This is a genomic window from Streptomyces adustus (genome assembly GCF_009377175.1).
GTDB lineage: Bacteria > Actinomycetota > Actinomycetes > Streptomycetales > Streptomycetaceae > Streptomyces > Streptomyces adustus.
This window is the reverse complement of the sequence record NZ_VJZD01000050.1, coordinates 1-45,877: the sequence shown is the minus strand read 5'-3', so window position 1 is coordinate 45,877 and position 45,877 is coordinate 1. Positions and strand designations below refer to the sequence as shown.

The following is a 45,877-nucleotide window of genomic DNA, read 5'->3' as shown; positions in this document are numbered from 1 at the left end:
CCCTCCCTCGCCGACCTCGCCACCGCCCTGGGCCTGTCCCGCTACCAGCTGCTACGGGCCTTCCGTACGGCGATGGGGGTGCCGCCGTACGCCTGGCTCGCCCAGTACCGGGTGGCCCGCGCCCGCGGCCTGCTGGAATCCGGACTGCGCCCGGCCGAGGTCGCCCCGCTCGTGGGCTTCGCCGACCAGGCGCACCTCACCCGGTGGTTCCGCCGGGTGCTGGGGGTGACCCCGGCGGCGTACCGCAACAGCGTTCAAGACAGCCGGTGCTGACCGGGCCGACACTCGCCGTATGACTGCACGCGGCTGGTTCCTGTTCTCCCTGATGGGAGTGGTCTGGGGTATCCCCTATCTGTTGATCAAGGTGGCGGTGGAGGACCTCTCCCCGGCCACGGTGGTGTTCGCGCGCTGTGCGCTCGGCGCGCTGCTCCTGCTGCCGTTCGCGATCCGGCAGGGCGGTCTGGTCCGCACCGTCCGGGCGCACTGGGCACCCATGCTGGCCTTCGCGTGCATCGAGATCATGGGCCCGTGGTTCACGCTGACGGACGCCGAGCGGCATCTGTCGAGCTCCACCGCCGGACTGCTGATCGCGGGCGTCCCGATCGTCGGCGTCATCGCGGCCCGCTTCTTCGGCGACGCGGAGGTCCTGGGCGCACGCCGGATCGCGGGCCTCGTCCTCGGTCTGGCCGGCGTCGGCGTCCTGACCGTCCCGCACCTGACGGGCGGCGACGCCCGCTCCCTGGCCGAGGTGCTGCTCACCGTGATCGGCTACGCCACCGCCCCCCTGATAGCCGCGCGCCGCCTGAAGGACATCCCCACCCTCCAGCTGATCACCCCCTGCCTGATCCTGACGGCCCTGGTCTACGCCCCCGCCGCCGTGGCCGGCCGGCCCGCCGCCATGCCCTCGGCCGAGGTCCTGGCCGCCCTGGCGGGCCTGGGCGTGATCTGCACGGCCGTGGCCTTCGTCGCCTTCCTGGAACTGATCAAGGAGGTCGGCCCGACCCGGTCGACGGTCATCACCTACGTCAACCCGGCGGTCGCGGTGGCGGCGGGCGCGGCCTTCCTGGACGAGCGCCTCACGGCCGGAGTCCTGGCCGCCTTCCTGCTGATCCTGGCGGGCTCGGTGCTGGCGACGGCGGCGGGACCGAAGAAGGACCGGCGCCCGGTAGCATGGTCCACACGGCAGACGAGCCGGGCGGACGGCCGCGTGGAGTCCCCCTAGGGGGCTTCCCGAGGAACGTCCGGGCTCCACAGGGCAGGGTGATGGCTAACGGCCACCCGGGGTGACCCGCGGGACAGTGCCACAGAAAACAGACCGCCGGGGACCTCGGTCCCCGGTAAGGGTGAAACGGTGGTGTAAGAGACCACCAGTGCCCAGGGCGACCTGGGCAGCTAGGTAAACCCCACCCGGAGCAAGGTCAAAAGGAAGCACCCCGGTGCTTCTGCGCGGACGTTCGAGGGCTGCCCGCCCGAGTCCGCGGGTAGACCGCACGAGGCCGGCGGCAACGTCGGCCCTAGATGGATGGCCGTCTCCCCGGCCGCCGCGAGGCGACCGGGTGACAGAACCCGGCGTACAGCCCGACTCGTCTGCCGCTCTAGGTCTGCGGGCCGACTGCGGTCAGCCATCCACCGACCTCGTCCATGGCAGCGGCGAAGTCGTCGCGGTCGCGCTCCCGGAACCTCCTGAAGAAGCTGCTGGGCACCCGGGCCTGGGTGAGGCGGGTGCGCAACAGGGCGTCCTGGGCCTGGCGGGCCAGCGTCATCAGCTCCGGGACGCGTTCCGCGGGCATCCCCGAGCGTGCGTGCTCCCGCATGGCCCGCAGGAGCACCTGCCGAGTGTGCTCCCGCACCGCGGCCGTGTCGCGCTGCCCACGGTAGATGTCGACACCGAACAACAGGAGTCCGAGCGAGGGGACGAACCAGTTCATGAGCAGTTCGGCGAGGGTCATCCGGTTCGTCACACCCACCACGACGCCCGCCGCGATCCACAGGACGACACAGGCCTGCACCGTGTTCGCGTACCGCCGACGGACCCGCGCGCCCCAGCCGAGGTTCTGGAGGATGCAGGAGAGCACGTCGAACGGGCGGGGAAGGTCACGGACCTCGTAGTAGTCCCGCAGGGATTCCGCGGACCCCTTGTAACGCCGCGCCAGTCGGCTCGTTTCGTCGGCGGACGGCACGTCGCCCGCGAGCATCTCGTTCCACGGCAGGCCGTAGAGCCGGGTGTCGAACAGTTCCTGCAGGCGCGCGGCCCTGCGGAACTCGTTCTCCGTCCATGCGCCGGCCGCGGCGGCGTACACGAGAGCCCACAGGAAACCGCCGGCCGTGAGCGTCGGCTGGAGGGCCGGGACGAGGACGGCGAGCACGGCTCCCGCGGCGAGCACCACGGACACGAGGACGTGCAGGGCGGCGAGTTTCTGGGCGCGTGCGTGCGAGGACTCACCGGCGCGCAGGATGGTCAGCATCTCCTCGTCGTTCTGCCGCTCGACGATCGGTGTCGGCAATGGTCGGCTCACGTCGTCCCCCTGCTCCCCCTCGACTCCCAGAACACTACGCGGACGCCGCACCGCGAGCGGTGACGCCGGACCATGTTCCTACCCCGAATCTCGTCGAAGCTGTTTGGACGAGGGCCCAATCCCTCTACCCTGAGCGGGTGTTGTGGCCGAGGCGCCAGGCAGGGCTGCGGCCCGGAGGGGGAGACGCCGATGCTGCAGGGACTCGCGGTGCAGACGGTGCAGCACCGCCGGATCCTGCGCGAGGTCGTGGGTGTCCTGGCCGAATCGTCCGCCCTCACCGACACGCGTGGCCGGCACCAGTGGCGGAGTGAGCTGACGCGGGCGTTGGGTGGTCGGTCGCTGGCGGAGTTTCCCACTGCGCAGCAGGAGTTCGTCGAGGCGGTGCGGGTGTGCGAGCAGCAGGCCGACGGTCTGTCGCTGTTGGTGGAAGCCACCTCGCTGGTGGCTCCGGCGCTGGAACATCGACTGGTGCCGCTGGTGGAGGAGTTCCACGCGCTGCGGCTGTACGACTTCAAGGACTGGACGGCGTTGCGTGCCGCTCTGCTGGTGGAACTGACCGAGCTCGACGCGACGGTCGCGCGGGTCACGGGCGACCGGCTCCGGCTCCCCCCGCACTGCACCACTGTCTGGCAGGCGTTCCTGCATCTCTCCGGCCGTGGCGTGATGCCCGGAGTGGCGCTGTCGCCCGGCATGGTGCTGCTGGAACATCTCGCGCTGCACAGCGATTTCGCCTCGCACGTAGGCGAGTTGCACGGCTGGAACGATCATTTCGCCGGGCTCTGGGATCTGGTCGACGGTGCGGGCGGCCTCACCGAGGTGCGCGCGGCGCTCGGAGCGGGGCGCTCCGCGCCTGGGCACGACGACACCGCAGGGTCGCAGGTCACCTCCGCACCGGTTGTGGCCGACGGCCCCGACGCGTCGGCGAGACCGGTGATAAGGCTCTACATCAAGCTCGTTCCGGACCTTGCGCCGGTGCAGGGCACCGGTCGGCGACAGGCCCGCAAAGGGCGCCGCTACTGGGTTTCGGCCAGGGTGAAGTACGCGGAGTCGGCGGAGTTGCACCACGCCAAGGAGGGCGAGACCCAGCAGGCCGTGCCCCAGTCGCAGGTGCCGGCCGCGGTGGCGCGCCTGCTCACCCGTATGTCCTCCTTGTGGCACTCGCGGGCGGAAGAGGTGGTGCTGGAGTTCTTCCTGCCCACGGAGTTGCTCAACGAGCCGGTGGAGTGGTGGGACCGTGATCCTTCACTGACATACCCCAACCCTCTGTTCAGCAAGTACCCGGAGATCGTCCTGCACAGCCTGGAGCGGCTTCATCGTCGGGACGCCCACCAGGTCTGGCGTCTGCGCTGGGCACGCTGGAAGGGCGCGTCCGGCAGCGAGGACTTCATTCATTGGTGCGAGCAGCAGGGGCGCGCGGTGAACGAGCATCTGGAGCAACTGGACGCGACCATCGGTGCGAAGAAGGACGTCGTCGCCATGGTGCTGAGCGAACCCCCGGCCACCGGCAACGCGGCCGGCTTGGGGGAAGTTCGCGTGGGCATCGATCTGGGCATCCCTGTCTTCGTACACCACCGTGACGCGACGTCCGTGGAGTTCCACGGCATGGTCAAGGACGGCCTGGCCGAAGGCGGTCTGGCGGGCCTTCCGTTCCGTACCCGGCAGTGGAAGAGCGACGCGACGGCGCGTGCCGACGGCAGTGCGCGGAATCCGGCCCAGCATCTGTGCCTGGTCTGGGACGATCCCGAGCAGTTGCTGGACGGTGGGGCAGGCGCGCCCGCCGCGTTCATCGGGGGTATCGAATGAGTCCATCACCGCAGGCAGGGTTATCGGCAGCCGACGAAGGCCGCCCGGGCCGACCGTTGTACTCCGGAACCGGTATCGCCTACGAGGACGACACCCCCTACGAGGAGCGTGCGTGGCCGCCGGGTCCGCGCTGGCGGTCGTTCGACGGCGGGCCTGTCCAGCCCTCGCCGCCCGAGGACGAGGAGGCGGACCGGCGGCTGGGTCCGGCCGGGCCGACGCGGCGCCCGCAGGCCGCGGAGGTGCGCCTGGTCAACGCCGCGATCCTGCTGCGCCGTCCGCTGTTGCTGACCGGCCGTCCAGGGGTCGGAAAATCGGCACTGGCCTTCCGGCTGGCCCGTGAACTGGGCCTGGGGCGCGTGCTCCAGTGGCCGGTGACCAGCCGGACGACGCTGGGTTCGGGGCTGTTCGAGTACGACGTCCTCGGACGCGCCCAGGCGGGACAGGCCTGGTTCGCCGCGCAGGAGCGGACGTCGGCGCAGGAGGGCGTGGACGGCGGGGCGTCGTCGGACCCGCTGGACATCGGCGACTTCATCCAGCTCGGTCCGCTGGGCACCGCACTGCTGCCCCATCATCTGCCGCGCGTGCTGCTGATCGACGAGCTCGACAAGGGGGATGCCGACCTGCCCAACGACCTGCTGTCGTTGTTCGAGGACGGCTGGTTCGCCGTGCAGCCTCTCGTTCGAGTGAAGCGTCACCTGGGCGAGGTCACCGTTTACACATCCGACCCGGGCAGAACAGCGACAATTCAGGACGGGATTGTCAAGACTCGATCGTTTCCCATCGTGATTATGACTTCCAATGGTGAACGTGAGTTCCCTGAGGCGTTTATGCGCCGTTGTCTCCGTCTTGATATACCGGATCCCGGTCCGCAGGAGCTGGCCGAGTTGGTCACGGCGCACTTCGGCGACGGGTTGGCAGATGTGCAGGAAAGGCTCGTCCGGGAGTTCATGACACGCAGCGCTCAGGTCGACGGGCTGGCATCCGACCAATTGCTCAACGCGGCACACCTGGTCACCTCGGGCGCTTACTCCTACGGTGAGGAAGACCGCGCCGAGTGGCAGGCCGTGCTCGAGGCTATTTGGCACCCGCTGAACGGAGACGGGGCGGACTGGGGTGTCTGACCGATCGTCCAAGATCAACGGTCGCGCGGCGGCCGACGGGCCACCCGGGGCGTCCGTCGCCGCGGACGTCTCAGCCATGTCCGTCGGCGAGCTGCACCCGCAGGAGATCGCGGACGCCATGTGGCTGGCCGCGTACCACCCGGACATCACCGCTCACGCACCGGACGACGCCTCCCCGGTCCCGTCCGCCCCGCCGAGGCTGTCCGATCACCCCCCTCCCGTACCGCCCGGCTCCGAGCAGGACGGCCGCTCGCCCCGGGTTCCCTCGGGCTCCAACGGCCACGGCTCACCCCCCGTATCACAGAGCCCGGCAACGCCCGAGGTGACATCAGCCGCCCAGGGATCCGTCGACAGCGACCTCCGCCTCGGCGACCCCGACCCCTTACCGCTGATCCCGCACATGGGCGGCATCCCTGTGAACGGCCAGGCGGCAGCCGCCCGGCCGGTCAGGGTCGTCCGCCCGGCCAAGGCCCCCGCGCCTTCCCTCGGTCGCGCCATGCGGCAGTTACGCCGGCCCGCACCCACCCTGCGGGCACCGCAGGTCGACCCGCACGCCACGGCCGAGCGGCTGGCCGTCGACCCGGGGCTGCCCCCGGTCATGCGGGCCGGGCCGGGGCCGCGCTGGAACGCGGTGGTGCTGCTGGACGTCTCTCCGCGTATGGCCGTCTGGCGTGAGACGACCGACCACGTCGCCCGCCAGTTACGTCAGTACGGCGGCTTCGGCGACTACCACCTCCTCCACCTCGACACCACCCGACCTGACGCGGGGTCGATCCGCCTGCCCGGCAGCGACCGTGGCCTCCCGCCCCGGCGTCTGGTGGACCCCCGCGGCCGTACGATCGTGTTCGTCCTCACCGACGGTCTGGGCCCGGCATGGCAGTCCGGCGCCGTCCAGCGGCACCTGGCGTCGTGGGGACGGCACCAGCCGACGGTCGTCCTCGACGTACTGCCCCAACACCTCTGGCGCCGCAGCGCGTTGCAGCAGATCGACCGCGTCCGGCTTCGCTCGTCCGGACCCTGGCCTGCCCGTCCGTCCTGGGAGTACGTCGACGCCACGGGCCGGACCGAGGCGCGCGGGCAGCGCACCGTCGTTCCGGTCCTGGAACTGTCCGAGCGCTGGCTGGCGCCGTGGACGGACTTCCTCACCGGCGCGGGTCCGCGATGGACCGAGGTGGCCGCCCTGGTGCTGCCCCGAACGGCGCGCTGGGCTCCGCCGCCGTCGCGTGAGACCCGCGCCAGGAGTGCGGCGGAACGCGTCGCCCTGTTCCGCGTGTGGGCTTCCCCCGACTCGTTCCAGCTCGCCACCCGCCTGGCGACCGCTCCGCTCGCGCTGCCTGTCATGACCGCGCTCCAGCGGCGCACGATGCCGCGCACGGGCCCCGAGCATCTGGCCGAGTTCCTCATGAGCGACCTGGTGGCCTCCGGTTCGGAATCCACCGATGATCTTTTCGCTTTTCACCCGGGCGTGCGTGAGGAAGTGCTGGCCGCTGGCAGTCGGCAGGCGACCGAGGCTGCGACGAAGGCGGCGGCCGAGTTGCTGGCGCCCCATAGCCCAGCTGCCCGGGAAATGCTCGCGTACCTGCATGGCGCAACCGCTTCCAAACCGCAGGTGACCGCGGACAATCGAGGCTTTCGCGAGATCGAGCGGCTGGTTTTGCGCTCACTCTCCGGCGCGCACGCACGCCGGGCCCAATTGATCGGGCAACTCATTCGGGCGCATGAGGAATCAATACAGATGAGCGAATCGACACGCGGCGAGCGACCCATCGCGCCATACACGGAAAGCTATGACATAGTGACTGAACCAAACACCTCCGAGGCGTCGGTGCTGGTCGAAAACATCGGCGGCCCTGACAGCGGCACCTCTCCAGGAGACGCCACCATGGTCACGGCTTACCCCGACACAGCGTCACGGCCAGGTATCACTCTGAGTCGCCCCACCGATTATGCCAATGTGCGCCCGTTGGTATGGGGAAACATGCCTCCGCGGAATCTCGTCTTCACCGGACGCGCAGATCTTCTGGTGAACCTGGAAAGGGAATTGCGCGGCGGCCCTACTGCTGTTCTGCCGCATGCCCTTCATGGCCTCGGTGGCGTCGGAAAGTCGCAACTCGCACAGGAATACGTCTACCGGCAGGCGAGCCAGTACGAAATTGTCTGGTGGATTCCCGCGGAGCGTCCCACGCAGATCGCGCAGGCGCTCGTGGAACTGGCCCACCGGCTCCACCTGCCGGTCAGCAGCGAGGCGATCACCGCGGTGCCCGCCGTGCTGGAGGCGCTGCGCACCGGAAATCCCTACAGCAAGTGGCTGTTGGTGTTCGACAACGCGGAGAGCCCGGAAGCGGTCCAGGAGTTCTTCCCGAGCATTTCGGAGAACAGCTCGGGCGGCTCCATCATCATCACGTCGCGCAATCCGCAGTGGAACACCCTCGCCCGCCCCTTGGAAGTCGACGTGTTCGAGCGCGACGAGAGCATTCAGCTGCTCCAGCGCCGTAACCCCGATCTGTCCGACGAAGAGGCCGACCAGCTCGCCCAGGTGCTGGGCGATCTGCCACTCGCGGTCGAGCAGGCTTCGGCCTGGCGAGCAGAGACGGGTATGCCCGCCGCCGAGTACCTACGCCTTTTCGCAGAGAAACGTGCAGAGTTGATGACAGTTTCCCGGCCCACGCATTACGAACAGACCGTCGCGACGGCCTGGAACGTCTCTCTGGACCATCTCGCGAGCAAGAATCCGGCGGCGCTGCAACTGTTGCAGATCTGTGCGTACTTCGCTCCCGAGCCCATTGCCCGTTCCCTCTTCTCCGGCGCGCCGGTGCAGCCCATCGCCCCGGACCTGGACCGGGCTCTGACCGACCCGCTGCGCCTGGCCAGGGCCATTCGGGAGATCAATCGGTATTCGCTCGCCAAGATTGACCACCGTAATAACAGTATTCAAATGCACCGCCTCGTGCAGGCGGTGCTCATCGCCCGTATGACGGAGGAGCAGCGGGAGCGGATGCGGCACGGCGCGCACCTGCTCCTGGCGGCCAACGCCCCTCGCGATCCCCGGGATCCGGACCACTGGGCGCGCTTCGGCGACCTGTACCCGCACGTGGTGGAGTCCGGCGCGATCGAGTCGGAGGTCGGCAACGTCCGCCAGCTCGTCATCAATACCGCCGATTACCTCTTCTACTGGGGCGATCACCAGGGCGCCCGCGATTTCGGCCAGCGGGCGTACGACCGGTGGCGGGAGAAGTTCGGGGACGGCGATCAGCAGACGCTGCTCCTGTGCCGGGGCCTGTGGTACGTGCTGTGGCGGATGGGCCGCTACGGAGAGGCCGCGGAGCTGAGCCGACGGATGCTGGCCGCCGTGCAGGAACTGGGCTCCGACGCCGAGGAGGAACTGCTGGCGTCGATGGGGCAGGTCGCGATCGACCGCCGCTCGGACGGTGACTTCCTGGGTGCTCTGGCGATGGCCCGCGACGTCCACGACAGGGCCGTGCGCGCCTACGGCGACGAGGACCCGCTCACCCTGGACCACACCCACAACCTCGCGGTGGCCCTGCGCGCCTGCGGGCACTACCACGAGGCTCTCGAGCTGGACGAGGCCACCTGGCGGCGCAACATCCTCGTCTACGGCGAGGAGGCCTGGGACACGCTCCTGTCGGAGATGGGTCTGGCGCTGGACCGGCGCGAAGCGGGCGACTACGCGCTCGGCGCCCGCATGTTCGAGGAGATCGTCGAGAAGTACCGCAGTGTGTTCGGCGAGACCAACCCGCACACGCTGCGCGCCCTGGCCCGGCTCGCGGTGTCCCGGCGCAAGGCCGGTGACCACACAGGCGCCTACGAGCTCAGCCTTCAGGCCAGCAAGGCGCTCACCGACCGCTACGGCGAGCGCAGCCCGGACGCCCTGGTGGCGTCCCTGAACCTGTCGGTCGACCTCAGGCAGCTCAACAACCTCGACGATGCGCTGAAGCTCGGCGAGAAGACCAGGGACTTGTACGCCGAGGTGTTCGGCGCGCATCACCCCGACACCGTGGCGGCGGACATCGACCTCGCCATCACCCTGCGCCTGGGCAACCAGGTGGCAGCCGCCCGCGCCCTCAACGAGAGCGCGCTGGACCGCGCCCGCCAGGCGCTCGGGGACGACCACCCGACCGTGCTGGTGTGCACCGCCAACCTGGCCAGCGACATGTACGCCCAAGGCGAGGCGGCAGGTGCGCTGGAACTGGACGAGCACACCCTGGAGCGGGTCAAGGCCACGTTGGGCGAGCAGCATCCCACCGCGCTCGCCCTGATGAACAACATCGCCAGCGATCTGCGGGCGCTGCGTCGGACCGAGGAGGCCGAGGCCATGCACCTGGCCGCGGTGGAGGGCATGAGCGCCAAGCTCGGCGCCACGCACCCGGCCACCACGGACGCCGAGGCCTGGCGCCGCTCGAACTGTGACGCCGATCCGATGCCGTGAGGCCGCCGGGGCCGCACCGCTTCGTCGTCAGGGGACGGCCACGGTGCGGCCCAGCCAGTCGGCCACGGTCACCGGGTCCGGGGTCGAGGCACTCTTCAGCTTGATGGACGCGTAGACGTGGCGAACCAGTTCCGGGCAGGCTTCCAAGGCCCGGACGGCCCACGCGTGCTCCTGTTGGCCGCGCAGCGTGCACGCCAGCCCTGCCCAGACGGTGCCCGGCGCCGGACCGGCATCGCCGTGGGCTCTGATCTCGGCGGTGTACAGGGCTCCCGCCCTCTGCGGCCGGCCGTCGAGCAGATGGAGGTCCGCCGGCCGGGCTCCCGCCACCAGGTCTCCCAGGGCGTCCGTGGCCTGCACCTGTGCGGCGGTGGCGGAAACCAGACGCATCCGCATGAGCACGGCCCGAGCGTCCAGGTGGCGGGCCATCGGGTCTGCGACGAGGCGGGGTGTGGGGTAGCGCCAGGCTTGTTCGGGAGCGGCCGTGAGCGCGGTGCCGTCCCCCCATTCCTGCACCAGGTCGCCGACCAGATCGGGATCGGGGACCATGTGGTGGGCGCGCCAGCTCAGCGAGTGGTCGTCGACGGCCAGTTCCGCCCAGCCGAGGGAGTCGGCCCTGACCGGGTCGTCCTGCCATTCCCGAATCGTCTCCAGGAGGCGCTCGACGAGTCTGCGGCCCAGCGCGGTCAGGCATGAATCGTGGACCAACCCGGGCAGGACAAACATGAGTTGGCGGCGACGCAGGGCGAACTCGAATGCCGCCAGGCCCTCTTCTTCGTGGCCGCAGCCGTTGAGCAGGTGGCCGCGCCAGAACCGGGCCACTCCGGTGAAGGCGTAGATGCCGTGCAGGACACCGCGCAGCGGGCGAGGGTCGTCGCGCCAGGGGACGTAGAAACGGTGTGTCACGTCGGCCGTGTGCAGCGAGTACATGTGCAGGAGCGCGCTCAGTTTGCTGTGCTGTGCCTCGTGGGTGAGGACCGCGGCGAACTGGGCCGCGGCGGCCGGCTCGGCTCCGGTCGGCTGCGAGGCCGCCATGCCGCCCATGCCGTCCTCCATCGTCGCGCTGTGCCAGCGGAAGGGCCGGGCCGGGGGAAGCGGTTCGATGGAGCGCAGACAGGCACTGACGTCCTCGGCGCCGCCGGGGTCCACCCGGGCGAGCAACGGCCAGGCGCGCTCGATGAGTTCGGTCCAGCGGCGGGTCGCCTCCTCCCATCCCGGGGCGGGCGGCGGGTCCGGCCTGTCCCATGCGTCGCCCTGCACCCGGTAGGGGCCCATGTCGTGCAGTACGACGTCCCGGGGGCCGTCCGCCAGGTCCAGGGGCAGAACCTGGGGAACCCGCCAGTGCGCGGACGGTTTGGACAGGGGCTGCTCAATCCGCACGGGATCGTGGTCGTTGCCCGCCGGGCCGACGAGTGCCACGGTGAGAGTGCGGTCGGCGAAGGAGACTTCGGCCACCTGCCAGGCAGTGCTGCTGCCGGGCAGCACCGCGCAACCGAGTGTGGGGAGCCAGACCCGCCCGTGCCAGGCGGGGACCCTCAGGCGGAACGAAAGTCCGGTGCGTATCGCAGCCACGGCCGCCAGGAGGTGCAGATGGCCCACGTCCATCCAGAGCGGGGGTTCGCCGGGTTTGCGGCCGTGCCCGGGCGCCTGTAATCGCTGGAGGCAGTGGCGCAGCCAGCGTCCCGTCTCGGGCAGCAGGAGTATGCCGTCCGCTATGGCTCCGCTCTGCCGCTCGGAGGCGACGAGGAGGTCCCACGCTTCCACGATCCCCGACAACGGCCCCTTGGCGTCCGGGCGTTCGCCCGCCTTGGCCGTGAGGAGCCCGAACAGGACCAGGCGATGGCTGCGTTCGGAGTCCCACAGGTGGGCGATGACCGCGTGCCCGCCCCCGCCGCCGGCCACGAGGTCAAAGTGCCGGGGAGGCAGCCCGTGCCGTGGGGGTTCCGCCGCCGACCGGCCCGGGGACATAGAGGAGCCACGCACCGATGAGCCTCCGTGGTAGCCGTCCGGGCCTCAAGGTCACAGCGTTGTACTGCTCTTGGGGTCGCCGAAGAAGACGGAGGGGTTGCCGAACTCCCTCAGCAGCCGCCGTTCCACGTTCTGCCACTCGTGGCCGTTCCGATACGCCTGTACGTCTTCCAGCGTGAGCTGCGAGAGATCGAGTAACTCCGACTCGATGATCGCCCCAGCGTGATCCATGCCCTGCGGCCCTCCCCGTCTCGGGCCGCGCGGCCCGTGGTCCTGCTCCTTCATGATGTCCCAGCGACGCACACGCGGAAACCCCGAGGGGCGGAATAGCCCGCGTGCCCGTTCAGCCCGCCCGCGTCCCCCCGTCCGTCGCGGCACGGAAGTCGGGCATGCGTCGAAGGGCGTCGAGCAGCTCTTCGCGTTCCCGGGTCCCTGTGTCCACTGTCGCTATCGCCTCCCAGAGCTCGCCCAGTCCGCCGGGGAACGCGAGGCAGGTGTCGACCAGCCCGAGCAGTTCCACGCGCAAGATGTTCGACCTCGGGATGCTCGTGGCCAGACGTCGGGGAAGGTGGCGCAGCACGGCCTCGCGGGAGTCCTTGTCGGCCATCGCCGGAACGGCCTCGAGCGCTTCCAGCAGTGCTCTGCGCCGGTCCTTGTCCCCTGTACTGCCGGTGCTCTGCCGGGGTATCGCGGACGGCGTGGCATGCGGTGTGCCGGGAGCCCGAAGGCGGTCCGCCGGACCGGGATCCGGCGAAATCGCCGGTTGTGGCGTCGGCGGCTCGTGTGCGGAAGGCGCGGCGGGCCGGGAGACCGTGGCCGGTCCCTCGGTACGGGAGTGCAGGACCGCTGCGCCCGCATGCGCGGCCAGCAGAAGGTACCAGTCACGGGCGCGTGCGCCGAGGCCGGAGAAGGTGGTGAAGGTCAGGGCGCAGGCGACGACGGACAGCAGCAGCTGGTCGGTCCACGGTTCCCGCCACTTGCCCATCACCTCCTCGGCGGTGTCCCGTACGCAGTCGACGCGGCGCGTCAGGTCGGGGGGAAGCAGATCCACGTACTCCGCACAGGGGGCGACGACGTAGCCGATCAGTGCCTCCTCCTGCTGCCGCGGCAGGGGGGCGGTGACGAACGGTGTGAGCGCGGACAGGAGCAGCATGGCGATGTCGCAGGTGAGAGCCCCGTCCGGGCGGAAGCCGCCGAGGTCGATGAGTCGGTATGCCTCCTCCAGCGGAACGCCGTGGCGCAGCGGGACGATGATGTTGTCCGTGTGGAGGTCGCCGTGGGTCAGCCCGGTGAGGACCGACATCTCGGGGTCGGGCAGATCCGGATGCCCCGTCACCATCAGGTAGGGGTTGGGCAGACGGCGGCCCGCGACCTCGAACCACGCGTCGGCGGCCCACTCGGGATCCGCGTGCCGGCGGTGCGGCTCGAACGAGTGGAGCCCCCCTCCCGCCGGGTCCGTCTCCGCGCGAAGGAACGCGGACGCGACGGTCCGTACGGGCCTGCCCGCGGAGGTGTTCCACTCGGTCAGCAGCCCCCGCGCCACATGCGCGCACGTCCGTGTGAACTCCGGTCCCCGCAGGGCGCCGAGCGGCACGGCGGCGCGCAGCGTGTCACCCGCGACGCTCTGGAACATCAGTGCGCCGCCGCCCTTGAGGGGGAACGGGGCGAAGGGCTGCTCGACGAGATGGTCCTTTGCGAACTGCCCCGGGGCCGCCCGCAACGCCCTTGTGTGCCGCCCGGGTTCCGTGCGGTGTCGCCCTTCCGGCAGCACCTTCAGGACGGCCACCATCGGCGGGGGAGCCAGTTCGAGCGCGGCCAGCACGGCCCCGGTATGCCCCTTGCCCGGCGGCAGCCAGGACGGACGGAGCAAACTGACCGACTGATCGTTCAACTCTGCCCAGTCGAGCAGGCCTTGGGCTCCATCGGGGCCCAACCGGTCGATCAGCTCCGGCAGGTCAGGGGCCGGGGACACATACGCCTCCTCGAACTTCGCGGGGCGCGACGGCTGCCGCACGGCACGCAGCGGACATACCGGTCAGTGTTCCATGTCCGGCGGACGCGGGCCAGGGTCCTGACCGCTCGGGCGTTCGCCCGACGACCTCCTGCTCGGCCGGGGAGTCCCTCCGCCGAGGGCGGGTGGCGCGGACCCCGAATCGGTCGCGCGCCGCCCGCCCTCGTGGGGATCCGGCTCCCCGGTCTCGGGCATGCCGTCTCGGCCGCCGGTCGACACAGGTGTGCCCTCGCGGCGCCGGTGGCGCAGGCCGCCCGCCACCGCCAGGATCGTCGCCACGCCGGTCACGGCGGTGACCGTCCACAGGTCCGTGCGGCAGCCGCCGAGGTCGGTGTCCGTGTCGAGGGTGAGGGCGGTGGCGGTGATCGCCACGACGATGCCGTTGCCGATCTGCCGGCTGGTGTCGAACAGGACCGAGGCCAGGCCCTGTTCGTCCTCGCGGGCCCGGCCGGCGGCCGCGATGTCCAGCGCCGGGTAGGCCGCGGCGAAGCCCAGGTCAGGTCCTCACCTCACCGTCGGACTCGGCGAGGCCGTGCTGTCCGCCGACGGGGTGAGGGCGATCTGTGGCTGACCCGCGACCGCGGGCGGCGGGGTCAGGTCCTGGGCCGGCAGGTCGGGCGAGGCGGTTTCCTGCGCGAGGGCCTGACCGAAGTCGACCAGGCCGGTCTTCTCCATGACCGTGATGTGAGCCAGGACGGTGTCGTTCGCCTGGTCGGCCAGCGCGCGGACCAGCGAGTTCCTCGTGGTCGTGCGGACACTCGCGATCGTGGTGAGGAGCTGCCCGCTCGTCGCGCGCACCGTGGTGGCCAGGTCGGCGTCGAACTGCTTGCCGCTTTCCCCGTTCAGCCGGGACTCGAAGGTCTGTTGCAGTGGCGACGGCTGGTTGGGCAGTGCGATGCCCAACTGAACGGCGACATCGCGGCAGGCGGCGTCCAACGAGGCATCCGTGTCGGCCAGATGCTGCCCGGCGCTTCGGACCGCCTTCGTCGTCCCCTTCTTCGCCGCCTTCCGGCCGACGGGGTACTCCCACAGTCCGGCCGAGCGCACTTGGACCACGAAATCCCGGTCGGCTTCCGTCAGGGGTCCGGTCGCCGGTTTGGCGACGACCCGCTCCGGTGCGTTGCTGACCTTCTGGACTCCGAGCATGGCGGGGTAGAGGAGGGAAGTGAGGGTCATGCCGAGCGCACCACCCACAAAGAGAGTTCCCGCCGCCTTCCGTGATACGAGCACCGTGTCTCCTGATCCGGTTCTTCGGATCCCGCACACCCAGACATACGGAGGCGAGGGGTCCGTAGAACCTTTTGGGCTCGTAATGGGTTCGTAAAGCGATGGGTGAACGGCGGTGCGAAAAAGGGCCGTTCGGCCCTACCGGCGGGCCGGGGAAAGGACTGTCGGCCCTATCGGGGCCGGGTGCCCCGCGGCCCATCATGGAGCGGCAGCCAGGAAGGGCCAGGTCCATTCCCGCACTTCTGGTCCTTTCCGGCTCGCCGACGGCAACGGCTGCCGGAGGCCCGGCGCACGAAGGTGCGGCGGGCCCGGCGGTGTGCGCTCCGTCGAGGCCGAGCGGCCCCGGCGATGGGTCCGTGTTGCGATTTTCGCATCTCGCTCGTATGGTGAACTCATGGGCGATGTGGCGGATCGCGTACGGAAAGTGATGAAGGATGCCTCGGTCAGTCAAGGGGTGTTCGCGCAAGGCGTCGGGCTGGCTCCCGACAAGTTGTCGAAATCCCTGAACGGTGTCCGCAGGTTCACCTCCCTCGATCTCGCCCGGATCGCGGAGTTCGGCAACACCACGGTCGACTGGCTGCTGACCGGCCGGAAGCCGCTGCGCCCCACCGTCGCGGCCCGCGCCAGTGCGCCGGTGGTCGACGACGAGGGCCGCGGCAGGCTCGACGACCTGGTCGAAAGGTTCGTCACGGCACACGAGGTGCTGGATCTCCTGGGCCTCGCGTCCGAGCTGCCGGAACTGCCCTCTGTCCGTCCGGACCTCAAGCGATACGTCGATCAGGGTGTGGCTCTCGCGGACGACGCGCTCGCCCGTCTCGCCGCCGCGGGCACGCCGGCGATCGACGGCCTGGAAACCGCCGACCTGCTTCAGGCCTTCGAGCGCACTTTCGGTGTCGACGTGGCGAAGATCGGCCTGCCGGACGGAATCGACGGTGCCGCCTGGCAGGCGGACGGATTCCGGCTGATCATGATCGCGCGGACCAGGGTTCCGACCCGCCAGCGATTCACCCTGGCCCACGAACTGGGGCACATTCTGGCCAGGGACGCCCAGGACCTGCTGACGGAGACGCAACTCGCCCCGGGGCGGCAGAAGGACCTGACCGAGGTACGCGCCAATGTGTTCGCCGCGAATCTCCTCATGCCCCGGGGCGAAATCGACTCAGTGGTACGTGAGAAGGAAGTGACGGACGAGCAACTCGCCTCGCTGGTCGTGCGCTTCCAGGTGTCTCCCAGCGCACTTGCGGCCAGGCTCACCCAGTTGGGTGTCATCGCCCCCCGAACAGGGGCCAGGCTGCGCGGGCTCACGACGCACGACTGCCACTGGCTGACCGGCCAGAGCGACCTCTTCGAGGCCCGCACCACGTGGTCGGAGGCCAACCGACTTCCCTTCCGCCCGGCTCAGTTGCTGTACGAGGCCTACCTGGCGGGGGACACCACCCTGCGCCCCCTGGCCGCATACACGGGCGTGGACGTCGACAGGATCCGCGAGACGCTCGAACCCGAACCGGCCCCGCAGGAGGGCGTGTCGAGCGGTACCGGCGTGGACGAAGGGGACCTGGTCTACCAGCCATGACGCGTCACTGCTGGTTTCCCGACAACACCGTGCTGTGCAATTTCGCCGCCGTCGACCGGCTGAGTCTGCTGGAGAAGGTCCTCGACGGCCGCGGTCGCTGGACGGAGGCGGTGGCGGCCGAGGCCGAGCAGTCGACGCGGTACTGGCCGAAGCTGGGTCAGGTGACCGCCGGCGGATGGCTCGGCGAGCCGATCGCGATCGACGACCCCGCCGAGACCGCCGCGGTGGACCGCATTCGCCGTGTCGTCTTCGCGGGTTCCCCCTCCCGGCCCTTGCAGCACCTGGGTGAGGCGGAGACGCTCGTGGTCATCGAGCGGCGCGGCGAATTCGCGAACTCCGTGTGGATCACCGACGACGGCGAAGCCGGCCACTATGCGCGTCGCAAGGGCATCACCGTCAAGAACACCGTCGACCTCATGCGCGAGGCGGTCGTGGACGGCCTGGTCCTGGCCGACGCGGGCCATCGTCTCCTCATGGGGATGCAGCAGGCCGGGCGCCATCTGCGAGGCGTTCCGCGCGGCGCGGAGGGCCTGCTGCGCTGAGGAGGAGTCGGGCGAGGGCGGGCGGTGCGGACCGTGTTGTCCGGTCGCGCGCCGCCCGCCCCCGTGGGTGTTTTCCCGCCTCGGGGTCGTCTTCCCGGGCTCGGGTGTCTTCTCGGTGAACCGGCGGGCCCGGGTGGCCCGGGCGGTCTGCCGGTGTTGTCGTCTCGGCCGCCGGCCGACACAGGTGTGCCCTCGCGGCGCCGGTGGCGCAGGCCGCCCGCCACCGCCGGGATCGTCGCCACGCCGGTCACGGCGGTGACCGTCCACAGGTCCGTGCGGTAGCCGCCGAGTTCGGTGTCCGTGTCGAGGGTGAGGGCGGTGGCGGTGATCGCCACGACGATGCCGTTGCCGATCTGCCGGCTGGTGTCGAACAGGCCCGAGGTCAGGCCCTGTTCGTCCTCGCGGGCCTGGCCGACGGCCGCGATGTTCAGCGCCGGGTAGGCCGCGGCGAAGCCCAGGCCGCCCAGCACCTGCTGGACGAACAGGATGAGATCCGTGACGGGCGGTTGCGCCGCCATGCTCGCCATGTCCGTTCCCCTCCCCGCGGCCTGCGCCGGGTCAGCCGACCTGAAGGCTCACTTCGATGCCCTCCCGCGTCATGCGGGAGTACGGGCAGATCTCGTGCGCCTTGTCCAGGAGCTTCTGCGCGACGGCCGGCTCGACGCCGGGCAGGTGCGCCGTCAGGTCGGCGATGATGCCGAACCCGTCGTCGTTCTTGCCGATGGCGACGCGCGCGGTGACGCTGGAGCCGGTGATGTCGACCTTCTCCATGTCGGCCACGATGGCGATGGAGGCGTGGAAGCAGGCGCTGTAGGTGGCGGCGAAGAGCTGCTCGGGGTTGGTGCCGCGACCGGCTCCGCCGAGCTCCTTGGGCTGGCTCACGGTGACGTCGAGCTTGCCGTCGTCGGACGACACACGGCCCTCACGGCCGCTCTCCGCGGTCACGACGCCGGTGTAGAGCAGAACGTCGGTGTGCTGGATGGGCATGACTTGCCTTTCGGTTTCCGTTGGGTGCGGATCTGGGTGCGGACTTGGTTGCGGATCGGTGATGCGCAGGGGTGTCGGTCGCGAGGAGCCGGCCGCGGTCCCGCGGGCCCGCTCACGGAGCGGGCGCGAGGACCGGCAGCGCGCCGGCCGATATGCCGATGGTGCAGCGGGTACGGGTGCCGGTGTCCGGTTCGCCGTCGTACTCCAGGACGAGCGGTTCGCCGTCGACACGCTCCAGAACGACCTCCCCGCCCTGGGCGTAAAGTACGCCAGGGCGGTCCAAGTGGGCCGCGTTACGGCTTAGTTCGAGCAATTCGGCCAGATGTGATCCATCGGTCATCACGCAGATGTCGAGCAGGCCGCCGTCCGGCACCGAGCGGGGCAGCAGCTGGTGGTGCCCGGCCCGGCAGCGCCCGCCGCCGATGTTCGTCAGCTGGATGTCCCCCTCGTACAGGAGGGTGCCGTCCACCCGTACCCGGCCGCGGTACGGCCGGGCCCGGTGCAGTGCCTCGTCCGGCGTCCGACGGCAGCGCTCGCGGCCGGTGACGTCCGCGTGCCGGGCGGCCGCGTGCGTCACCTCGGCCACGAGCCCGGAGCCCGCCCCGCGGACGACGGGGGCTCCGGTCTCGCGGACCTGGAGCAGGTCGACGCGGCGGACGCGGGAGTTGTCGGCGGAGAGGGCGGCGTCCAGGGCGTCCTGCCAGGGACGGTCCGACCAGATCTCGCGGTAGAAGGAGTTGCCGGTGCCGGCCGGCACGTTCACCAGCGCGGCGCCGGGCGATCCCGGCCGCCTGCGGTGGGCCGCCGCGAGACCGGAGGCGGCCTCGCGGGTGGTGCCGTCGCCGTCGGCCGCGATCAGGACCGCTGATCTCCGTCGAGCAGCACGTGGACTGGATCACCGACTGCATCGCCCACCTGGGGGACCACGGCCTCACCGGGATCGACGCCACCGTCGGGGCGCAGGACGCCTGGGTGCGGCACGTCGCCGACCTGGCGGCGGACACGCTCTGCCCGGAGGCCGCCTCGTGGTACCAGGGCGCCGACACCCCCGGCAAGCCGCGGGTGTTCATGCCCTGCCTCGGCGGGGTCGGCACCTACCGCGAGGAGTGCGACGCGGTCGCCGCCGCCGGGTACCGGGGCTGCACGCTCAGCCGGCTGCCGGACGCGCACCCGACGGCCTGAGCCGGCCGTCGCCCACCGCGCGCCGGCGCGCGGCAGACCGCGCCCGACCGCACGCTCCAAGAGTGGACGTTTCTCGGTAAGTCGACATGTAACCGGCCGTCAATATGGGTTTCTATCGCACATATTGACGGTCAGTCATGTGTTCGTACGGTGATACGATCACCACGCTTGCGGGTCGGGCGGATGGGCGCAAGAAGGCATCCCCGACTTTGGGGACGGTCCGGGCGGAAACCCCGATGCGGGCGGTCCGCCGGCTCGCCCGCATTCGACGGGATTTCAGCAGTCGGCCGTCAGTCGCCTGAAGAGAGTCTTATGACGGAATACATACAGAACCCAGTGCTCTGGGCTCTGCTCGTCGTCATCCTTGTCGCGATTGCCTTGATTGTTCGGCAACGTCGGGCAGCGCGTGCCTTACGGCAGGAGATGGACGGGCTGAGGGCCCATTACTCCGAACTGGAGAATCAATACTCCCAATCCGTCCAGGCGGCTCAGGAGCAGGCCGAGGAAGCCACCAAAACGGTGCTGAAGTCCGCGATGCGGACACTTCAGGGTCTCGCCGCCGAGCAGCAGCTGGTGGTCTCCCGGCTCCAGAACAAGTACGGCGAGTCGGTCATTCTCCAGGATCTGCTCGAAATCGACCACACCAACTCGCAGTTCGGCCGACGTGCCCAGTCCATCGCCGTGCTGTGCGACGGCTGGCTCGGGCGGCAGCGTGACATCGCCTCCGTCTACGACGTGGTGCGCAGCGCGCAGGGGCGCATCCGGCATTACCGCCGTGTGGAAATTCTGTCACAGGTGGATTTCGGCATCACCAGCCGGGCCGTCGAACCGGTGGCGCTCGCGCTCGCCGAACTCCTCGACAACGCGACCAGCTATTCCAGCCCGGACACGGTCGTCGAAATCAATATCCGGACCGTACCCAAGGGCATCTGCATCGTCGTCGACGACGCCGGTGTCGGCATGAACGACGAGGAGCGCGCCAAGGCGGAGCGGCTGCTGTCCAGCGACCGGGTCACCGGCGTCTCCGGACTCGGCAACCCGCCCCAGTTCGGCTTCGCCGTGATCGGTGTGCTGGCCGAGCGCTTCGGCTTCGAGGTGGCCGTGGACTCCTCGTCCCCCTACGGCGGTGTCCGCGCGGTGGTCCTCCTCCCGCACGACCTGCTCACCGGCATGCCCGAGCGCAAGGCGCCGGCGGCCTCCAAGACGGCGTCCAAGGCGGCCGCCGAGGCCATGCCGGGTGTGGGCGGACCCGAGCCCACCCTGGCCGCGTCCTCGACCTCCGACGGACTGCCGAAGCGGCGCCGCAAGCGGCCGATGGCCATCGTGCCGGGCAGCGCGTCCGTCACGCGCTCCGCGTCGCGCTCCGGCGCGGAGACCGCGGCGATCATGGGGGCCTTCCAGCGCGGTACGCAGTCGGGCCGGGCGACACAGGCGGATCCCGCGGATCAGACGAGCAGCACCCGTGGTGCTGACAGTGAAGGGCATGAGTACTCGTGAACGACGACCTGTCATGGATGCTCGACAGCGCCCTGGAGATTCCCGGGGCCCTGCACGCGGTCCTGATCTCCGCCGACGGGCTGCTGATGGCCCGCACGAAGGACTTCGAGCGGGACAACGCCGACCGGGTCGCCGCCGCGATGAGCGGTGTGCAGTCGCTCAGCCGGTCGCTCGCCTTCTTCTGTGACGGCGAGACCCTCCAGTGGCGGCAGACGCTCGTGGAGTTCGACGGCGGCTGGGTCTTCCTGATCTCCGCCGGCGAGGGCGCCTACCTCGGGGTGTCCGCCTCTCCCGACGTCGACATGCAGGACATCAGTTTCCGTATGCAGCAGCTCGTGGGCCAGCTCGGCAAGGCGCTCACCACGCCGCCGCGCGAGAACCTCGGCGCCCGCTCATGAGTTACGGCGACGAACTGGATTCGGAGAGCGCGGAGTTAGTACGACCGTACGTCATCACCAAGGGCCGCGGACTGCCCGACGAGGAGCAGCTGTCGCTGATCACCCTCGTCACGGCGGCCGACGACGACCAGCGGCGGCCCACCCGGTTGTCGCCCGAGGAGCAGAACCTGCTGGACCTGTGCGGGGCCGGCTACCTCTCGGTCGCGGAGATCGCCGGGCACACCCGGCTGCCACTGGGCGTGGTGAAGATCCTGCTGTCCTCCCTCACCGAGAGCGGCCATCTCGTCACCCGTCCCCCGGTGGCGCGGGCCGCTCTCGCCGACCGGCAGATCCTGGAGGAGGTGCTGAATGGGCTCAGGGCCAAGTTTGGATGAGCAGGACTACGTCCGCGGCGGAGCGACCCAGACCGCGGTGAAGATCCTGGTCGTCGGGCACTTCGCGGTGGGCAAGACCACGTTCATCGGGGCGATCTCCGAGATCGCCCCGCTGTCCACCGAGGAGACGATGACCCGGGCCGCCGAGGGGGTGGACGACCTCAAGGGCGTGGAAGGCAAGACCACCACGACGGTCGCCATGGACTTCGGCCGCCTGACCATCAGCGACCAGGTGGTGCTTTACCTGTTCGGCACGCCCGGACAGCAGCGCTTCGTGCAGATGTGGGAGGACATGGCCCGCGGTGCCCTCGGCGCGCTGGTCCTGGTCGACCCCGAGCGGCTGGCGGACTCGTTCGCCGTGATCGATCTGATCGAGCAGTACGGACTCGACTACGCCATCGCCGTCAACCACTTCGACGGCTCGCCCCTGCGCGAGGAGCAGGCGTTGCGCGAGGCACTCGACCTGCTGGACGACACCCCCGTCGTCACCTGCGACGCACGCGACGAGCGATCTTCGGCCCAGGCGCTGATCACCCTCGTCCGCCACTTGCAGGAACGTGCCCACTAGGAGCAGAAATGGACGCCCAGTCCCCTTCCCCGGTGCCCCCGCCCGGGTGCCCGGCACACAACTCCGGCGGCCGAGTGCCGCTGCACGGACCGGAGTTCGCGGCCAACCCGCAGGCGTACTACGACTACCTGCGCCACTACGGTCCGACCGCCCCCGTGGAACTCGCCCCCGGAGTGGAGGCCACCCTCGTCACGGACTACGCGACGGCGCTGAGCCTGCTCCAGGACTCCGGCTCGTTCCGCAAGGACGCCCGGCGCTGGCGCGACCTCAACGACGGCAAGATCGCGCCGGACAGCCCGGTCGCGCCCGTGCTGGCCTACCGCCCCAACTGCATGTTCAGCGACGGCGCCGAGCACCTGAGGCTGCGCCGGGCGGTCACGGACAGCATGGCCCGGGTCGACTCGCGCAAGCTGAACCAGACCACGGAGCGTGTCTCCGACTACCTCATATCCCAGTTCGGCGTGCGCGGTTCGGCCGACCTGCTGGGCGACTACGCCAAACAGCTGCCGCTGTTCGTGTTCAACGAACTCTTCGGCTGCCCCGCCGACATCGGCGACCGGGTCCTCTTCGGCATCACCGGCATGTTCGACGGTGTCAACGCCGACAAGGCCGTCGAGGTGCTGTTCGGGGCGGTCGGTGAACTGGTCGCCCTCAAGCGCTCCAGGCCCGGTGACGACGTCGCCTCCTGGCTGATGCAGCACGAGTCGAAGCTGACGAACGAGGAGATGGTCCACCAGCTCGCCCTGCTGCTGGTGGCCGGCAACGAACCGCTCCGCAACCTCATCGGCAACACCCTGCACCGGCTGCTCACTCATGACACGTACGCCTACCAGGGCGGTCTGATCGACGAGGCGATCGACGACACGCTGTGGGAGAACCCGCCGATGCAGAACCTCGCGCCGCATTATCCGGCGGCCGACATGGAGTTCGGCGGGCAGCAGGTCCGGGCGGGCGATCTGATGCTGGTCAGTTTCGCGGCGGCCAACACGGGCCCGACGCTGACGGCCGCACGCAAGGCCGGCAGCAACCGGTCCCACCTCGCGTGGAGCGCGGGCCCGCACGCCTGCCCGTCCAAGGACCCCGCCCGGCAGATCACCATGACGGCCATCGAGAACCTCCTCAACCGGCTGCCCGACATCGCGCTCGCCGTCCCCGAGGACAGCCTGACCTGGCGTCCGGGCCCCTTCAACCGGGCCCTGGCCACCCTGCCCGCCCGGTTCACCCCCGTCCAGCCGGTGCGCCGGCCGGGCGCGGCCAACGCGGCACCGGTGCCCGACAGGCACGAGGAGCGCGTCGAGGGGAGGGGGCGCAGGCCCGAACGGGCGGGTATGTGGAGTTCGTTCCTGACCTGGCTGACGAAGTGATCCACGTGACATCCGCGCACTTCACGGAATTGCATGACGGTTAAATCACCAGGGTAGTGAGCAACGCGGCAAAACGTGTCGGTCACGAGTAGAAGGAGGTGTCGTGGAGCCCGTATCCAACGACGCCGCTCACCGCTCCACCGTGTTGCTCCAACCCCTCATACCGGGGCCCCTGCCAGGGCGCCCGACCGAGATACCCGCCCCCGTCGGCGGGTATCCCCATGTTCACGGTCAGAGTTCCCCGACGGACTCCGGCGCTCCGACCCTCGGGGCGTTCACCGCGGGCCAGCTGGCAAGGCTGTGCGACGTCGCGGGACTCAACGCCTCCGACACCGAGGTCTACGCGCGGATACTGCCGGAGATGCTGGGGCCCGTCGCCGAACGGTCGCTGAGCCTGCCGCCACCGTCCGACAGCTTCCTGTCGGACGACCACACCCCGGTCGAGTACTCGCTCGCCTTTCAGCCGGGCGGACCACCCGCCCTGCGCGTCCTGCTGGAGCCCGGCGCCGACGCCGCAGATCCGGTGGCGGGCGGCCGGGCCGGACTGCGGGCCGTCCGCGCGATGGCGCGGCACTGGAACTTCGGCACCGAGCGGCTGGACGAACTGGAGGACCTGTTCTTCCCGCCGTCCCCGCAGGGCGCGTTCGCCCTGTGGTGCGCGCTGGAGCTGCGTCCCGGCGGTGTCCCGGGGGTCAAGGTGTACCTGAACCCCGCGGCGTCCGGGCCGGAGCGCGCCGCCGACACGGTGCGCGAGGCGCTGCGCAGGCTCGGCCACCAGGAGGCGTTCACCGCGCTGCCTCCGGGCGACCGCCATCTGTTCTTCGCGCTGGACCTGGGCGACTGGGCGGAGCCCAGGGTGAAGGTCTACCTCGCGCACCAGGACCTGTCGGCCGTGGAGGCGGCCGGCCTGTCCCGGGTGGGCGGCGCGGGCGAACTGGGGGAGATCGAGGACTTCTTCCGGGCGGCCACCGGGGGTGACGCCGACGCACCGGATGCCTGGGACGGGCCGGGCACCCGGCCGGGCCGCCGGCCCGTCCAGTCCTGTCACGCCTTCACCGAGACGGCGAGCGGCCGGGCGAGCGGCTTCACGCTCTACGTTCCGGTCCGGGACCACGCCCGCCACGACGGGGAGGCCCTGGAGCGGGCGGTGGCGGTGCTGCGCCGCCAAGGGGTGGAGGCCGCCCCGCTGCTGTCGGCGGTGGCCGCCGTCACCACCCGGCGGCCGGAGGAGGGGGTGGGCCTCATCGCCTATCTGGCGCTCGCCCACCAGCGGGGCCGACCGCCGCGGGTGACCGTGTACATCTCCTCGGAGTCCTACGCGGTCCGGCCGCCGGCCGTCCTGCTGACCGCCTAGGCGGATCGCACGTTCGGGTGTACGACCACGATGTCGGGCCTGTGACGGCCCGGCATCCGGCCCGCCCGCGAACGGCACCCGCCCGCGAACGGCACCCGCCCGCGAACGGCACCCGCCCGCGGGCGGGTGCCCGTCGCCGGGGCGGCTCACTCCTCGTGCAGCTCGCGCAGATACGGTGCGACGTCGACCTGGATCGAGGACCCCTCCGCGTTCCCGTAGCGCCCGGCGATGCCGGTCAGATAGGCGCTGATCTCCTTGCGCATGACGTCCGTCGACGGCAGCAGGGCCGCTCCCTCGGCCAGCCGCGCGACCCAGCGGGACTGCGCCTCGACCAGCCGGGTGACGGACCCCTGCGGGCGCACCAGCCCGACGAAGTACAGGCCGGGGTGGTCGGGCGCGACGACCCGCCGATACAGCTCGACCGCCCCCTGCGGACCCACCGGGCAGCCCGCGGGCAGGAAGGGGAACGCCATGCGGAACCCGGTGCAGTAGACGATCAGGTCGGCTTCCTCGGTGCTGCCGTCGGTGAAGCGGATCAGGCCGCCGTCGACGGACTCGATCGCGGGCCTGGGGGTCACACCGCCGTGCCGGATCCGGCTCAGTATCTCGTCCGACAGGGTCGCCGCCGAGGAGAGGACCGGGTGGTCGGGCTCGGGCAGCCCGTAGTCGGACATCTTGCCCCGGGCGGTGTGCAGCGCCTTCTCGACGAAGGTGCGCTGTTCGGCGAAGGGCATCTCGGTGAACCACGGGACCTCGGCCATCTCGTCCAGTGGCAGCCCGAACAACTGCTTGGGCATGATGTGCAGTCCGCGCCGGACCGACAGCACGGTCCGTGCGGCGTGGCGGGACAGGTCCGAGGCGATGTCCACGGCGGACGCGCCCAGTCCCACGACGACGACGCGCCGTCCGGCGAAGTCGCTGCCGTCGCGGTAGTCGACGGAGTGGAGGATCTCTCCGGGGAAGGACTCGAAGCCGGGCGGCATCGTGTCCGGCAGGGCCGGCTCGGTGTTGTGTCCGGACGCGACGACCACCTGGGCGAAGCGTCGCGAGGACGGCGCCCCGCCCTCGTTCCGGCTGGTCACCGTCCAGGTTCCGTCGTACTCCCGGACCACGGACAGCACTTCCGTGTTCAGCTCGACCCGGTCCGGTATCCCCGCCCACTCGGCGAACCGGCGCAGATAGACGGCGACGTCACTGTGCCGAGGGTAGAGGGGGTAGGAGTCGGGCATCGGGAAGTCCGCGTAACCGGTCAGCCGCTTGACGGTGTTGAGGTGCAGCGACAGATAGCCCGGCCCGCGCTCCCCGGCCCCCGGCTGGCGCCAGATGCCGCCGACGTCCGGGGCCCTGTCCAGGCAGACGAAGTCGACTCCCCGTTGCGCGAGCGCGTGGGCCGTGGCCAGACCCGACAGACCTGCACCAATCACGCACACACTCACGCTTCCCCCAACGGGACGGACCGGACGGCTTCGAGCACGTGCAGTCACTGCCCATCGCTCCCGCCGGACACACCCGGCACATCCGTAACGAACGCCACAGACGGGGAGGCGGTCAGCGCGGGAGCGAGCGGTCCACGACCCGTGCCAGATGCCCGGCGAAGACCTCACGGGCCTCGGGGGTCAGCGTGCGCAGGGCCACCAGGGCGGTGATCACTACGTCGCAGAGCTCGGCCTCGACGTCCGCCCAGGTGTGGGTGACGCCCTTGCGTGGGTTCTGGCCGGTCGCGCCGATCACCGCCTGGGCGACCTCGCCGACCTCCTCCGACAGTTTGAGGATGCGCAGCAGGAGCCCTTCCCGGCCGCCGGTCGGGCGGCCGGCCTCCAGCCAGGCCCACAGACCGTCGACGGCGGCCCAGAGATCCGCGGGGGCGGCGGGGGAGTCCTGATCACTCATGCGGGCAGCCTGCCACGGCTCCCCGTCGCCAGGGTCCTACTCCTCGAAGAGCGCCTGCTGCTCGCCCTCCGCCCGCCTGCGCACCCGTGCGTTGCGCGCGCCCACGACCAGCGCGGTCATCGCGGCCGTCGCGCCGAGCGCCAGCGGCACCATCCAGTTCCGGTCGAAGACGTGCCCGAGGGCGTGGTCCAGGGAGAGCCGGCCCGGCCCGGCGATCGCCAGACCGGTGGCGGCCAGGCCCAGGCTCGCCGCGTACTCGTAGCCGCCCTCCTGCGCGAAGAACCCGTTCGGTGCGTGCACCGCGGACGCCCCGGCCATGGCCCCGGCCGCCGCCGCGCCCGCCGCCGGTGTCGCGAGCCCCAGGGCCAGCATGGTGCCGCCGCCCGTCTCCGCGAGACCGGCCGCCAGCGCGCTCGTCCGTCCGGGCGCGAACCCGACGGACTCCATGTAATGGCCGGTCCCTTCCAGCCCGTGGCCGCCGAACCAGCCGAACAGCTTCTGCGCGCCGTGCGCGGCCAGCACCCCTCCGGTACCCAGCCGGAGCAGCAGCAGGCCCAGATCGCGTCGGTCGTAGCAGCAGGTCACGAGGACTCCCCAGAGTCGACAGCGGGAACGGATCCCACCCCCTCTTCCGGTGTCCACCGTCGCACCGCCGCCCCCGCGGCGGCTCGTCCGGGCCGCCGTTCGGGTGGCGCGGACAGACCCCGAGGGGCCGCCCACCGCCCACCGCCGGGCGGCCGGCCGACGCCGGCCGGCCGCCCGGCAGGTGGACGGCCCCTCGGCCGCCGCGGGTTCAGTACGCCCGGACGCCGGGCGCCTGCTGCGCGTACTGGCGTGCGCCGGGCTGCTCGGTCAGGGTGATCTGACCGGCCTTGATGGTGGCCAGCCGCGGCGCCCGGCGGGCGATCGAGGAGTCGTGGGTGACCATGACGAAGGTCAGCCCGTACTCGTGCCACAGGCCCTCCAGCAGGCCCATGATGTCGTCGCGGGTGCCCTCGTCGAGGTTGCCGGTGGGCTCGTCGGCGAGCAGCACCTTCGGCTTCTTCACCAGCGCGCGGGCGATGGCGACCCGCTGCTGCTGGCCGCCGGACAGCTCGGTCGGGACATGGCCGAGCCGCTCCCCGAGGCCGACCGAGCGCAGCGCCTCGGCCGCCCGCTCGCGCCGCTCGGCGGGCTTGACGCCCAGTGGGACGAGCGCGGTCTCGACGTTCTCCTGCGCGGTCAGCGTCGGGATCAGGTTGAACGCCTGGAAGATGATGCCGATCTTCTCGGCACGCAGCCGGGTCAGCTTCGCCTCGCTGATGGTGGCGAGGTCCACGCCGTCCAGTTCGACGCTGCCCGTGGAGGGGCGGTCCAGGCCGCCGATCATCTGGAGCAGCGTCGACTTGCCGCCGCCGGTGGGGCCCTGGATGACGAGCTGGTCGCCGTCCTCGATCGTGAGGTCGACGCCGCGCAGCGCCTCCACCGTCTCCTTGCCCCGGGTGTAGCGCTTGGTGACGCCGGTCAGTCTGTACATGGGTGCTCCGTGACTTGAGGAGAAGGAAGGAGAAGGAAGGGGGAGGAAGAGGAGGAAGGAGGGTGGGGCGCCGCCTCCCGGGGGGAAGGGTGAGGCGACGCCCCGGTATCGGGGGGTGTTACGAGACGCTGCGCAGCGCGTCGGCCGGACGCATCCGGGAGGCACGCCAGCCGCCCATCGCCCCGGCGATCAGACCGCCGGCGACCGCGAGGCCCACCGCGAGCGCGATGGTGGTCGCCGACACGGGCGCGGACAGGGCGATCTCCATCGTGTTCTGGGCCGACTGCTGGCCGGGGCCGCCGCCCGGACCGCCGCCCATGCCGCCGCCGGTGCTGCCGAGCTGCGCGGTCAGCTTCGGGCTGATCGCGGTGACGGTGTACGCGGCCGCCAGACCCAGGCCGATGCCCAGCGCGCCGCCGAGCAGACCGTTGACCATGGACTCGCCGACCACCTGCCGGGTCACCCGCCGGCTGGGCCAGCCGAGCGCCTTCAGGGTGCCGAACTCGCGCACCCGGCGGGACACGGCCGAGGAGGTCAGCAGCGCGGCCACCAGGAACGCGGCGGCCAGCACCGCGATCGACAGCCACTTGCCGACGCTGGTCGCCAGGTCGGAGGCGGTGGACAGGGAGCCGGACACGGTCTCGGCGAGGTCGGCGGAGGTGGTGACCGTCGTACCGGAGATGTTCTTCTGGATGGTCGCCTTGACCGTGTCGATCTGCTTGGAGTCGGTCGCCTTGACGTAGATCGTGGTGACCTTGTTCTTGGCGTCGCCGAGCGTCTGGGCCTGTTTCAGCGGCAGGTAGACGTCCGTGGTGGAGTCGCTGCTGTCGGGCGTCGCGATACCGATGACGGTGTACTTGGTGCCGGAGATCTTGAAGGTCGAGCCGACCTTGTACTTGTTCTCCTTGGCGTACGACTTGCCGACCACGGCGAGCTTGGCGTTCGTCTCCGCGGCGGTGAAGGTCCTGCCGGAGGTGATCTTCGACGTGGACAGCGGGCCCAGGTCCTGGTCGGTGACGTCGACGCCGCCGACCGAGTACGAGTTCACGTCGAACGAGGCGCCGCCGCCCTGCACCTGCGGCATGCTGCCGCCGCTGCTGCCGCCGGGGCCGCCCTGGTTGCTCTGCCCGCTGGTGGAGCTCTTGGCCTTGCCCTGGGTGAAGGAGCCGTCGACCTTGGTGACGTTCAGGCTGAGCGCGCCGACCGCACTGGACACGCCCTGCTGCGCGGCGACCTTGGCCACGAGCGAGGACGCCAGCGCCTGACCGCCCTGCGTCATCACCCGGTCCGAGCTCTGCGTGGAGTCGTCGTCCTCGGACTTCGCGTCGAACTGGAAGTTCGGCCGTCCCGAACTGCCGCTGGTGGGCGCCGTACGGGCCTTGGTGACCGTCATGTCGGTGCCGAGCCCGTAGAGCGACTGAAGGACCTTGTCCTGGGCCTGGGTCATGCCGGCCGACACCGAGTTCACGGTGATGACCAGGGCGATTCCGAGCGCCAGACCCAGTGCGATGACCAGAGCCGCCTTCTTGCGCCGGCTCAGCTCGCGCTTGAGATAGATGCCAAACATCCCGTTCCTCGAGGTTCTTGGCGCCCGCTGTGGGCGCGGCCACAAGCTAGGAAGAAACCTTTGAGTCCCCCTGAGTAAGGGATGTGTGAGAACTGAGAATGTGCGGCCCGGAATCAAAGTTCCATCAGACAGCTGATTCCTAAGCCGTAATGGGCCCGCTGCCAGGAAACCCCTGTTCAATGGCCGGTCGTGGCTTCCTCCGCGGACTTGGCAGGCTCATGAGGGGACCCGCCGTACGGCGTCGCGCACTCGCTTTGTACGGTCCCGGAGTGAGTGAATCCTCTCGGCTGTCCCGGCGCTCCCTGCTCGCCCTCGCCGCGGCCGCCCCGCTGGCCGCCACCCTGCCCGCGTCCGCCTCCGCGGCCCCCTCCGCCACGAAGGGTGCGACCGCCACCCCGACCCCCGCGATCGGCACGGCCGCCACGGTGATCGGCGGTGAGCGGCTGGGGCGGCCCGGGGTCCAGGTGAGCGGCGCCGGAGGGCTGCCCGGGAAGCTCTCCGCCCGCTCCTGGCTGATCGCCGACCACGACACCGGCGAGGTGCTGGCCTCCTACCGCGCGCACCAGCGCCTGGCCCCCGCGTCCACGCTGAAGATGCTGTTCGCCGACACGGTCCTGCCGAAGTTCGAACGGACCGAGCGCTACCGGGTCACCGACGCCGACCTGATCGGCATACCCTCGGGCTCCAGCCTCGTCGGCATCAAGCCCGGAATCACCTACACCGTCGAGCAGTTGTGGCAGGGCGTCTTCCTGCGCTCGGGCAACGACGCGGTGCACGTGCTCTCGCTGATGAACGGCGGGCTGGCGCGCACGGTCGCCGAGATGCAGGCCAGGGCCGTGGACCTCCAGGCCCTGGACACGCATGTGGTCAGCCCGGACGGCTTCGACCACAAGGGGCAGCTGTCCTCGGCGTACGACCTCACGCTGTTCGCCCGGCACGGGCTCCAGAACGCCGACTTCCGCGCGTACTGCGGGACGCGGACGGCCGATTTCCCCGCGGGCGGCAAGAAGACGTTCCAGATCCAGAACACCGACCGTCTGCTGTCGGGCGCGTACGGGGTGAAGACGTACCCGGGCCTGATAGGCGTGAAGAACGGCTACACCAGCAACGCGGGCAACACCTTCACCGGCGCGGCCACCCGCGGCGGACGCACCCTGATCGTCACCGTGATGCATCCCGAGAGCGGCTACAACTCCGTCTACGAGGAGACGGCCGCGCTGCTCGACTGGGGCTTCGCGAAGGGCGGTTCGGCGCGCGCGGTGGGCACCCTGGCGAAGCCGCTGAGCGAGGGCGGGGCGAGCGCCTCGCCGTCGGGGAAGGCGGCGCGGCCGGCGGCCGGCGCGCCGGGCGCGGCGGCGGGCCACACCTCGCCGTGGCGGCTGGTCGAGGGCGGCGCGGCCTCGCTCGCGCTGGTGGCGGGCGGGGCGTACGCACTGCGCCGGCGTCTGGCGAAGCGGGCGGGCCGGCACACGGCAGCAGACGCCGGGGGCGAGGCGGTCCTGGCGCCGGGCGGCGACGGGCCCGAGAACGTCGTACCCGACAGCGTGGTGCCCGAGGCGCCGGAGCGCCGGGCCGCCGTGGTGCCGGGCAGTGGTGCGGGCGAGGCGCCGGACGGCGATACGGCCGGGGTGCGCGACAGCGGCGGGTCCGGGGCCGACGCGCGCTGACGTGCCCGGGGCCGACGCGCGCTGACGTTCGCGGGGCCGACGCGCGCTGACGTTCGCGGGTTTCGGACGGTCGCGGGGGCGGCACGCGGGTCCGGGGCGCGGACGGTCTGTGCGGGTCCCGGACCGCGCCGACGTACGCGGCAGCCGTTCCACGGATCGGTGCGTGCCCCGCGGTCCCGCGCGAGGCCCACCCCCACCCGAAGCCGTGGAACGGCTGCCGCCTCCCCCCGTCGGTGTGGTCGGCGGAACCCGATTACGTCATATGTGAAGCTCTTGTGCAGGGGAGTTGAGCATAAGCCCGGCGTCGACCCGCAATGGTCCGGACGGTCAAACTCCGCTTGTGCAGGTTGAGGAGTTGACGATTCGCGCCCCGCGCCCGGCCGTGCCCCGGTGTCCGCCGTCCGGGTGATGCGCGACCGGCGGGGCGTGTCGGGTGCGGCCGGTTCTCCGCTTCCTCCCTCAACTGTCCGGGGAGGAAAGATGACCATCGCAACACCCTTGTCGCACCGGGCACCCTCGGGGCACCCGCCCGGCTTCCGGGCCGCCGCCCGCCGTCTCGACCGCCGCCGCTTCCTCGGTGTCTCCGGCGCGGCGCTGGCCCTCGCCTTCGCCGCCGACCTCCCCGGAGCGGGGATGGCGGCCGCCGCGGAACTGGACGCGGCGCGGATCGACGCCTACCCCTTCACCCTCGGCATCGCCTCCGGCGACCCGCTGCCCGACTCGGTCCTGCTGTGGACCCGGCTGGCGCCCGCCCCGTACCAGCCCGACGGCGGACTGCCCGCTCAACGTGTCGACGTCGAGTGGGAGTTGGCCCGTGACGAGGGCTTCGCCACCGTCGTCCGGCGGGGGACGGCCGTCGCGCACCCCGAGTTCCGGCACACCGTGCACGTCGAGGCCGTCGGACTGGAACCCGACCGCGTCTACCACTACCGCTTCCGCGCGGGCGGCTGGCTCAGCGAGGCCGGCCGCACCCGGACCGCACCCGCCGAGAGCAGTCCCGTCGCGTCCCTGAACATCGCCGCCGTCGCCTGCCAGGCCTACCACGACGGCTACTTCACCGCCTACCGGCACCTCGCCGAGGACGACGTCGACGTGGTCTTCCATCTCGGCGACTACCTCTACGAGTACGCGGTCGACGCGACCGGCGGCGCCCGCGCCTACACCGACCGCCGCCTCCCCGCGCTGTTCGCCCACGAGGCCGTGTCGCTGGAGGACTACCGGCTGCGCTACGCCCTCTACAAGACCGACCCCGACCTGCGGGCGGCCCACGCGGCGCACCCCTTCGTCGTCGCCTTCGACGACCACGAGACCGAGAACGACTACGCGGGCGCCGTCTCCGGGAACGGAGTCCCCCCGGCGGAGTTCCTGCTGCGCCGCGCCGCCTCCTACCGCGCCTACTGGGAGCACCAGCCGCTGCGCGCACCGCAGTTGCCCGTGGGGCCGGACATGCGGCTGTACCGGCGGCTGCGGTGGGGCCGGCTCGCCCAGTTCGACGTGCTCGACACCCGCCAGTACCGCTCCGACCAGGCCTACGGCGACGTCCCGCACGCGCCGGGGCCGCAGAGCGAGGACCCGGCACGCACGATGACCGGCGCGGCCCAGGAGCGATGGCTGCTCGACGGCTGGCGGGACTCGGCCGCGCTGTGGAACGTCGTGGCCCAGCAGGTCTGTTTCTCCCGGCAGCGGCTGGGGACCGGCCCGGCCGCGAAGGTCTCCATGGACGCCTGGGACGGCTACCCGGCCGCCCGCCGCCGCGTCCTGGACGGCGCGAAGGCGGCCGGCGTCGAGAACCTGATGGTGCTCACCGGCGATGTGCACGTCGGCTACGGCTTCGACATCAAGGACGACTTCGACGACCCGGCCTCGCGCACGCTCGGCACCGAGATCGTGACCACGTCGATCGCCAGCGGCCGGGACGGTGCCCGACGGCCCGCGAACTGGGCCGCGCGCATGGCGGCCAACCCGCACCTGCGGTTCTACGACGGACGGCGCGGCTACGCCCGGATCACGCTGGGGCAGCGGCTGGCCCGCGCCGACTTCAGGACCGTGCCGTACGTGACGAAGCCCGGCGCGCCGATCGCGACGGCCGGGTCCTTCGTGACCGAGACGGGAAGACCGGGCCTCGAACCGGCATGAGCGGACCGGGTCCCGCCGGACGGGGCGCATGGTCCGGGCGGGGCGCCGGGCCCGGCCGGGGCGCCGGGGGCCGGGGCGCCGGGTCCGGCCGGGGCGGTCACCCGGTTGCGTCGCGTCCGGCCGGGACGGTCATCGCCTCCGGCCGGGACGGGTCAGCGGGTCTCGCCGGGGTAGCGGACCCCGACGCGGTCGCGGATCGCGTCGAGCGTGCGCATCACGGCGAGGGTGCCGTCGAGCGGGACGAGCGGCGACTCGGTCTCGCCTGCCCGCAGGGCCCGCATGACCTCCTTCGCCTCGTGCCGCAGGCTGGTGCGGGGGCCGTCGGCCGGGTCGGCGGTGAACTCCTCGGGGGCGCGGCCGTCGCGGTGCAGGACGAAGCGATCCGGGTGGAAGAAGCCGTCCGGGATGTCGATGCGGCCGCCGGAGCCGGTGACCGAGGCCGTGGTACCGGTACCACCGACCAGGGAGCAGTGCACCGAAGCAAGAGCACCGCTCTCCCAAGAGAGCAGTGCTCCGGTCTGGAGGTCGACGCCCTCGTCCGAGAGCACCGCTCTCGCCGCGATGTCCGACGGCTCCCCGAGCAGCAGCTGCGCGAACGACACCGGGTACACCCCGAGGTCCAGCAGCGCGCCCCCGCCCTGTGCCGGGTCGCGCAGCCGGTGCGACGGCGGGAAGGGACCCGCGAGCCCGAAGTCGGCCTGCACCGTGCGCACCTCGCCGATCGCGCCGTCCTCGACCAGCGCCTTCAGCCGCCGCACCAGCGGATTGCAGTACATCCACATCGCTTCCATCAGGAAGCTCCCGCGCTCGCGGGCCAGCGCGACCAGTTCCCGCGCCTCGCCCGCGTTCAGCGTGAACGCCTTCTCGCACAGCACGTTGCGCCCGGCCTCCAGGCAGAGGCCGGCCGCCGCCCGGTGGGCCGCGTGCGGGGTGGCGACGTACACGACATCGATGTCCGCGTCCTGCGCGAGCGCCTCCCACTCGCCGTACGCCCGCGGGATCCCGAACCGCTCGGCGAACGCCTCCGCCGACGCCCGGGTCCGCGAGGCCACCGCCACCACCTGCGCGTCCGGCAGGTCGACCAGGTCCGCGGTGAACGCCGCCGCGATCCCGCCCGTGGCCAGGACCCCCCAGCGCACCTTGTCTTCCGTCACGGTCATGCGGCCCCCACCCTCGCTCATGTGGCCTTCGGCACTCTGTACGAGCTGAGAGCATAGGCGGCGGATCACTCGGAGAGGGAGGGGCGTATGTCCGAGCGCACCGTGGGCGCACCCGGCCTGGAGCACGGCGCCGAATCCGCGGCGACGGCGACAGGCGGCCCGGCCCCGCGCCGTACCGGTCTCCTGGTCGTCCTCGTCCTCGGCGCGCTGACCGCGACACCCCCGCTGGCGATGGACATGTATCTGCCGGCCCTGCCGGAGGTCACCCGCGCCCTGCACGCGCCCGCGGCGACCGTCCAGCTCACCCTCACCGCCTGCCTGGCGGGCATGGCGCTCGGACAGCTCGTCGTCGGCCCGATGAGCGACCGCTGGGGCCGCAGGCGCCCGCTGCTCGCCGGACTCGCGGTCTACGTCGTCGCCACCGCCCTGTGCGCGCTGGCCCCCGACGTGGAGCTCCTGGTCGCCTTCCGGCTGGCGCAGGGGCTCGCGGGCGCCGCCGGCATCGTGATCGCGCGGGCCGTCGTGCGCGACCTGTACGACGGTGTGGCCATGGCCCGCTTCTTCTCCACGCTCATGCTGGTCTCCGGGGTCGCCCCGATCGTCGCGCCGCTCGTCGGCGGGCAGATCCTGCGGGTGACCGACTGGCGCGGTGTCTTCGTCCTGCTGACCGGCGTGAGCGTCGCGCTGACGGCGGTGGTCTGGGCGCGGCTGCCCGAGACCCTGCCTCCCGCGCGGCGGCACGGCGGCGGGGTCGGCGAGGCGCTGCGCACCATGCGCGGACTGCTCGCCGACCGTGTCTTCGCCGGGTACATGCTCACCGGCGGCTTCGCCTTCGCCGCGCTGTTCGCCTACATAGCGGCCTCGCCGTTCGTGGTGCAGGAGATCTACGGCGCCTCCCCGCAGACCTACAGCCTGCTGTTCGGCCTGAACTCCGTGGGACTGATCGTCGTCGGCCAGGTCAACGGCCGGGTGCTGGTCGGCCGGGTCCGCCTGGACCGGGTGCTGGCCGCGGGCCTCGCGGTCGTGGTCCTGGCCGCGGCCGCCCTGCTGCTGATGGCGACCGGCGCGTTCGGCGAGGCCGGTCTGGTGCCGGTCGCCGCCGGGCTGTTCGTGCTGATGTCCGCGATGAGCCTCACCCTGCCCAACGCCCAGACCCTCGCCCTGATGCGCGTGCGGCACGCGGCCGGCGCCGCCTCCGCCCTGCTCGGCACGTCCTCCTTCCTCGTCGGGGCGATCGCCTCACCGCTGGTCGGCATCGCGGGTGAGCACACCGCCGTCCCCATGGCGCTCGTCCAGCTGACGGCCGCACTGGTGGCGGTGGGCTGCTTCGTGGGACTGTGCCGTCCCTGGAACGCACGTGCGATCACGCACGAGGCCGAGAGCCCCGGGGAGGGCAACTGAGCGCGCCGAGACTGCGCATCGACACACCGGAGCGCGCCGGGCTGGACTCCCGCGAACTGAGCCGCCTCGTCCGCGAGGTGCGCGCGCTCAGCGCGGGTGAGCACCCCTGGGCGGCGGGCACCGTCGTGGTCGCCGGACGCGGCCCGGTGATCGCCGTGGCGGAGGCCGCGGGCTGGGCGGTGCGCTACACCTCGTACGACCCGGAGACGGACACCGGGGTGGAGGCGCCGCCCGGCGGCCGGGTGCCGACCACCGTCGACACGCCCTTCGATCTGGCCTCCCTCACCAAGCTGTTCACCTCGGTCGCCGCGGTGCAGCAGATCGAGCGGGGCACGCTCGGCATCGACGCCCTGGTGGGCGCCTATCTGCCGGACTTCCGCGCCGCCGCCGAGCACGGCATCACCGTACGGCAGTTGCTCACCCACACCTCCGGGCTGCGCCCCGAACTCCCGCTGTACGACTGTGCGGACGACGTCGAGCGGCTGGCGCTGCTGCGGGCGGAGGCGCCGGTGGGCGCGCCCGGCACGTACCGCTACTCCGACCTGAACATGCTGCTGCTCCAGCACGTCCTGGAACGGGTCAGCGGCCGCGGCCTCGACGCGCTCGTCCGCGACGGCATCACCCGCCCGCTGGGCATGACGGCCACCGGGTACGGCCCCTGTCCGGGCGCGGCGGCCACCGAGGACCAGCGGCGCCCGTGGGCCAAGGCGGACCGCGGGATGCTGCGGGGCACGGTCCACGACGAGAACGCCTGGGCGCTGGGCGGGGTGGCCGGCCACGCGGGCCTGTTCTCCACCGGGCGCGACCTGGCGGTGTTCTGCCGCGCGCTGCTGGCCGGCGGCTCGTACGGGCCCGCCCGCGTCCTCGGCCCGGACTTCGTGGAACTCCTGCTGACCGCGCCCGGCCTCGGCTTCGCCCTGGACCAGCCGTGGTTCATGGGGGAGCTGGCGGGCCGGGGAGCGGCGGGCCACACCGGCTTCACGGGGACGTCGCTGGTCCTGGACCGGGCCACGGACACCTTCCTGGTGCTGCTGGCCAACACGGTCCACCCGAGGAGACGCCCGGCGGACAGCGGACCACGCGCGGCGGCCGCGACCCGGCTGGCCCGAGCGGTACGGGGGGCGTAGCGGCCGGGTCCCCGGCCTGTCCGAGGCCGTCCGGGGACCTGAGAGAATCGCCGGGTGAACGTCCCCGCGGCCCCGGCCGAGACCCTCCGCAGCGCCCTTGCCGCCCTTCTCGACGGGCTCCCGGCCAGGCAGGCCTCGGGAGCCGTGGAGCGGCTCATCGCCAACTACCGGGGGGCCACCCCCACCGACGCGCCGATCCTGCGGGACCGCGCGGACGTCGCCGCGTACGCCGCGTACCGGATGCCGGCGACCTTCGAGGCGGTACGGGCCGCGCTGGAGGCGTTCGCCGACGCCGTGCCCGGCTGGGCGCCCGGCAGCCATGTCGACGTCGGCGGTGGCACCGGCGCGGCGACCTGGGCCGTCAGCGCGACCTGGGACGGGGTCCGGCCGGTGACCGTGCTGGACTGGGCCGAGCCCGCGCTCGCCCTGGGCCGCGAGATCGCCGCGGCCAACCCCGCCCTGCGGGACGCCCGTTGGCAGCGCTCTCGGATCGGAGCGGCGCTCACCATCGAGAGCACCGATCTCGTCACGGTGTCGTACGTGCTCGGCGAGCTCACCGAGGCCGACCGCGCGTCCGTCGTCGACGCGGCCGCGGCCGCCGCCGGGAGCGTCGTGATCATCGAGCCCGGCACTCCCGACGGCTACGCCCGCGTCCTCGCCGCCCGCGACCGGCTGATCGCGGCCGGCTTCGGCGTCGCCGCGCCCTGCCCGCACTCCGCCGCCTGCCCCATCGTCCCCGGCACGGACTGGTGCCACTTCTCGGCCCGGGTCAGCCGTTCCTCGCTGCACCGGCAGGTCAAGGGCGGCTCCCTGCCGTACGAGGACGAGAAGTTCAGCTACGTCGCCGCCACCCGCCTCCCGGTGACCCCGGCCCCCGCCCGGGTGGTCCGGCGCCCGCAGATCCGCAAGGGCCAGGTCCTCCTCGACCTGTGCGAGGCCGACGAGCAACTGCGCCGCACGACGGTCACCAAACGCCACGGCGGCCTGTACAGGGCCGCGCGCGACGCGGACTGGGGCGACGCCTGGCCGCCGTACGCCGGGGACGGCAGGGACGGCGGGGACGGCGCGACCGACTGAGCCCGCGCGGCGCGCGAGGCGTGAAGTTAACGATCCGGGTGTCGATCTGCCGCCTGTAACCCCTCGTAACCCCTATGCCCCCCTCGTCACCACCTGCCCCGATCGGGGGCACTGGCCCCCCGATGGTCCGGAAGGTGGGACGATGAGGCATGCTGGCCGCACGACAGCGAGGCGAGGCGATAGATGAGCGCGGAGAACGGTGGCGGTACCCGCCGGCAGGGCAGACTCACCCAGTGGCTGCGGGGACGCCGCCCGAAGGAGACCGCCGACACCGGCGGCCGTGAGGCCCTGCTGCTCGCCGCCGCCCGGGCGGGACTGCCCCTCGCGCCCGCCGCGCACCCGGCACCGGGCCACATCTGTTCCTGCGACCGCGTCGGCTGTCCCACGCCCGCCCGGCACCCCGTGTCCTTCGCGTGGCAGACGCAGTCCACGACCGACCGCGCCCAGATCGAGCGCTGGGCCCGGCACCAGCCGCAGGCCAACTTCATCACCGCGACCGGCATGGTGCACGACGTCCTCGACGTGCCCCTGGAGGCCGGCGCCGAGGCGCTGGAGAACCTGCTCTCCGCCGGTGTCGAGGTCGGCCCGGTCGCCGAGAGCGACGACGGACGCATGCTCTTCTTCACCCTCACCCGCGGCACCCCCGAGGACGAGGACGAGTGGTGGCCGTGCGAGCTGGACTCCCACCCCGAGACGGCGGACGAACACCCGGGCATGCGCTGGCACTGCCGGGGCTCCTACGTCCTGGTACCGCCGGCCCGGCTGCCCGGGGACGACGGACGGCAGGTGCGCTGGCTGCGCGGCCCCGAGCACCGGCTGCCGGACCCGCTGACCCTGCTGGAGGCGCTCACCGACGCCTGCTCCCGCCATGCGGGCACCCAGCCCGACCACGCCGCCTCGGTCTGGCCCCTGCGCCACTGACAGCGGTCCCCTGCGCCACCGCGGCCGCCTCCCGCGCCACGGTCGTACGCCCGACCGCCCGGCGCGCGTACGTCGGGGCTACTCGCCCCGGCCCGCCGTCAGCCCCTGGACCTTGCCGATCATCGACACCTGGCCGGTCCCCGCACCTCGCTTCGGGTCCAGCACCACCTGGTTGGAGACGAACTCCATCGTCAGGGACTGCTTGATCTCGCCCTTGGTCAGCGCCTGCACGCTCTTGTTGGGCGTGGGGACGGACGCGCCGACGGCGGCCGTCTGCTTCACGTAGTGGTGCGTGGTGAAGAACACCAGCGCCCCGCCGTCCGCCGTGCGCAACGCCAGCGGGGCGTAGTCGTCCCGGGTCAGCGCCTCGTCGATGTACTGCGTGGCCAGCCCGGGCCGGCTGGCGCCCTTCGTCCGGTCCGCGCGCAGCACGCTGGTGTACGTGCCGTCGGCGAAGGACTTCCCGCCGTTCCTGAGATACGTCGCGTAGTCCTGGCTCAGGTCCGCGGGGTCCACGGCCAGTTCCGTCTGGTTCAGGGGGACGGTCTCGGCCCAGCCGTCCTTGTCCTTGGCGAACTGCGGTACGGCGTCCGGGGCGACCAGCGTCAGATACGACACCCGCCACGGCTCGGACAGGCCGCCGCGCAGGAACACCATGAGCCAGCGCGCCGAACCGCCCTTGTTGGCCTTGGCGTCGGCGACGAACCAGCGGGGCCAGCCCGCCTTCTTGGGGATGGTGTACCGCACGTCCGAGAACGTCAGCGCGGTGTGCGAGGGGTTGCCGGCCGGGCTGACGCTGTGCCCGGCGGTCAGCCGCGCCCCGTCGATGTCGGAGAGCGCGCCGGTGACGAAGTCCGCGTCCAGGGAGCGGTCGTAGGCCTGGTCGGCCTTGTTGTACGCGGCGGTGAACTGGCCGAGGGCCTCGGCGGCCTCGGGGGCCGTGGTGGCCGGGAGCACCTCGCGCTCGCCGTGCACCACCACGCATCCGCCCGCCGTCAGCGACAGGACGGTCACCGAGGCCGCGATCAGCGCGCTCCGCTCAAGACTGCTCGGCCTTCGCGGGCCGCGAACCCTGGTCATCAGGTGCCGTCACCTTCCCCTTCCCGGAGGCGAACCCTACCGGGGCGAGGAAGATCGCGAGAGTCGGGACCAGGTACAGCAGCCACACCGTGACCTGGAACACGGTCGGGTCGGGCTGGAAGTTGAAGACGCCCTTCAGGAGGGTGCCGTACCAGCTGCCCGGGTCGACGGTGTCGCTGATATCGAAGGCCAGGTTGCGGATGCCCGGCAGCCAGTTGGCCTCCTGGAGGTCGTGCACGCCGTACGCGAGCACGCCCGCCGCCACCACGACCAGCATGCCGCCGGTCCAGGTGAAGAACTTGGCGAGGTTGATCTTCAGGGCGCCGCGGTAGAACAGCCAGCCCAGCAGGACCGCGGTCGCCAGGCCCAGCGCGACGCCGATCAGCGGGCGCGGGGTGCCGTCGCTGGCCGCGTGCACCGACGCCCACACGAACAGGGCGGTCTCCAGGCCCTCCCGGCCCACCGCGAGGAAGGCGGTGGCGACCAGCGCGCCGGTGCCCATCGCCAGCGCCGCGTCCAGCTTGCCGTGCAGCTCGGACTTCAGATGGCGGGCGGTGCGCCGCATCCAGAAGACCATCCACGTCACCAGGCCGACCGCGACGATCGACAGGGAGCCGCCGAGCGCCTCCTGCGCCTCGAACGTCAGCTCCTGCGAGCCGAATTCGAGGACGCAGCCGAAGCCCATCGCGATGGCGACCGCGATGCCGATGCCGATCCAGATCGGCCGCAGGGCGTCCCGGCGGCCGGTCTTGACCAGGTAGGCGATCAGGATGCAGACGACGAGGCTGGCTTCCAGTCCCTCGCGCAGGCCGATCAGGTAGTTGGAGAACACGGGCTACGCCTCCTTGGAGAACAGCGCGCGGCCCCACCAGTCGTCCTTGTCGCGGACGCCCGGCGGGACGGCGAAGTGCGCCGAACCCACGTGCTGGATGTATTCGTTGAGCGCGTCGGACGCCGACAGCCGGCGTTGCAACGGGATGAACCCCTTGCGCACGTCGCGCATGTAGGCCAGGAAGAACAGGCCCGCGTCGAGTCGGCCGAGACCGTCGGTGCCGTCGGTGAAGGAGTAGCCCCGGCGCAGGATGGTGATCCCGTCGTTGGAGTCGGGGTGCGCGAGGCGCACGTGCGCGTCGGGCTTCATCGCCTTCAGGAACGGCGCGTCGTGCTCCTTGGCCTTGCCGACCGGTGCGCCCTCGCCCTTGTCGCGGCCGAAGACGTCCTCCTGCTCCTGGAGCGAGGTCCGGTCCCAGGTCTCGATGTTCATCCGGATGCGCCGGGCGACGAGGTACGAACCCCCGGCCATCCAGGCCGACTTGGCGTCCACGTCGCCTTCGCCGACCCAGACGAACTTCTTCAGCCGGTCCGTCTCCGTCCCCGCGATGTTGCGGGTGCCGTCCTTGAACCCCATGAGGTTGCGCGGGGTCTGGGCGTCGGGCGTGGTCGACGAGGTCTTGCCGAAGCCCAGCTGGGACCAGCGGATGGCGACCTTGCCGAAGCCGATGCGGGCCAGGTTGCGGATCGCGTGCACGGCGACCTGCGGGTCGTCCGCGCAGGCCTGGATGCACAGGTCGCCGCCGGTGCGGGACCCGTCGAGGTTCTCGCCGGGGAACTTGGGCAGGTCGACCAGCGCCGCCGGGCGCCGGTCGGCCAGACCGAACCGGTCGAAGAACGACGGGCCGAAGCCGATGGTGAGGGTCAGCCGCGAGGGCTTCAGGCCCAGCGCCTCGCCGGTGTCGTCCGGCGGCGCCTCGGCGAGCCCGCCGTAGGCGCCCTCGCCGACCGCCCTGCCCGTGGTCATCCGCCGGGCGGCCTCGGTCCAGTCCTTCAGCAGCTGCACGAACTCGGCGCGGTCGTCGGTCTTCACGTCGAACGCGGCGAAGTGCAGCCGGTCCTGGACCGGCGTCGCGATACCCGCCTGGTTCGCGCCGTGGAAGGCGACCGCCGCGCCCGTCTCGGCGGCGGCCGGGTCCACGTCGTTGCCGACCCGGGTCATCGCCACCGCGCCGCCCGCGGCGGCGGCGCCGAGCGCGAGGCCCGCGCCGCCCCAGCCGATCAGCGAGCGCCGCGTGGGCGCGCCGCCGGGGGCCGCCTGGGCGGTGGTGTCCTGTACGTCCGTCATCGGTGGCCCCTCCTACTTCACGACGGCGGCGGCGAGCTTGGACAGCGGCTCGGCGAGCGCGTTCACCGCGTCCGAGAGCTCCTTGCGCTGGTCCTTGGTGACCTTGTCGTAGGAGACGAAGTCGTAGGAGGTCTTGTCCGCGCGGTACTTGTCCAGCAGCGCGTCCAGCGCGGCGAACTGCTTGTCCAGCTCGCCGGCCAGCGCCGCGTCGTTCTTCTGCGCGACCGGCTTCAGCAGCTCGTACGCCTTCTGCGCGCCCTCGACGTTGCCCTTGAAGTCGGACAGGTCGGTGTGCGAGTAGCGGTCCTCCTCGCCGGTGACCTTGCCGGTGGCGACCTCGTCGAGCAGCTCCTTGGCGCCGTTGGCCATCGAGGTCGGGGTGATCTCGGCCTTGCCGACCCGCTTCTGCCAGTCCTTCAGGTCGGTGACCAGCCGGTCGGCGAGGCTCTTGTCGGTGTCGGCGATCTTCTTGTCCTCCCAGAGCGACTTCTCCAGGCGGTGCCAGCCCGTCCACTCCTGGCCCTCTTCGAGGCCGTCGGCGCGGGTGTCGACCTTGGGGTCGATGTCGCCGAAGGACTCGGCGACCGGCTCGGTGCGCTCCCAGCCGAGCCGGGAGGGCGCGAAGGCCTTCTTGGCGGCCTCGATGTCACCGGCCTTGACGGCGGCGGCGAAGGTCTCGACGAGCGGCAGCGTGGCGTCGGCCTGCTCCTGCGCGTACTCGCGGTAGGCGGCGACGGCCTTGTCCAGCTCGGGGTTGCGCTTGGCGGCCGAGCCGCCGGTGACGGTGAGCTTCTGCCGGATGCCGAGGCCCTTCATGCCGGGGCGGCAGGCGATCTCGTACGCCCCGGACTTCACCTCGGCGGTCAGCGTGTACTTCGTGCCCGGGCCGATGTTCTCCTTCTCGGAGACGATCCGGTCGTCCGGGAAGAGGATCTCGACCTCGGTGGCCTTGGAGCCCTTGTTCTCGATCTTCAGCGTGACGTGGCCGGCCGGCACCGAGGTGGTGGACGTCTTGCACGTCGAGTCCGCGGCGGTCACCTGTATCGCCCCGGCGTCGTCGGCGGCGGTGCTCTTCTGCGTGCAGCCCGTGACGGCGGTCAGCGCTGCTGCGGTGGCGGCGGCGGTGACGACGGACAGTCTGACGGCTCGCATGCGGGCTCCCACGGGTGGCTGGAAAACGGCGTGACGGTACTCACAAGGATTGGTGAGGCTGGCCTAACTTAACCGAGGCTTACCTGCCTGATACCCCTGCGTGGCGTGATTCACCTCTCATAGGGGCCCTATGGCCACGAGATGATCACGACTGACCAATTGGTACGTAAACAACGAGTCAAAGCTGATTCAAAGGTTCCGCTTCGGGTTTACGAGCGTGGCGCCGGTACGCGGATGACCCAGCACCTCGACGGGGTGGTCGTAGACCTCGGACAGCAGACGTTCGGAGAAGACCTCGGCCGGCGGTCCGTCGGCCGCGACACCACCGGCGCACAGGATCGCGACCCGGTGCGCGTAGGCCGCGGCGAGCCCCAGATCGTGCAGCACCACGACCACCGCGTCACCGGCGTGCGCCCTTGCGCGGCACAGCCGCAGCACCGACTCCTGGTGCTTGAGGTCCAGCGCGGCCGTCGGCTCGTCCAGCAGCAGCAACGGAGCCGCCTGCGCCAGCACCCGGGCCAGCGCGACCCGGGCCCGCTCGCCGCCGCTGAGCGCCGGGAACGGCCGCGCGGCGAAGCCGGACACGTGCGTCGCGGCCATCGCCGCGGCCACCGCCCGGTCGTCCTCGTCGGGCGAGGCCGGGTGCGGGGCGCGCCCCATCCGGACGACCTCCTCGACCGTGAACGGGAAGGACAGCGCGGCCTGCTGCGGCAGGACCGCGCGGCGCAGGGCCAGTTCGGGCGCCGACCACTCGGCCGCCGGGCGCCCGTGGACGCGTACCACGCCCCCGGCGGCCGGGAGGTCGGCGGCGAGGGCGGCGAGCAGCGTCGACTTCCCGGCGCCGTTGGGCCCGACCAGCGCGAGCACCTCGCCCGCCCGCACCTCCAGGTCCACGTCCCGCAGCACCTCGCGGGTGCCGAGGCGGACGCGCAGGGCCTCGGCGGCGGCCAGGACCTCGCCGGGGCGGGCCGGGGGAGGCGGCAGTGGGCGGGGACGCAGGAGCGTTCGGGGGAGTCTCATGCCCAGCCCCCTTGCCCGCGGCGGGTGCGGCGCAGCAGCCAGAAGAAGAAGGGGCTGCCGAGCAGGGCGGTGAGGACGCCGAGCGGGAGTTCGGCGGGAGCGGCGAGGGTACGGGCCGTCAGATCGGCCGCGAGCAGGGCGAACGCGCCCAGCAGGGCGCTGCCCGGAACCAGGAACCGGTGCCCCGGCCCCGCCGTCATCCGCAGCAGGTGCGGTACGACCAGACCGACGAAGCCGACGATCCCGCAGACGCTCACCGCCGCCGCCGTCAGCAGTGCGATGACCAGGACCAGCACGAGCCGCAGCCGCTCCACCTCCACGCCCAGATGCCGGGCCGGCCGCTCGCCCAGCGCCAGCAGGTCCAGCCGGCGCGAGTACCGGGGCGCCAGCGTCAGCCCGACCGCCGCGCACGGCAGCACCGCCAGTACCTTCGGCCAGGTCGCCTGGGAGAGCGAGCCCAGCTGCCAGAACGCGATCTGGTTGACCGCCGCGGTGTCCGCGAGGAACAGGAACAGCCCGATCAGCGCGCCCGCGAAGGCGTTCACCGCGATCCCGGTGAGGATCAGCGTCACCACCTCCGTACGGCCGCCGGAGCGCGACATCGCGTACACCAGCAGGACCGTGCCGAGCCCGGCGGCGAAGGCTGCGGCCGTCACCGTCCAGGCGCCGAGGAAGTCCAGCCCGAACGCGATCGTGGCGACCGCGCCGACCGCCGCGCCCGAGGAGATGCCGATGACGCCGGGCTCGGCGAGCGGATTGCCGAACACCCCCTGCATCAGGGCGCCCGCGCACCCCAGCGAGGCGCCGACGAGCAGCGCGAGCACGATCCGCGGGAAGCGCACGTTCCACAGCACCGACTCGGCGACCCGGTCCAGCTCCGCCCCGCCCAGGCCGATCCGGTGCTGCACGGAGGACAGCACGTCACCGGTCGGGATCGGGTACGCGCCCAGCCCGGCGGCCACCGGCACCAGGACGAGCAGCCCGAGCACCAGCCCGGCGGTGAGCCAGGCGGCGGTACCCCGCCCGGCGGGCGCGGGCGCGGACGCGGACGCGGGTACGGGTACGGGTGTGGTGGCGCCCGGGGCGGCGGGTGCGGTGGAGCCGCTGTCTCTTAT

General features: G+C 71.7%; 39 protein-coding genes, 1 other RNA gene and 2 pseudogenes. 21 read left to right on the top strand and 21 right to left on the bottom strand.

Annotation, left to right across the window (positions count from 1 at the left end; translation table 11 throughout):
* The 3 genes and pseudogenes from FNH09_RS15325 to rnpB form a co-directional block, all read left to right on the top strand.
* On the top strand, nt 1-273 hold a 273-nt coding region (locus FNH09_RS15325), incomplete at its 5' end, for a helix-turn-helix transcriptional regulator (RefSeq protein WP_152888127.1).
* A 19-nt stretch (nt 274-292) separates the two neighbouring features.
* A pseudogene (locus FNH09_RS50160) lies at nt 293-1,072 on the top strand (DMT family transporter); the annotation flags it as partial.
* A gap of 115 nt (nt 1,073-1,187) precedes the next feature.
* Nucleotides 1,188-1,590: RNase P RNA component class A (rnpB, locus tag FNH09_RS15315), an RNA gene on the top strand.
* A 5-nt stretch (nt 1,591-1,595) separates the two neighbouring features.
* On the opposite strand, the gene FNH09_RS15310 is transcribed toward rnpB, so the two are convergent.
* Entirely contained in the window at nt 1,596-2,516 is a 921-nt protein-coding gene (locus tag FNH09_RS15310) for an S-4TM family putative pore-forming effector (protein WP_152888125.1), read from the bottom strand.
* Nucleotides 2,517-2,705: 189 nt separating this feature from the next.
* On the opposite strand from FNH09_RS15310, the gene FNH09_RS15305 reads away from it, so the two are divergent.
* From FNH09_RS15305 to fxsT, 3 genes are read left to right on the top strand one after another with little or no spacing between them, the layout of a single operon-like run.
* Entirely contained in the window at nt 2,706-4,319 is a 1,614-nt protein-coding gene (locus FNH09_RS15305; protein WP_152888123.1) for a VMAP-C domain-containing protein, read from the top strand.
* A gap of 56 nt (nt 4,320-4,375) precedes the next feature.
* Nucleotides 4,376-5,440: an AAA family ATPase gene (locus tag FNH09_RS15300; protein WP_238426685.1), complete on the top strand. Its 1,065-nt coding sequence runs from the start codon at nt 4,376-4,378 to the stop codon at nt 5,438-5,440.
* The gene (gene fxsT / locus FNH09_RS15295; protein ID WP_420802755.1) at nt 5,433-9,887 is read left to right on the top strand and encodes an FxSxx-COOH system tetratricopeptide repeat protein; all 4,455 of its coding nucleotides are present in this window, start codon (nt 5,433-5,435) and stop codon (nt 9,885-9,887) included. The genes FNH09_RS15300 and fxsT overlap by 8 nt, the downstream gene beginning before the upstream one ends.
* A 27-nt stretch (nt 9,888-9,914) precedes the next feature.
* Here fxsT and FNH09_RS48515 read toward each other — a convergent pair whose 3' ends face one another.
* The 5 genes from FNH09_RS48515 to FNH09_RS15270 form a co-directional block, all read right to left on the bottom strand.
* Nucleotides 9,915-11,786: an HEXXH motif domain-containing protein gene (locus FNH09_RS48515; protein ID WP_162468614.1), complete on the bottom strand. Its 1,872-nt coding sequence runs from the start codon at nt 11,784-11,786 to the stop codon at nt 9,915-9,917.
* A gap of 117 nt (nt 11,787-11,903) precedes the next feature.
* Nucleotides 11,904-12,083, bottom strand: a complete 180-nt coding sequence (locus FNH09_RS15285) for a hypothetical protein (RefSeq protein ID WP_152888115.1) — start codon at nt 12,081-12,083, stop codon at nt 11,904-11,906.
* 112 nt (nt 12,084-12,195) lie between these two features.
* Entirely contained in the window at nt 12,196-13,824 is a 1,629-nt protein-coding gene (locus FNH09_RS49800) for an effector-associated domain 2-containing protein (protein WP_152888113.1), read from the bottom strand.
* 63 nt (nt 13,825-13,887) lie between these two features.
* A complete protein-coding gene (locus FNH09_RS15275) occupies nt 13,888-14,235 on the bottom strand; it encodes a hypothetical protein (protein ID WP_152888111.1) in 348 nt (115 codons plus the stop codon).
* 132 nt (nt 14,236-14,367) lie between these two features.
* Nucleotides 14,368-15,039, bottom strand: a complete 672-nt coding sequence (locus FNH09_RS15270) for a DUF4142 domain-containing protein (RefSeq protein ID WP_152888109.1) — start codon at nt 15,037-15,039, stop codon at nt 14,368-14,370.
* Between the two features lie 445 nt (nt 15,040-15,484).
* On the opposite strand from FNH09_RS15270, the gene FNH09_RS15265 reads away from it, so the two are divergent.
* Together FNH09_RS15265 and FNH09_RS15260 are read left to right on the top strand one after the other, a co-directional pair.
* Nucleotides 15,485-16,663 carry a helix-turn-helix domain-containing protein gene (locus FNH09_RS15265; RefSeq protein WP_238426684.1) on the top strand — a complete coding sequence of 393 codons (1,179 nt, stop codon included), beginning with the start codon at nt 15,485-15,487 and terminating at the stop codon, nt 16,661-16,663.
* The gene (locus tag FNH09_RS15260) at nt 16,660-17,205 is read left to right on the top strand and encodes a PIN domain-containing protein (RefSeq protein ID WP_152888107.1); all 546 of its coding nucleotides are present in this window, start codon (nt 16,660-16,662) and stop codon (nt 17,203-17,205) included. Before FNH09_RS15265 ends, FNH09_RS15260 begins: the two co-directional genes overlap by 4 nt.
* A gap of 558 nt (nt 17,206-17,763) precedes the next feature.
* On the opposite strand, the gene FNH09_RS15255 is transcribed toward FNH09_RS15260, so the two are convergent.
* The 3 genes and pseudogenes from FNH09_RS15255 to FNH09_RS50155 all read right to left on the bottom strand — a co-directional run.
* Nucleotides 17,764-18,192, bottom strand: a complete 429-nt coding sequence (locus FNH09_RS15255) for an organic hydroperoxide resistance protein (protein WP_152888105.1) — start codon at nt 18,190-18,192, stop codon at nt 17,764-17,766.
* Nucleotides 18,193-18,304: 112 nt separating this feature from the next.
* A complete protein-coding gene (locus tag FNH09_RS15250) occupies nt 18,305-18,835 on the bottom strand; it encodes a diacylglycerol/lipid kinase family protein (protein ID WP_420802756.1) in 531 nt (176 codons plus the stop codon).
* Nucleotides 18,836-19,063: pseudogene (locus FNH09_RS50155) on the bottom strand (diacylglycerol kinase family protein); the annotation flags it as partial.
* A gap of 14 nt (nt 19,064-19,077) precedes the next feature.
* On the opposite strand from FNH09_RS50155, the gene FNH09_RS15245 reads away from it, so the two are divergent.
* From FNH09_RS15245 to FNH09_RS15215, 7 genes are all read left to right on the top strand, one after another.
* Entirely contained in the window at nt 19,078-19,374 is a 297-nt protein-coding gene (locus FNH09_RS15245) for a hypothetical protein (RefSeq protein ID WP_152888101.1), read from the top strand.
* Between the two features lie 312 nt (nt 19,375-19,686).
* A complete protein-coding gene (locus FNH09_RS15240) occupies nt 19,687-20,871 on the top strand; it encodes an ATP-binding protein (RefSeq protein ID WP_152888099.1) in 1,185 nt (394 codons plus the stop codon).
* Entirely contained in the window at nt 20,868-21,269 is a 402-nt protein-coding gene (locus tag FNH09_RS15235) for a roadblock/LC7 domain-containing protein (protein WP_162468613.1), read from the top strand. The genes FNH09_RS15240 and FNH09_RS15235 overlap by 4 nt, the downstream gene beginning before the upstream one ends.
* Nucleotides 21,266-21,643, top strand: a complete 378-nt coding sequence (locus tag FNH09_RS15230; protein WP_152888097.1) for a DUF742 domain-containing protein — start codon at nt 21,266-21,268, stop codon at nt 21,641-21,643. The genes FNH09_RS15235 and FNH09_RS15230 overlap by 4 nt, the downstream gene beginning before the upstream one ends.
* Nucleotides 21,618-22,211, top strand: a complete 594-nt coding sequence (locus tag FNH09_RS15225; RefSeq protein ID WP_152888095.1) for a GTP-binding protein — start codon at nt 21,618-21,620, stop codon at nt 22,209-22,211. Before FNH09_RS15230 ends, FNH09_RS15225 begins: the two co-directional genes overlap by 26 nt.
* An 8-nt stretch (nt 22,212-22,219) precedes the next feature.
* Complete coding sequence (locus FNH09_RS15220) at nt 22,220-23,575, top strand: cytochrome P450 (RefSeq protein ID WP_152888092.1); 1,356 nt, start codon at nt 22,220-22,222, stop codon at nt 23,573-23,575.
* A 103-nt stretch (nt 23,576-23,678) separates the two neighbouring features.
* Entirely contained in the window at nt 23,679-24,929 is a 1,251-nt protein-coding gene (locus tag FNH09_RS15215; RefSeq protein WP_338017583.1) for a tryptophan dimethylallyltransferase family protein, read from the top strand.
* Nucleotides 24,930-25,075: 146 nt separating this feature from the next.
* On the opposite strand, the gene FNH09_RS15210 is transcribed toward FNH09_RS15215, so the two are convergent.
* The 5 genes from FNH09_RS15210 to FNH09_RS15190 all read right to left on the bottom strand — a co-directional run bounded on the left by FNH09_RS15210 (nt 25,076) and on the right by FNH09_RS15190 (nt 29,902).
* Nucleotides 25,076-26,365 carry an FAD-dependent oxidoreductase gene (locus tag FNH09_RS15210; protein WP_162468612.1) on the bottom strand — a complete coding sequence of 430 codons (1,290 nt, stop codon included), beginning with the start codon at nt 26,363-26,365 and terminating at the stop codon, nt 25,076-25,078.
* A gap of 112 nt (nt 26,366-26,477) precedes the next feature.
* Entirely contained in the window at nt 26,478-26,819 is a 342-nt protein-coding gene (locus tag FNH09_RS15205; RefSeq protein WP_152888090.1) for a MazG-like family protein, read from the bottom strand.
* 36 nt (nt 26,820-26,855) lie between these two features.
* A complete protein-coding gene (locus tag FNH09_RS15200; RefSeq protein WP_162468611.1) occupies nt 26,856-27,404 on the bottom strand; it encodes a DoxX family membrane protein in 549 nt (182 codons plus the stop codon).
* A gap of 208 nt (nt 27,405-27,612) precedes the next feature.
* The gene (locus tag FNH09_RS15195) at nt 27,613-28,335 is read right to left on the bottom strand and encodes an ABC transporter ATP-binding protein (RefSeq protein WP_152888088.1); all 723 of its coding nucleotides are present in this window, start codon (nt 28,333-28,335) and stop codon (nt 27,613-27,615) included.
* A gap of 118 nt (nt 28,336-28,453) precedes the next feature.
* On the bottom strand, nt 28,454-29,902 hold the full coding sequence (locus FNH09_RS15190) for an ABC transporter permease (protein ID WP_152888086.1): 1,449 nt from the start codon (nt 29,900-29,902) through the stop codon (nt 28,454-28,456).
* A gap of 218 nt (nt 29,903-30,120) precedes the next feature.
* Between FNH09_RS15190 and FNH09_RS15185 the strand changes: the two genes are divergently transcribed.
* Entirely contained in the window at nt 30,121-31,569 is a 1,449-nt protein-coding gene (locus FNH09_RS15185) for a D-alanyl-D-alanine carboxypeptidase family protein (RefSeq protein WP_152888084.1), read from the top strand.
* A 480-nt stretch (nt 31,570-32,049) separates the two neighbouring features.
* Nucleotides 32,050-33,705 (top strand): alkaline phosphatase D family protein, encoded by a 1,656-nt coding sequence (locus FNH09_RS15180; protein WP_152888082.1) that lies wholly within the window; start codon nt 32,050-32,052, stop codon nt 33,703-33,705.
* Between the two features lie 152 nt (nt 33,706-33,857).
* Here FNH09_RS15180 and FNH09_RS15175 read toward each other — a convergent pair whose 3' ends face one another.
* Nucleotides 33,858-34,865, bottom strand: coding sequence for a Gfo/Idh/MocA family protein (locus tag FNH09_RS15175; RefSeq protein ID WP_152888080.1), 1,008 nt, complete (start codon nt 34,863-34,865; stop codon nt 33,858-33,860).
* 87 nt (nt 34,866-34,952) lie between these two features.
* Here FNH09_RS15175 and FNH09_RS15170 point away from each other — a divergent pair, with 87 nt between their 5' ends.
* The 4 genes from FNH09_RS15170 (at nt 34,953) to FNH09_RS15155 (ending at nt 39,391) form a co-directional block, all read left to right on the top strand.
* Nucleotides 34,953-36,266 (top strand): multidrug effflux MFS transporter, encoded by a 1,314-nt coding sequence (locus tag FNH09_RS15170; RefSeq protein WP_152888078.1) that lies wholly within the window; start codon nt 34,953-34,955, stop codon nt 36,264-36,266.
* Nucleotides 36,203-37,393, top strand: a complete 1,191-nt coding sequence (locus FNH09_RS15165; RefSeq protein ID WP_162468610.1) for a serine hydrolase — start codon at nt 36,203-36,205, stop codon at nt 37,391-37,393. The genes FNH09_RS15170 and FNH09_RS15165 overlap by 64 nt, the downstream gene beginning before the upstream one ends.
* Before the next feature lie 54 nt (nt 37,394-37,447).
* On the top strand, nt 37,448-38,470 hold the full coding sequence (locus FNH09_RS15160) for a small ribosomal subunit Rsm22 family protein (protein ID WP_162468609.1): 1,023 nt from the start codon (nt 37,448-37,450) through the stop codon (nt 38,468-38,470).
* 183 nt (nt 38,471-38,653) lie between these two features.
* A complete protein-coding gene (locus FNH09_RS15155; protein ID WP_152888074.1) occupies nt 38,654-39,391 on the top strand; it encodes a bifunctional DNA primase/polymerase in 738 nt (245 codons plus the stop codon).
* Between the two features lie 78 nt (nt 39,392-39,469).
* Here the strand turns inward: FNH09_RS15155 and FNH09_RS15150 are convergent, their stop codons facing one another.
* From FNH09_RS15150 to FNH09_RS15125, 6 genes are all read right to left on the bottom strand, one after another.
* The gene (locus FNH09_RS15150; RefSeq protein WP_152888072.1) at nt 39,470-40,471 is read right to left on the bottom strand and encodes an SCO2278 family lipoprotein; all 1,002 of its coding nucleotides are present in this window, start codon (nt 40,469-40,471) and stop codon (nt 39,470-39,472) included.
* Nucleotides 40,431-41,303, bottom strand: a complete 873-nt coding sequence (gene efeU, locus FNH09_RS15145) for an iron uptake transporter permease EfeU (protein WP_162468608.1) — start codon at nt 41,301-41,303, stop codon at nt 40,431-40,433. The genes FNH09_RS15150 and efeU overlap by 41 nt, the downstream gene beginning before the upstream one ends.
* 3 nt (nt 41,304-41,306) lie before the next feature.
* A complete protein-coding gene (gene efeB / locus FNH09_RS15140) occupies nt 41,307-42,590 on the bottom strand; it encodes an iron uptake transporter deferrochelatase/peroxidase subunit (protein WP_152888070.1) in 1,284 nt (427 codons plus the stop codon).
* Nucleotides 42,591-42,602: 12 nt separating this feature from the next.
* The gene (gene efeO, locus FNH09_RS15135; protein ID WP_152888068.1) at nt 42,603-43,742 is read right to left on the bottom strand and encodes an iron uptake system protein EfeO; all 1,140 of its coding nucleotides are present in this window, start codon (nt 43,740-43,742) and stop codon (nt 42,603-42,605) included.
* A 189-nt stretch (nt 43,743-43,931) separates the two neighbouring features.
* Nucleotides 43,932-44,762, bottom strand: coding sequence for a heme ABC transporter ATP-binding protein (locus FNH09_RS15130; RefSeq protein WP_152888066.1), 831 nt, complete (start codon nt 44,760-44,762; stop codon nt 43,932-43,934).
* Nucleotides 44,759-45,877, bottom strand: coding sequence for a FecCD family ABC transporter permease (locus tag FNH09_RS15125; protein ID WP_162468607.1), 1,119 nt, complete (start codon nt 45,875-45,877; stop codon nt 44,759-44,761). The genes FNH09_RS15130 and FNH09_RS15125 overlap by 4 nt, the downstream gene beginning before the upstream one ends.

Coding starts and splice junctions, on each gene's coding strand:
- FNH09_RS15305 (WP_152888123.1), top strand. CDS start 2,706: ATGCTGCAGGGACTCGCGGTGCAGACGGTGCAGCACCGCCGGATCCTG.
- FNH09_RS15285 (WP_152888115.1), bottom strand. CDS start 12,083: ATGGATCACGCTGGGGCGATCATCGAGTCGGAGTTACTCGATCTCTCG.
- FNH09_RS15270 (WP_152888109.1), bottom strand. CDS start 15,039: ATGACCCTCACTTCCCTCCTCTACCCCGCCATGCTCGGAGTCCAGAAG.
- FNH09_RS15265 (WP_238426684.1), top strand. CDS start 15,485: ATGGGCGATGTGGCGGATCGCGTACGGAAAGTGATGAAGGATGCCTCG.
- FNH09_RS15260 (WP_152888107.1), top strand. CDS start 16,660: ATGACGCGTCACTGCTGGTTTCCCGACAACACCGTGCTGTGCAATTTC.
- FNH09_RS15255 (WP_152888105.1), bottom strand. CDS start 18,192: ATGCCCATCCAGCACACCGACGTTCTGCTCTACACCGGCGTCGTGACC.
- FNH09_RS15240 (WP_152888099.1), top strand. CDS start 19,687: ATGACGGAATACATACAGAACCCAGTGCTCTGGGCTCTGCTCGTCGTC.
- FNH09_RS15230 (WP_152888097.1), top strand. CDS start 21,266: ATGAGTTACGGCGACGAACTGGATTCGGAGAGCGCGGAGTTAGTACGA.
- FNH09_RS15225 (WP_152888095.1), top strand. CDS start 21,618: ATGGGCTCAGGGCCAAGTTTGGATGAGCAGGACTACGTCCGCGGCGGA.
- FNH09_RS15220 (WP_152888092.1), top strand. CDS start 22,220: ATGGACGCCCAGTCCCCTTCCCCGGTGCCCCCGCCCGGGTGCCCGGCA.
- FNH09_RS15205 (WP_152888090.1), bottom strand. CDS start 26,819: ATGAGTGATCAGGACTCCCCCGCCGCCCCCGCGGATCTCTGGGCCGCC.
- FNH09_RS15195 (WP_152888088.1), bottom strand. CDS start 28,335: ATGTACAGACTGACCGGCGTCACCAAGCGCTACACCCGGGGCAAGGAG.
- FNH09_RS15190 (WP_152888086.1), bottom strand. CDS start 29,902: ATGTTTGGCATCTATCTCAAGCGCGAGCTGAGCCGGCGCAAGAAGGCG.
- FNH09_RS15185 (WP_152888084.1), top strand. CDS start 30,121: ATGAGGGGACCCGCCGTACGGCGTCGCGCACTCGCTTTGTACGGTCCC.
- FNH09_RS15180 (WP_152888082.1), top strand. CDS start 32,050: ATGACCATCGCAACACCCTTGTCGCACCGGGCACCCTCGGGGCACCCG.
- FNH09_RS15175 (WP_152888080.1), bottom strand. CDS start 34,865: ATGACCGTGACGGAAGACAAGGTGCGCTGGGGGGTCCTGGCCACGGGC.
- FNH09_RS15170 (WP_152888078.1), top strand. CDS start 34,953: ATGTCCGAGCGCACCGTGGGCGCACCCGGCCTGGAGCACGGCGCCGAA.
- FNH09_RS15155 (WP_152888074.1), top strand. CDS start 38,654: ATGAGCGCGGAGAACGGTGGCGGTACCCGCCGGCAGGGCAGACTCACC.
- FNH09_RS15150 (WP_152888072.1), bottom strand. CDS start 40,471: ATGACCAGGGTTCGCGGCCCGCGAAGGCCGAGCAGTCTTGAGCGGAGC.
- efeB (WP_152888070.1), bottom strand. CDS start 42,590: ATGACGGACGTACAGGACACCACCGCCCAGGCGGCCCCCGGCGGCGCG.
- efeO (WP_152888068.1), bottom strand. CDS start 43,742: ATGCGAGCCGTCAGACTGTCCGTCGTCACCGCCGCCGCCACCGCAGCA.
- FNH09_RS15130 (WP_152888066.1), bottom strand. CDS start 44,762: ATGAGACTCCCCCGAACGCTCCTGCGTCCCCGCCCACTGCCGCCTCCC.